Origin of the sequence: Spirillospora sp. NPDC049024 (assembly GCF_040649235.1) — a bacterium.
Classification (GTDB): domain Bacteria; phylum Actinomycetota; class Actinomycetes; order Streptosporangiales; family Streptosporangiaceae; genus Spirillospora.
The window spans coordinates 1-57,671 of the sequence record NZ_JBEZFD010000031.1; the positions used below are offsets into that span (position 1 = coordinate 1).

Annotated in this window: 44 protein-coding genes, 1 pseudogene and 1 riboswitch (1 of these 46 running past the window's edge); of the genes and pseudogenes, 16 read left to right on the top strand and 29 right to left on the bottom strand. The window is 68.7% G+C overall.

The window, feature by feature from the left end; translation table 11 throughout:
- A partial coding sequence (locus AB0C21_RS38555; protein WP_500211033.1) for a hypothetical protein occupies positions 1-468 on the top strand: 468 nt, incomplete at its 5' end.
- A gap of 237 nt (positions 469-705) precedes the next feature.
- Here AB0C21_RS38555 and AB0C21_RS38560 read toward each other — a convergent pair.
- Both AB0C21_RS38560 and AB0C21_RS38565 read right to left on the bottom strand, forming a co-directional pair.
- On the bottom strand, positions 706-966 hold the full coding sequence (locus AB0C21_RS38560) for a hypothetical protein (protein ID WP_500211034.1): 261 nt from the start codon (positions 964-966) through the stop codon (positions 706-708).
- Positions 967-986: 20 nt separating this feature from the next.
- Positions 987-5,021 (bottom strand): Eco57I restriction-modification methylase domain-containing protein, encoded by a 4,035-nt coding sequence (locus tag AB0C21_RS38565; protein WP_500211036.1) that lies wholly within the window; start codon positions 5,019-5,021, stop codon positions 987-989.
- Positions 5,022-5,433: 412 nt separating this feature from the next.
- Between AB0C21_RS38565 and AB0C21_RS38570 the strand changes: the two genes are divergently transcribed.
- Positions 5,434-6,231 (top strand): nucleotidyltransferase domain-containing protein, encoded by a 798-nt coding sequence (locus tag AB0C21_RS38570; protein WP_500211038.1) that lies wholly within the window; start codon positions 5,434-5,436, stop codon positions 6,229-6,231.
- 6 nt (positions 6,232-6,237) lie between these two features.
- A complete protein-coding gene (locus AB0C21_RS38575; protein ID WP_500211040.1) occupies positions 6,238-6,792 on the top strand; it encodes a hypothetical protein in 555 nt (184 codons plus the stop codon).
- A gap of 23 nt (positions 6,793-6,815) precedes the next feature.
- Here the strand turns inward: AB0C21_RS38575 and AB0C21_RS38580 are convergent, their stop codons facing one another.
- The 4 genes from AB0C21_RS38580 to map all read right to left on the bottom strand — a co-directional run bounded on the left by AB0C21_RS38580 (position 6,816) and on the right by map (position 11,186).
- Positions 6,816-7,568 (bottom strand): hypothetical protein, encoded by a 753-nt coding sequence (locus AB0C21_RS38580; RefSeq protein WP_500211042.1) that lies wholly within the window; start codon positions 7,566-7,568, stop codon positions 6,816-6,818.
- Positions 7,565-8,917 carry a nucleotidyl cyclase domain-containing protein gene (locus AB0C21_RS38585; RefSeq protein WP_500211044.1) on the bottom strand — a complete coding sequence of 451 codons (1,353 nt, stop codon included), beginning with the start codon at positions 8,915-8,917 and terminating at the stop codon, positions 7,565-7,567. The genes AB0C21_RS38580 and AB0C21_RS38585 overlap by 4 nt, the downstream gene beginning before the upstream one ends.
- Positions 8,918-8,930: 13 nt before the next feature.
- Complete coding sequence (locus AB0C21_RS38590) at positions 8,931-9,569, bottom strand: hypothetical protein (protein WP_500211045.1); 639 nt, start codon at positions 9,567-9,569, stop codon at positions 8,931-8,933.
- Between the two features lie 840 nt (positions 9,570-10,409).
- The gene (gene map, locus AB0C21_RS38595) at positions 10,410-11,186 is read right to left on the bottom strand and encodes a type I methionyl aminopeptidase (protein ID WP_500211046.1); all 777 of its coding nucleotides are present in this window, start codon (positions 11,184-11,186) and stop codon (positions 10,410-10,412) included.
- A 65-nt stretch (positions 11,187-11,251) separates the two neighbouring features.
- On the opposite strand from map, the gene AB0C21_RS38600 reads away from it, so the two are divergent.
- The gene (locus tag AB0C21_RS38600; RefSeq protein ID WP_500211048.1) at positions 11,252-11,539 is read left to right on the top strand and encodes a helix-turn-helix domain-containing protein; all 288 of its coding nucleotides are present in this window, start codon (positions 11,252-11,254) and stop codon (positions 11,537-11,539) included.
- A gap of 209 nt (positions 11,540-11,748) precedes the next feature.
- On the opposite strand, the gene AB0C21_RS38605 is transcribed toward AB0C21_RS38600, so the two are convergent.
- The 3 genes from AB0C21_RS38605 to AB0C21_RS38615 form a co-directional block, all read right to left on the bottom strand.
- Positions 11,749-12,951, bottom strand: a complete 1,203-nt coding sequence (locus tag AB0C21_RS38605; RefSeq protein ID WP_500211050.1) for an amidase — start codon at positions 12,949-12,951, stop codon at positions 11,749-11,751.
- Positions 12,952-13,123: 172 nt separating this feature from the next.
- On the bottom strand, positions 13,124-13,624 hold the full coding sequence (locus AB0C21_RS38610; RefSeq protein WP_500211051.1) for a hypothetical protein: 501 nt from the start codon (positions 13,622-13,624) through the stop codon (positions 13,124-13,126).
- Positions 13,625-13,632: 8 nt separating this feature from the next.
- The gene (locus AB0C21_RS38615; RefSeq protein ID WP_500211053.1) at positions 13,633-15,048 is read right to left on the bottom strand and encodes a hypothetical protein; all 1,416 of its coding nucleotides are present in this window, start codon (positions 15,046-15,048) and stop codon (positions 13,633-13,635) included.
- A gap of 763 nt (positions 15,049-15,811) precedes the next feature.
- Here AB0C21_RS38615 and AB0C21_RS38620 point away from each other — a divergent pair.
- Positions 15,812-16,384 carry a dihydrofolate reductase family protein gene (locus AB0C21_RS38620; RefSeq protein WP_500211054.1) on the top strand — a complete coding sequence of 191 codons (573 nt, stop codon included), beginning with the start codon at positions 15,812-15,814 and terminating at the stop codon, positions 16,382-16,384.
- 132 nt (positions 16,385-16,516) lie between these two features.
- Here AB0C21_RS38620 and AB0C21_RS38625 read toward each other — a convergent pair.
- Positions 16,517-17,703 (bottom strand): annotated as a pseudogene (locus AB0C21_RS38625) (RNA-guided endonuclease InsQ/TnpB family protein); the annotation flags it as partial.
- Between the two features lie 128 nt (positions 17,704-17,831).
- Between AB0C21_RS38625 and AB0C21_RS38630 the strand changes: the two are divergent.
- Entirely contained in the window at positions 17,832-18,338 is a 507-nt protein-coding gene (locus AB0C21_RS38630) for a hypothetical protein (RefSeq protein WP_500211055.1), read from the top strand.
- A 616-nt stretch (positions 18,339-18,954) separates the two neighbouring features.
- Here the strand turns inward: AB0C21_RS38630 and AB0C21_RS38635 are convergent.
- Together AB0C21_RS38635 and AB0C21_RS38640 are read right to left on the bottom strand one after the other, a co-directional pair.
- Positions 18,955-19,149: a DUF397 domain-containing protein gene (locus tag AB0C21_RS38635; RefSeq protein WP_500211056.1), complete on the bottom strand. Its 195-nt coding sequence runs from the start codon at positions 19,147-19,149 to the stop codon at positions 18,955-18,957.
- Positions 19,146-19,952 (bottom strand): helix-turn-helix domain-containing protein, encoded by an 807-nt coding sequence (locus tag AB0C21_RS38640; RefSeq protein ID WP_500211057.1) that lies wholly within the window; start codon positions 19,950-19,952, stop codon positions 19,146-19,148. The genes AB0C21_RS38635 and AB0C21_RS38640 overlap by 4 nt, the downstream gene beginning before the upstream one ends.
- Before the next feature lie 189 nt (positions 19,953-20,141).
- Between AB0C21_RS38640 and AB0C21_RS38645 the strand changes: the two genes are divergently transcribed.
- A complete protein-coding gene (locus tag AB0C21_RS38645; RefSeq protein WP_500211059.1) occupies positions 20,142-20,492 on the top strand; it encodes an ATP-binding protein in 351 nt (116 codons plus the stop codon).
- Between the two features lie 166 nt (positions 20,493-20,658).
- Here AB0C21_RS38645 and AB0C21_RS38650 read toward each other — a convergent pair whose 3' ends face one another.
- From AB0C21_RS38650 to AB0C21_RS38660, 3 genes are all read right to left on the bottom strand, one after another.
- On the bottom strand, positions 20,659-24,693 hold the full coding sequence (locus AB0C21_RS38650) for an Eco57I restriction-modification methylase domain-containing protein (protein ID WP_500211060.1): 4,035 nt from the start codon (positions 24,691-24,693) through the stop codon (positions 20,659-20,661).
- A 2-nt stretch (positions 24,694-24,695) separates the two neighbouring features.
- Positions 24,696-27,794: a DISARM system SNF2-like helicase DrmD gene (gene drmD / locus AB0C21_RS38655; RefSeq protein ID WP_500211061.1), complete on the bottom strand. Its 3,099-nt coding sequence runs from the start codon at positions 27,792-27,794 to the stop codon at positions 24,696-24,698.
- A 231-nt stretch (positions 27,795-28,025) separates the two neighbouring features.
- Entirely contained in the window at positions 28,026-29,639 is a 1,614-nt protein-coding gene (locus AB0C21_RS38660) for an MFS transporter (protein ID WP_500211062.1), read from the bottom strand.
- Positions 29,640-29,834: 195 nt separating this feature from the next.
- Here AB0C21_RS38660 and AB0C21_RS38665 point away from each other — a divergent pair, with 195 nt between their 5' ends.
- Positions 29,835-30,428 (top strand): helix-turn-helix domain-containing protein, encoded by a 594-nt coding sequence (locus AB0C21_RS38665; protein WP_500211064.1) that lies wholly within the window; start codon positions 29,835-29,837, stop codon positions 30,426-30,428.
- 105 nt (positions 30,429-30,533) lie between these two features.
- Positions 30,534-31,427 carry a class I SAM-dependent methyltransferase gene (locus AB0C21_RS38670; RefSeq protein WP_500211065.1) on the top strand — a complete coding sequence of 298 codons (894 nt, stop codon included), beginning with the start codon at positions 30,534-30,536 and terminating at the stop codon, positions 31,425-31,427.
- A gap of 123 nt (positions 31,428-31,550) precedes the next feature.
- On the opposite strand, the gene AB0C21_RS38675 is transcribed toward AB0C21_RS38670, so the two are convergent.
- Positions 31,551-32,027: a MarR family winged helix-turn-helix transcriptional regulator gene (locus AB0C21_RS38675; protein WP_500211066.1), complete on the bottom strand. Its 477-nt coding sequence runs from the start codon at positions 32,025-32,027 to the stop codon at positions 31,551-31,553.
- A gap of 98 nt (positions 32,028-32,125) precedes the next feature.
- On the opposite strand from AB0C21_RS38675, the gene AB0C21_RS38680 reads away from it, so the two are divergent.
- Positions 32,126-33,208: an epoxide hydrolase family protein gene (locus AB0C21_RS38680; protein ID WP_500211068.1), complete on the top strand. Its 1,083-nt coding sequence runs from the start codon at positions 32,126-32,128 to the stop codon at positions 33,206-33,208.
- 523 nt (positions 33,209-33,731) lie between these two features.
- On the opposite strand, the gene AB0C21_RS38685 is transcribed toward AB0C21_RS38680, so the two are convergent.
- Complete coding sequence (locus AB0C21_RS38685; protein WP_500211069.1) at positions 33,732-34,541, bottom strand: NUDIX domain-containing protein; 810 nt, start codon at positions 34,539-34,541, stop codon at positions 33,732-33,734.
- Positions 34,542-35,187: 646 nt separating this feature from the next.
- Between AB0C21_RS38685 and AB0C21_RS38690 the strand changes: the two genes are divergently transcribed.
- On the top strand, positions 35,188-35,787 hold the full coding sequence (locus AB0C21_RS38690) for a hypothetical protein (RefSeq protein ID WP_500211070.1): 600 nt from the start codon (positions 35,188-35,190) through the stop codon (positions 35,785-35,787).
- Between the two features lie 36 nt (positions 35,788-35,823).
- On the opposite strand, the gene AB0C21_RS38695 is transcribed toward AB0C21_RS38690, so the two are convergent.
- Positions 35,824-36,234, bottom strand: a complete 411-nt coding sequence (locus tag AB0C21_RS38695) for an HIT family protein (protein ID WP_500211072.1) — start codon at positions 36,232-36,234, stop codon at positions 35,824-35,826.
- A gap of 136 nt (positions 36,235-36,370) precedes the next feature.
- Here AB0C21_RS38695 and AB0C21_RS38700 point away from each other — a divergent pair, with 136 nt between their 5' ends.
- Together AB0C21_RS38700 and AB0C21_RS38705 are read left to right on the top strand one after the other, a co-directional pair.
- Complete coding sequence (locus AB0C21_RS38700; protein WP_500211073.1) at positions 36,371-38,833, top strand: McrB family protein; 2,463 nt, start codon at positions 36,371-36,373, stop codon at positions 38,831-38,833.
- Complete coding sequence (locus tag AB0C21_RS38705) at positions 38,833-40,089, top strand: McrC family protein (RefSeq protein ID WP_500211075.1); 1,257 nt, start codon at positions 38,833-38,835, stop codon at positions 40,087-40,089. The genes AB0C21_RS38700 and AB0C21_RS38705 overlap by 1 nt, the downstream gene beginning before the upstream one ends.
- 16 nt (positions 40,090-40,105) lie before the next feature.
- Here AB0C21_RS38705 and AB0C21_RS38710 read toward each other — a convergent pair whose 3' ends face one another.
- The 3 genes from AB0C21_RS38710 to AB0C21_RS38720 all read right to left on the bottom strand — a co-directional run bounded on the left by AB0C21_RS38710 (position 40,106) and on the right by AB0C21_RS38720 (position 43,236).
- A complete protein-coding gene (locus tag AB0C21_RS38710) occupies positions 40,106-40,360 on the bottom strand; it encodes a hypothetical protein (protein ID WP_500211077.1) in 255 nt (84 codons plus the stop codon).
- Complete coding sequence (locus tag AB0C21_RS38715; protein ID WP_500211078.1) at positions 40,357-42,078, bottom strand: hypothetical protein; 1,722 nt, start codon at positions 42,076-42,078, stop codon at positions 40,357-40,359. Before AB0C21_RS38715 ends, AB0C21_RS38710 begins: the two co-directional genes overlap by 4 nt.
- Before the next feature lie 75 nt (positions 42,079-42,153).
- Positions 42,154-43,236 (bottom strand): SRPBCC family protein, encoded by a 1,083-nt coding sequence (locus AB0C21_RS38720; protein ID WP_500211080.1) that lies wholly within the window; start codon positions 43,234-43,236, stop codon positions 42,154-42,156.
- Positions 43,237-43,571: 335 nt separating this feature from the next.
- Between AB0C21_RS38720 and AB0C21_RS38725 the strand changes: the two genes are divergently transcribed.
- Entirely contained in the window at positions 43,572-45,101 is a 1,530-nt protein-coding gene (locus AB0C21_RS38725) for a phosphoesterase (protein ID WP_500211082.1), read from the top strand.
- Here AB0C21_RS38725 and AB0C21_RS38730 read toward each other — a convergent pair.
- The 4 genes from AB0C21_RS38730 to AB0C21_RS38745 are packed head-to-tail and all read right to left on the bottom strand — an operon-like array spanning position 45,091 to position 50,768.
- On the bottom strand, positions 45,091-45,768 hold the full coding sequence (locus AB0C21_RS38730; RefSeq protein WP_500211083.1) for a formylglycine-generating enzyme family protein: 678 nt from the start codon (positions 45,766-45,768) through the stop codon (positions 45,091-45,093). The two genes, AB0C21_RS38725 and AB0C21_RS38730, sit on opposite strands and share 11 nt — an antisense overlap.
- A 30-nt stretch (positions 45,769-45,798) precedes the next feature.
- Entirely contained in the window at positions 45,799-47,112 is a 1,314-nt protein-coding gene (locus AB0C21_RS38735; protein ID WP_500211085.1) for a HEAT repeat domain-containing protein, read from the bottom strand.
- Positions 47,113-47,127: 15 nt separating this feature from the next.
- Positions 47,128-49,629 carry a multicopper oxidase domain-containing protein gene (locus AB0C21_RS38740; protein ID WP_500211086.1) on the bottom strand — a complete coding sequence of 834 codons (2,502 nt, stop codon included), beginning with the start codon at positions 49,627-49,629 and terminating at the stop codon, positions 47,128-47,130.
- Positions 49,626-50,768, bottom strand: coding sequence for a DUF8744 domain-containing protein (locus AB0C21_RS38745; RefSeq protein ID WP_500211087.1), 1,143 nt, complete (start codon positions 50,766-50,768; stop codon positions 49,626-49,628). The genes AB0C21_RS38740 and AB0C21_RS38745 overlap by 4 nt, the downstream gene beginning before the upstream one ends.
- Positions 50,769-50,823: 55 nt before the next feature.
- Between AB0C21_RS38745 and AB0C21_RS38750 the strand changes: the two genes are divergently transcribed.
- Complete coding sequence (locus AB0C21_RS38750) at positions 50,824-51,588, top strand: DUF2249 domain-containing protein (RefSeq protein WP_500211088.1); 765 nt, start codon at positions 50,824-50,826, stop codon at positions 51,586-51,588.
- 72 nt (positions 51,589-51,660) lie between these two features.
- Here AB0C21_RS38750 and AB0C21_RS38755 read toward each other — a convergent pair whose 3' ends face one another.
- Together AB0C21_RS38755 and metH are read right to left on the bottom strand one after the other, a co-directional pair.
- The gene (locus tag AB0C21_RS38755; protein WP_500211090.1) at positions 51,661-52,362 is read right to left on the bottom strand and encodes a helix-turn-helix transcriptional regulator; all 702 of its coding nucleotides are present in this window, start codon (positions 52,360-52,362) and stop codon (positions 51,661-51,663) included.
- A gap of 35 nt (positions 52,363-52,397) precedes the next feature.
- Positions 52,398-56,003, bottom strand: coding sequence for a methionine synthase (gene metH / locus AB0C21_RS38760; RefSeq protein ID WP_500211091.1), 3,606 nt, complete (start codon positions 56,001-56,003; stop codon positions 52,398-52,400).
- Positions 56,004-56,027: 24 nt separating this feature from the next.
- Positions 56,028-56,110: riboswitch (S-adenosyl-L-homocysteine riboswitch) on the bottom strand.
- Positions 56,111-56,177: 67 nt separating this feature from the next.
- On the opposite strand from metH, the gene AB0C21_RS38765 reads away from it, so the two are divergent.
- Positions 56,178-56,807, top strand: coding sequence for a nucleoside/nucleotide kinase family protein (locus AB0C21_RS38765; protein WP_500211093.1), 630 nt, complete (start codon positions 56,178-56,180; stop codon positions 56,805-56,807).
- Here the strand turns inward: AB0C21_RS38765 and AB0C21_RS38770 are convergent, their stop codons facing one another.
- Positions 56,808-57,182: a DUF6221 family protein gene (locus AB0C21_RS38770; RefSeq protein ID WP_149262660.1), complete on the bottom strand. Its 375-nt coding sequence runs from the start codon at positions 57,180-57,182 to the stop codon at positions 56,808-56,810. It abuts the gene before it with no gap.
- Positions 57,183-57,256: 74 nt separating this feature from the next.
- On the bottom strand, positions 57,257-57,671 hold the 3' end of the coding sequence (locus AB0C21_RS38775) for a lipase family protein (RefSeq protein WP_500211095.1). 839 nt of this gene lie beyond the right edge of the window; only the last 415 of its 1,254 coding nucleotides appear in the window; the start codon falls outside the window, past its right edge — the gene reads right to left on this strand; its stop codon occupies positions 57,257-57,259.

The window sequence follows — 57,671 nt, forward strand, 5'->3', positions numbered from 1 at the left end:
TCGGCCTTGGCCACCGCGCCGTCCGCCTTCACTTCAGTTCTCGTCACCAGGTGTCACTCCTTGATCAGGAGTTACACCGAAAACCGTACAGTCCCGTTTCTCCGCGACGAACTGCGTACTGCCATCAGCGACTCACCCGCCCATGATCCGGGGATGGCGTTGGAGGCCGCTTTGCATCGCGCCGATGCGATCGGCATCGAAGAGGTCACGGCCCTGATCAGGAATGCCGTGCGGCTGGCCGAGCCGCTTTGGGATCGGAGCCGCCGGATCAGACAAGGCGACATGGTCTTGGCGGCCACCTCGCTCCTGGCGGCGATCCTCGTCAATAGGGAAGGGAACTCGGACGGGAAGGTGGAGGAGTACCTCTCCGACGCTCTGACAGCGCTCATCGCGCTGACGCCGGACGCGGGTCCTCTGGCGGTGGACCCAGCGCCCTTGGGCAAGCTCCTCGTCCTGGTACGAGCTTGAATCCGCCGCCCCTGGCGACGGGCCGCCAAGTCAGAAGGCCTACACCTCCTGCAACAGCGGTGCCTTGCACACATCCGAGGTGCTTGACCGCGAAGCCATCTGATCAGCAGCCCCTCCCTGCCGGAGAGGCTGAGTGGCTACGGCGTCCCGGGCGGTGTCACCGACTCTCACCTCCACGGAACATCGAACAATGGCAACCCAAATGGAGTGGCGCCGCGTCGTCGTACTCATGCCGGATCATGTGGCTCGGCCGTCATGCATGCCCAGCGCCGGCGCGAGACCGCGCAGCAACGCCGCGCTCGGCTCGGCGCCGTCGACCACCGCCGCAAGCTCAGACTCCGGCAAGGCAGCCGTCGCAGCCACTTCCCCGACGCCCAACTCCCGATGCGCCAGCAGGCGCGCCAACAGGCAAAAACCCTCATGGTCCGCAATATCGGGCAGAATACGGAGGGTAGTCGGCTCTTTGGCTTGCTGTGACCTGGGCAGGACGACCGTCACGCCTCCACGGTGACCGGACCCTAGAAAAAGCCTTCCTGATCGTCGCTCCGGGTACGCCGCCCCCTCTTGTTCTTCTTGTCGTGGAGGCCGGCCGCGTCCTCGGCCGCGTACCGCTCGTGGTTCAACTCCAGTAGCCGGTCCACCAACTCCCGCTGGACAGCGGGCCCTACGGTGTACCGCGTCTCACGACCGACGCCGTAGTGGCCGTGGTCAAGTTGCGGAACCAGATCGTCCCACCCGTACGCCCGGCACACCGCCTCATCGATCATCTCGTGGATCTGGCGAAGTCCCACGATGTCGGTGTCCATGCACTTCGGGTCATGCACCATGTTGTAGGTCTTGGTGAGCCCGGCCTGCCGCGCCAGCATGAGATCCCGCCGGAACCGGTCCAGTCGATCCCCCAGCGCCCGCATCTCGGACGTCATCTCCGGTAACGGCAACGTCTCGAACACGTCGGACGGCGTGTAACGAACGTCGGTCTTCATCGTTGAGGCGCGCGACAGTGTCCACCAATAGTGCGGCGCGCTGCTCAGGAGAGCCAACATGCCAGTGTCCTCGGTCGCGAAGACGCCCAGCATGTGGGAGAAGACCTGACCGGTCGGCACCATAACCGGCATGACGGTCTTGCTGACGAGAGTGATTGCGATCACTCTTCGCATACTCGATAACGCCGCAACCAGCGTGGGCCGCTTTTCGGCATACTGCCACCAAAGGTCCCGATAGACCTTGCGATTGCTACATTCCCGCGCAGGCCTCACCAGGCGCGCAACGCGCTCATAGCATTCCGGGTACGCCTGGGCTCTACTCTCCGGCCAGTCATGGAAGTCAATCACCCAACGAGAGGCCGAAAGGTCTGGCCGATTATTCAGATCCTGGCCATTGAGGTATGGCGCCAACACTTCACGATTTCGCCGATCGAACTCGACCAGCCGCTCACCCTCACCCGGATCCATCGTGAAGCCGACCCCGAGAATGATGGACCCTTGAAAGGATATCCCGGCATTTGAAGCGAGTCGCCGCGCAGGCCCGTTGACACGTGATTCCGGATCGAGCGAGGAGGTGATTCCGCTGACGCGCACACCGTCCGCAATACACTCGGACTTCTCCCCCAAGTTCGTTTTAGTGGTCCAGACGGCACTATATTCCAACGCGGCGCTCTTCGAGGGCCAGGATTTCGACTTCACAGATCCCCTGATCGTTACGCCGTCGTTGACAAGTCGATCCAAGGCGACTTCCCGGGTGTCCCCTTGAGCTATGGTATTGGTCGCTATGAGGCCAGTCAGTCCGGCAGGATTCAGTAGATCGTGAGACCGCAGGAGGAAATAGGCGACCAGGTCTGCACTGCCCCGGGCACCTCGTCCGATCAGGTGAACTAGGGCCTCGCGGTAGGAGGCTCCCAGGCTTCCGGTTATCTTCTGGCCACCAAGGAATGGAGGGTTGCCAATGATGGCGTCGAAGCCGCCTTTTGCAAAGACCTCCGGAAATACCAGGGCCCAGTGGATCGGCTTGGGCTCGAAGGCATTGGCCGACCGGTCTGCGCTCAACCAGGTGTCGCGACGGACGCGGGCGGCGAGTTCGCTCGCCTCGTCGCTGGACATGACCTTCCGGGCTTCGGTGACGGCCAGGTTGGAGGCGGCGTCCAGGCCGGTGCCTCCCCTGCTTGCATGGGCCAGGGCGGCGGCGGTGGCGAGGTCGGCGAGGAGGCGGGCGCGTTCGAGGTCCTTCTCGGCTTCGGCGAGCATCGCCCGCTTGGCTTCGAGCCTGCCCAGGTCGGTGCCGTCGATGCCGACGATGCGGCGGCGCTTGGCGGCTACCCGTCCGGTGAGTTCACGCATCCCTGCGGTCAGGTCGAACAGGGCGCTTTCGTCCTTGTGGAGCCTCCGGCCGCGCTCGGCGTCCATGTGCATGACTTCGATCTGGTCGAGTGACGTGATGCCCAGCAGGGAGTCGCCGACGACGAGGCGGTCGTCCAGGAACGTGAACGGCTTGTGCGGGTCCATCGACACCAGCCACAGCGACAGCTTCGCCATCTCCACGGCCATTTCGTTGATGTCCGCGCCGTAGAGGCAGTGCTCGATGACGTGGCGGCGAGCATTGATCACCACCGGGTCGGCGTCGGCGTCGGTCGTCTGGCCCGACGGCTCGGTGTTGTAGGCGCGTGCGCGTTCGTCTCCTTCCCGGATCCATGCGCTGACGAGGTGGTTGGCGAGGTAGCGGCAGGCCGCGACCAGGAAGGCCGCCGAGCCCATGGCGATGTCGGCGATCTTCAACGAGAGGAGCTCGTCTGAAGACTTCAGCTTCCAGCGCTTGGTGTCCGAGGTCTGGAGCGGGCCCGGAGAGTAGACCAGCGGCTCCAGCGCGCCCTCCACCACTTGTTTGGCGAGGAAGCCGGGGGTGTAGTGGGCACCCGTGTTCTTCCGTACGGGCGATTCGGTGACGTACAAGGCGTCAGGCAGGATGACCACCGGCAGGTCGCGGAGGTCCCGGCGGATGAGGCCGAAGAACGGCAGGAGGCGTTCGGTCAGGACATGGTCGCCCATCGTGGCGGCGAGCAGTTTGCGGCGGGCCTCCTGCGCGTCGGCGTCCGGCAGCTTCGCTAGCCGCCTCTCCAGGGCCCTGGCGGAGCCGATTCCGGATTTCTTGTACTCGGTTGCGAGTCTGTCGGCGAGCATGGCGACCTCCGGGCAGGAGGCGGCCATGTCCTCCAGGGCGCTGAATGCTACTTCTTCCTCAAGGCCTGCTTTGCCGACCAGCCCGAGAAACGTCTCCGTGGCGTAAAAGCCGTCGTGCGAGAGAAGGCCCTCGTAGACGTATCCGATCTCCTCGACCGCCAAGGTTTGGAAGGACAGCCTGCGCCGCTCGCGTGACTTGCCCGTGCCGATCTGGACGTACTGCACGGCTTGGAGCATGTGCAGGACCGTCCGGTCGTCGACGGTGGCGGGGAGCCACGGGTAGAGATCGGCATCGAAGATCGAGCCGTCATGCCCCTGCATGGGCATGTCAGGGTGGTCGATGCCGTAGTAGACGGCGTTGAAGAGAGCGAGCAGGCGGGACCAGCCGGCGTGGGTGTGCTCCAGGTCCTCTTCACTGCCGTCTCGCACCCGAGCCTCAAGCTGGGCGCAAAGGCGCCCCACTGAATATGAGTTCCGGTAGAGCTCTTTGTCCGCGGGCAGGAGTCCGCATTCCTCGGCGAAGAGGAGGAACACCACGCGCATCATCACAGCAACGGCGCCGCGGTAGACCTCGTGGGCGGGGATGTCACCGATTCCCGGGCCGCCCCGGGCGATGTCCATGCTGTGGATGCGGCCGATGGCGGAGACCAGGAGTTCGACGGCCTGGCGGACCTGGACTCCGAGTGCCTCGGTGATGTCCTCCTGGTTGTCCTTGCTCGCGTCCAGGAGGGCGGGAAGCGTCTCCTCGTCGGGGACGCCGAAGAAGCGGGCCCGGCCGAGGATGGAGACGAACGCGCGGACGACGACGCGTTCCGCGACCTCGTGCCAGCCGACCGAGTCGAACACGGCCGTCGTGGTGACGCTGCCACGGGGCGCCCAGATCAGCGCCCACCAGCGTCCGTCGGTGCAGAGGCCGAGGTCGATCTCATGGTGGCGGCAGAGCTGCGCGAGCCGGTCGGCGGGGGTGGCCAGCCAGTTTGAGCCCCTGATCCGCTGGTTCGGGTGCGCGTCGCAGATGAGCCCCAGGACGCGGATCGACTTACCGTCCGCAGCGGCCTGCGAGCCCGGCTCGCGCAGCGCGAAGGACGGCGTCACCGTGGCGTCGTAGGCGGGGACCTCCATGGCGAGGTCGCCGACCTCGTCTTCGAAATGGACGAGGTCTCCCCAGCCGAGGAGTTCGGTCAGGACGTAGTCGATCCACGGCCGTCCGGGCAGGGCGGCGTGCTCCAGGCGGAGGCGCTCACGGACGGACCTGTCGAGCGCGTCGAGGGCGGTCCAGGTGCGGCGGAGTACGGGCAGGCTGAGGAACGGGCCGGAGACATCGATCAGGCCGAGCCACTTCGCGTGATCGAAGTCTTTCGTCCGCCTGGTGAACCGCGCCATTCACCGTCCCCTTTCGCCGCAGCATGACGAAGTCACGAACCGCAGGCGAGGGGCATTGATGGGGGTGCCCGTCGCACCGACCCCGGCAAACACCCGGAGGGGCAGACCGACCACATACGGCCGCGCGCTTGGCATTCCTCGACTTACCACATATTTTGCGCTCGGACGACTCACCGAGTAGCGGCCGATTCAATGGACTGATCTCACGTCGAGAACGACTCCCCGTCTACGGCCGCGCTGATGTGCCGTCATTCTGCTGTCCAATGGCGGCCCTCGGCGGCGGATGCCTCTCGCCTGCACGTCCCTCCGCCATGGCCGATTCAGGAGACCAGAGGGGCACACGTAAGGCATCCGGAGTAAAGATCGACCACGATCATTGACTGAAAGTCATCATTCGCGCTAGAGATGGCGAATGGACAGCAGCGCGGAACCCGGGTGGCTCGCCCCGTTCATTCGTGCCTCGGCCGCGACGGGGAGGGTGCTCGGAATTGCGGTCGGCGGGTCGCATGGCAGGGGGACGGCCGACGGGCTTTCCGACATCGACCTCTTCTTCCTGGTAGCCCCGGAGGAGTTGACCGCGCTCTACAGGACGCCGCCGGACCATCTCACCGATCTGCTCCCCGGGCGCACGGCTGTGACGTATCCCGCGCTCGTCCCGGAGTTCGGTTTGAAGTACACCGTCATGAGCAGCGAGACCGGTCTTTGCGACCTCTTCTTCGAGGACGGCTCGGGCCCCGCGACTCCGCTGCGCGAGGGTACCGACTTCCGGTGGGACCCGGACGGCCGGTTCGACGCACTGAACCGGGTCCTTCTCGCGCAGAGCCGCAGGCGCGGGGCCCGGGAGGCGCACGCGGTCCGGATGGCGGTGCAACTGGCATCGGAGTACGCGGGCGTCACCAAGAGCGTCGCCCGAGGCCGCACGGTCCAGGCCCGCTACCGGATGTCGAAGGTCGTGAACCTGCTGCTGGGCATGCGCGGATCCTGGTGGTTCAGCCACTGCGTGGCCGACGATGCGTTGACCGATCCGGCGGCCGATCTCGCCCCCGGGGTCGCCGGTGCCCTCACCGAGGAGGAGCTTCGGGCGACCCATCGACTGCTGGGTGGAGTCTGCATCAAGGCGATCAGGGCCGCGGACGGGCTCGCCGAAGAGGTCGAAGCGGCCCTGGTCTCGCAGTTGTACGCTTCGATGGAGGCGCTGGAAGGCCGGTAGGACGTCGTGGAGCCAGTGTCGCCGGAGCACTTCGGGCCGGTGGTCGCGTCCGCTTTGGCGGCCATGTGGCCGACCCCTTACGGCGACGCGAGACTGGGATGGCAGGAGATCCGCCTCGCCGACGTGCGGTCGATCGTCCATGTGGCGAGACGCCAGCGGCTCGACTCGGCCCAGGAACTCCTGGCGTCCTACCGGGACGCGGGGGTGGCGCCCTATCTCCCGCTCCGGGTGGCCGACCATGGCGGCCTCGCGTTCCTCATTCCGCCTGTCGCCGAAGAGCACGGGATGCACCTCGTCGTCATCGACGGGGTGCATCGTCTACTGGCGGCCCATCGGGCAGGACTCCCCCATGTCCAGTTGTTCGTCGTCTCGGGTGAGCTGCCGGCTCCTCCCGGGGACGTGTGCGCGTTGGGGGACATCGGGCTCAGCTCGGAGCATCGACCACCGGAGGTGATGTTCCGCAATCTGCGGGTGGAGGACTTCCGCCGCGTCGGTGACGCGGGCGGCCTAGAGGCGGCGGTGCGCAGGGAACTCGGCCGTCGACCCGGTGAGGGAGCGTGATCCGTCACCGTGGCCGGACGGTCTCACCGCGGCCGGTCGAGCAGATCCTTGACCAAGCGCCGTACCCGGTCGACCGGAAGGTGCTCGACCTCCTCCCTGATCGTGCTTCTCCGCATGACGGTCTCCGGTCGCGACCGCTCACCTGAGACGGGGATGTAGACGTTGGTCGCGGGGCGCACGGGAGGTCCCTGGAGGAACAGCGTCGCGGACAGGCCCGGCCCTCCCCTGGCGACCCTGTGCAGTTCGGTCTCGCTCAGGTGGAATACCGTGCCCGCCGGCATCGTGGCGGTGAACCCGCGGTCCAGCACGGCGGGGCCTCGCGGCAGCATCTCGTAGCTGGCGGCCTCGCCGGGGCTCCGGTACTCGCATGCGACGTGAGTCGGGGCGGCTTCACTCCTGGTGGACAGCGAGTAGCTCTCCCAAAGAAGTCGGCCGCACATGAGCGTGCTCCAGAACGGCCACCGGTGGTCGTGGACGTTCTCCCTGCCGCCGGCGGTCGAGTCGTGCCAGGCGTGCAGGACCAGTTTGTGCCCGGCCAGGTCGGGCGACGACCATTCGTCCGCCGCCACGAGGACGAACTTGAGGAACCCGTTGGCGTGGAGGCGGGCGCGGCGCTCCACGAGAGCCGAGACACGCGGGTCACCGGCGTCCATGGCCTTGGAGACCTCGGCCACCAGGTCGAGGGCGAGGGCCTGGGCGCCCGGCCCCGCGCCGCGCAGGGTGCGTGCGAGCGACTCGGCCGGCTCGTCCGGCGCCAGGCGCGGCGGCAGGTTCACGCCGCGACCTGCCAGACGTTGCCGTGGCCGATGAACTCCTTCGCCACGAGGTCGAGCTCGCCGAGGTGCAGGTAGCCGTCGTCGCGGGGGCGCCAGCCGCTTCCGAGGACGTCCTGCATGCCGGGGCTGATGAGCAGGTTGTTCTGGCGGGGTGCGAGCGCGGTGGGCTGGATGGGACCCGCGGGCGCGAGCCCCTCCCGCATGGCGATCGCGAGCGCCTGTTCCAGCCGGCAGACCTCGATGATCGCCGCGCCGTCGAACGCCAGGGCGAAGCTTCCCACGCCGCTGATGCGCCCGTACTCGTACTCCCCGTAGTGCAGGGCCATCCGGGACCCGACCCGGTACCGGGGATTCCTGATCGCCTCGTTCAGGTCGTCGATGCGGCGGACCACGGCACGCCATTCCTCCAGGAGCTCGTCGACCGTGTCGGCGACGCTCTCGAAGGACCGTCGCGGGAAGGCCGCGACGAAGCCGTCTCCCGCGGTCTGCACCTGGGTGGTGCCGAGCCGGGCCAGCATCCGGTCGAAGCGTGTGGCGACGGACTTGCGGAAGGTCTCCTGGATGATGTCGGAGGTCTCCCGGAAGGAGTGCATGTTCTCCCGTGCGTACCTGAGGGCGCCGCCGTATCCGGCCAGGTCGACCGCGCACAGGATCCCGGTCTCGCGCCGGGAGAACAGCGCCGTGTCGATGTCGATCGCGTTCGCCGCCATCATGCTGCGGCAACCGCGGTCGGAGACGATGTGCTCCACATCGCTCATGAGCGGCTTCCCCAGGAACCAGCGTTCGGTGCGGCCGTGAAGGTCACTGTGGAGAGGCCTGGTCATCTCCTCGTACTCGTCGAGCGGGAGGTACACATAGCCACGGCGCATGTCGGGGTCGGCGAGGTTGCGCAGGCAGGCCTCGTCCACGCCGGTGAGCCCATAGCGAACGATCTTGTAGGCCTTCACCAGTTCCGGTGACCGGGGAGACTTCTTCAGCTCGAAGAAGGAGCCGCGATACTCCAGTTCGGTGTCTCGCAGGCCCATCTGGTAGGCCAGGTGGGCGAGATCGGTCTTCATGGCGTCGTCGCTGATACGCGCGGCGGCGAGCTTGTGCAGCGAGCCCACCGTGGTCGGCGGTGAGAACGTCATGGGCACGGGATAGGCCACGAACGGCGGGCTCCAGTAGCCCTCGTCATGCGGCGGCGAAACATGCCCGCTCTTCAGCGGATAGCTGGGAAACGTCAGGAGAAGATGCGTCTTGCCGCCCTGGCGCACCGTGATCTCCAGGGAGGCGATCACCCAGATCTGCGAGGGGGGTTCCGACAGCCGCGTCACGGCGTGCTCGGTGCCGATGATCTGGTAGGTCACCCGACGCTCCTCATCACTCTTTCATGTGACTCAGCAGCTGCCGAACGGCCACCGGGACGTTCGAGGCAACTTCCTTGCCGTTGATCTGCGCAGGGGACTTCTCCACGGTGCTGAAGTCGTCGATGTCCACCCAGATGTGGTCGACGGCGACATCGGTCACCGGGAGGTCGGCGTGGTAGAAGGCGAACCTGTACGCGGTGAAGCTTTGCGACGTGTGAGAGAACTTCAGCGAGTAGGTGGTGTAGAAAGGCTCCCCGTGCCAGCCGCCGGTGAGGTCGGGAAGCACGTTGTTGAGGTCCTGCTCGAGCGCCTGCCGGTACTCCTGCTCGTAGACCGAGGCGAGCTGGTCGAGTGAGTCGGCGAGATCTTTGAGGGAGGCGCCTGGTGAGATTCTCAAGAACTGCAGGTCCTCGCCCAGTTCCTGCCCCTTGGTCTTCAGTGCATCCTCGTCGAGGACGAGCGAAGAGTAGGGCGTCATCCACGTCTCCCAGGTTCCCCCAGGATGCGGGTCGACCAGCAGGACCTGCCCGTTCGTGCCGTTGCGGGTGATGAGCTGGGTCGCCGTCAGCGCGACCCTGCCGGGGACGGTCTCCTGCGTCACCTCGACCTGGTGCGCGAGGTTGTCCGAATGATCCCAGGTATAGTCCGACATCCGCTATGACCCTCTCTGCTTAATACCCATCCGAAAATCCGGATGGATGGCGAGCCCATGATAGGCCGCATTCTGAGAGGCGGACCAGCCAATCCGTCATTGAACAGTACGCTGACACACTATTAGAACTTTGTCCGCTTGATGCTCCGATGAGCGCGGTCAGCGGTTACACGATTCATTTCCTGTTTCCCGTTCCCACAACACGATGTTGCGTGGTTGCGGGGGCAACATTCGGACCGTACATCGCCACCCGCATCCCCACGATCGATCCGGAGAGATGTCCGACAACGGCCATTGGGGGCGGAACGGTCCATGAAGGCGTGTGATCAGGTATTGGCGACACACGGAAGGTCGAGTGGGGCGCGTGTTCACTCCCGCACGCAATCCCGATGCCCGATTCGCCGCGGTCGGGTTGTCGTGATCAACGGTGCCGTGACATGGGCCGCCACCGATTGGCGTTCCTGCCGAAGGGCCTGCAAGCGTGTCGTCCTCGTCTGGCCTACCATCCCCATCACCTGGGCAAAGGCGTCCAGTGGTGGTCGGACAGACGGGCCTCACGGGAATCATCAGCTCGGGGTGAGCGAATGCGGTCGGTGTGCGAGCGGCAGCGGAAGGGACCCGACGCCCGGCGAGGTGGTGAATCGGGTGGGTTCGCCCCAGGGCCCGGACGCCAGCGGCAGGACATCCAGAGCCCGCGACTGAGAAGCAGATGGCACGCCCCTTGCACAGGCCTGGGCGAGGCGTGAAGCGGACCCTGGAGCCGCGCATGCGAGCAAGCAGGCATTGCCAAGCGCAGAACGCACCAGGAGCGGAGGGGCGGGGGTGGTTTGGACCTTACGGTTACGCGTGCGTCGGCAGGGTGAGGATTTCGGCGCCGACGTCGGTGATGGCGATGGTGTGCTCGCTGTGGGCCGTGCGGCAGCCTGTGGCGCTGCGGAGCGTCCAGCCGTCGGAGTCGGTGACGAGTTCGGCGGTGTCGGCCATGACCCAGGGCTCCAGTGCGAGAAGCAGCCCGGGGCGAAGTTTGTAGCCGCGGCCGGGGCGGCCGGTGTTGGAGACGTGGGGGTCCTGGTGCATCGTCGATCCGATGCCGTGGCCTCCGAACTCGGTGTTGATGGAGTAGCCCGCCTCACGCAGGACCAAGCCGATCGCGTGGGAGATGTCGCCCGTGCGAGCCCCGGGCCCGGCGGCGGCTATCCCCGCCTTCAAGGCGCGCTCGGTCGCGCTGATCAGCGCGACGCTCTCCGGGGGCTTCGACTCGCCCACGACGAAGCTGATGGCGGAGTCCGCGGCGACGCCTCCCAGGGAGACGGCGAGGTCGAGGCTCAGTAGGTCCCCGTCGGCAAGCGTGTAGTCGTACGGCAGCCCGTGAAGGACGGCGTCGTTGACGGACGTGCAGATGTAGTGGCCGAACGGCCCGCGTCCGAAGGACGGCTCGTAGTCGACGTAGCAGGACTCCGCTCCCGCTTCGAGGATCATCGCCTTGGTCCACTGGTCGATGTCCAGGAGGTTCGTGCCGACCGTGGTACGGCTCTTCACCGTCTGCAGGATGTCAGCGACCAGGGCGCCCGTGTCCTTCGCTCGGGCCACTTCACTGGGGTTCAGGATCTCGATCATGCGGCGCCCATCTCACGTCACCAATAACTATACCGGTCATACTATACCGGTACTATAATCGGAACATGGTCAGGTTGCCGCTCACCCCCGCGGAGCTCGAACGCGGACAGCGCCTCGGCGCCCTCCTGCGTCGAGCCAGGGGCGAGCGCTCGATTCTCGACACCGCGCTCGACGCGTGCGTCTCGCCGGAGACCCTCCGGAAGATCGAGACGGGCCGCGTGGCCACCCCCGCCTTCTCGACCATCGCGGCGATCGCCGAGGTCCTCGGCCTCTCCCTCGACGAGGTATGGGCCGAGATCAGCCGACCCGAGCGTGACATCGAACCGACCAGCACCGGTCGCAATACAGCGTAATCGGGCGGCCTCTCGGAGGCTCGCTCTCGCGGCCGAGTCGGAGACGTCGGCGGGCGAGGAGGCGCGGCACGTCTCTCCGCCTCGACGCCTCCGGTCACCGTGACCGCATCAGATCGAGTGCCGCACGAGCAGCCACGGCACCCAGCGGGGCAGCTGCGCAGCAGCGGCCACCGTGATGACCGGCCACCTCGACCTCCCCGAGCCGGAGGTCAGGGGCGGAGTCTGGAACTGGGCCGACCTTCCGGCCGGGTCGGCTGTGCCCGTTTCGGCCAGGGATTCAGGCGTTCAAGATCGGCGGCCAAACGCAGGAGAACACCCTCCTCGCCGTGTCGTGCGACGGCTTGCAGCCCCACCGGAGTGCCGTCGGCGGCCTGGCCGGCGGGGATGCTGATGGCGGGATGTCCACTGATGTTGAACGCCCAGGTCAGACTGACCGACATTGTGCTGCCAGGGCCTTGGTGCCCATGTGGAGGCCCCGGTGTCGTAGGCGTGAACAGCACATCGACATCGTTGAAGAGCTCTTGCAGCCTCGTGTTGTTGACTCGCCGGACGGTTTCGGCATCGGCAAGGCCATCGCCGGCGCCACGGATCGCAATCCAGGCAGGTTCGGGGTCGAGCAGATCGGCTCTGGCCCAATGCCATCTCACATGGCCCGCGCCGACCAGGTGAGCAGCGGCCGCCCAAGCGATCTCCGCCTGCTCGGAGTCGACATCGGCATACCCCAGATTCGCGGACCAGGTGGCTGCGAGAACCTGGCCACTGGCGACTCCGATCGCTTCCTCCTCCAGGAGGACGGACATGTGCAGCGCGGCGTCCCTGGCCGAACGGACGATCGCACCGGGAACGTTGAGTCCCACAGAATCGCGGGCCGGGAGTCGCCCATTGGTGGGTTTGAGCCCGATGGCACCGCACCATGCGGCAGGGATGCGAGTGGATCCCGCACCGTCACTGGCAGTGGCCAGCGGTACGACCCCCGCCATCACCGCGGCTGCGGAACCTGCTGAGGAGCCGCCCGGCGTCCGGTCCGAACGCCACGGGTTGACCGTCGGGCCGCGCTCCGTAAACCCCCAGGTCTGCCACTCGGTGGTCGATTTCGGCACGGAAGTGAGGCCGATGACGACACAGCCTTCCTGCCTCAGCCGAACCGCCTGGAAATCATCCAGCCCATCCCAGGCCTTGACCCCGATGGGCCCTCCGGCCAACCGCAACCGCGCCCCCTGGGCCACAACGCGGTCGATCTCTTTCGCATCCGCAAGCGCTTGCGCGGCGAAATCTTGCCGGAACGCCCGCAGCGTCGGTTCAGCGGCCCACTTTCGTTCGAGCGCCGCTTGCATGACCTCAACCGCCGAGACGTCCCTTTCTGTCACCAGTTCAGCAATGGCGACGGCATCCAACTCCGAATACGCCTCCACCGCGATCTTTCTCGCTAGAATTCCCAGCCGAGCTCAGCAAACGCGGCGGGGACAGGTTTCAGTTCAACGCCACCGAGCAGTCGGGTCACCTCGGTGTCACCGAGCAGATGCCGCTCTTCATAGGAGTCATTAAATCTTTCGCCGTTCAGTTGAAGTGCGGGGACGCTGGAGGTCAGCCCGACTTCGACAACAACTTTTTCGCCCGAGTAGCGATGTCATCATCTTCCAGGCGTACGTGGCGGGCGGCGAGGTCGGATGTGATCCGGCGGAGCACTTTCAGCCACTCGGCTACGAAGGAATCGATTTTTACGGTCAACTGACTTCGGTCGTTGAGGAGAGATTCGTAGCTTCCATGAACACTGTCCCAGCGCGAATCGATTCTGAGCGAATCGCCATCGCGGACGATGTTCCATTCAGCGGAGAAAGTGTCCGATCCCCAGTAGACTTCCGTCTGGGAGATTTCCGGGTTCTGGACATCTTCAAGTAGCGGAACCAGGTCATCAAGCAGGACGGGAATGTCGTAACGGTATTCGAGTTGGACGGGAACCCAGTTCCAGAACAAGATGGCGTCTTCGGTCCCCATGGGATACATTTCAGCTGTCGCGTCCGCCATGTCCACGGCCGACGCGACCTCCAGGGTCTCAGGGTTTCCTGTTTGTAGCCGAAAATTCATGCCTGCCCCTATCGGGTCAGCGGGTAAGCGTGGACCTTGCCGGTACGGTACACCTTGACGAAAAGGCTGTCCGGTATGCTTGTCGTGCCATCTGGATGATACTCTACACAGTCATGCCCTTCGGGCAGCCTGAAGAATCCCTTCTTGCTCGGTCCTAGTTCGGCTCCGCGCTCCGTCGCGTACTGGACGTCTGCTGCACTACCGAACCGCCCTTGCGGTTGATTTTGTTCTATCGCGCGAGCCGGACCTTGAGACCAGTCGACACCGTGCTTCTTGGTCGCGAGCAGACCGGCTTCAGGCTTGTACTTCAGACCGTCTCTTTCGAAACCTTTGCCGACTTCCTCTAGCTGTTTTCTCCTACTGAGACCGTCGAGACGCTGCTTGATCTGATCGAAGGATCGCTGTTGCTCCTCAGTGACAGGGGACGTCTCTCTCGAGTCGGGCGGGGCGCCGCTCTGTTTCGCTGAATCCGTTTGTTCCTCTGGCGGGCTACCGTTCTCGTCGTCGTTGTCGTCGTTGTCACCGCCGCTGTACGTATCGACGTTGCCGCCGTCGTCGCCACTGTCGTCGCCGTTGCCCTCGGCGTCGTTGTCGCCGCTGTCGTCCTCGTCGGCGGGAGGCGTCTCGGTGACTGGCGGCTGCGCTTCTGGCTCGAGCTCCCGCCCTCCCGTGCCCCGGTTCTGGAGTGGGGCTTCTTGGTCGCCCTGTCCGCTCAGAGCTTCTTGCCCGATTTCGTTGGAGGGAAGGGCGCCTTGGGCCTTGGCGCGTAGCTGTTCTGCGTACTCTTGTTGTGCTTCGCGGGCGCGGGCGAGGCTTTCCAGGCGGGAAGGCGGCCGCTGGGATGGTTGGGGGCCGTCGGTCTTGTCGCCGGTGGAGCTGACGCTGTCTTGGGGACGTGGTTCCTTGTTGTCGTGATTTCCCTGGGCACCGGCCTTTCCGGTCTCGGATCGGCCGGTCTCGGATTCCTGGTCGTCGTTGCCGCGATCGCTCTCGTCCTGGCGTAGGTCCTCGGACTCGACCGGGTCGGGCTCTTTCGCCTCCGGGTCACCGTTGTCGGTCTGGGCCGGGTCGGTTTCATCGTCGTCAGATTCGATCGTTTGCGGGTCGGAGTCGTTCTTGTCGACCTCGAGGTCTTTCCTGACGTCCGGCTTCGCTTCGGCTGGGGAGCCACCCTGCGCCTGTGGCTTGTCGCGGGTCGGGTCGGCGGTTGAGTCGTCGGCCTTAGGGCCGCGATCACCGGGCTGCCTGGTACCGGCCTCGGGTCGTCCGGGAAACGTCCAGCCTGCTGCGACGAGGCTGTCAATGCGGGGCGTTTTCCCGTCAGCTCCGGGATGGTCGTGCGATGACGTGCCGCCGGTGTCGGGTGGAGTGGGCTTGTCGGTGGTCTCGGGGCCTTTGCCCGGCCCACCAGAAGGATTGTCCACGCCCACGCTCCGTCAGCCCTTCCACTGGGGAGGCGGGCCGGCTCCCAGGACAACGGTCGGGCAGCCCGCCAGGCTCGGCCCTGGACGCGCGGGGCTTACGTCACGACAGAACCGCGCCCCATGTAATCGCGCACGTGCGAACTCTGCACGTGCGCAAGTCGACGTCCTGGGAGTCGACATGCGTCCCAGAGCGGCCTGGGGCCGACAGGCGGCCACTTTCGTGCATAGTTGAGGGCTTGCATAGGCAAATAACGAGTGCAGTCAACTACATACAAGTGATGTGGAGCTGACCTATTTGCAGAAATATGTGGTGTCCCAATTGCCACTGTCACGATCTATGCCATCCGCTTGGCGAGGTCTCTCCAGTTCGGTGTCCCGCCACCGCGGCGATCGCCGAGGTCCTCGGCCTGTCGCTGGACGAGGTGTGGGCCGAGATCCCGACCCGAGCGTGACGCCGAACCGACCAGCACCGGTCGCAGTACAGCGGTAAGCGCGCGGCCGGGCGAAGCCCACTTCCGCGGCGCCCTTGGAAGCGCCCGCGGAAGAGGGAGTGCGAGTACGGCCATCCACCTCAACGCCCCCGCCAGAGCGTCCGTCGCGACGCCCGCCGGGATTCGCCGACTGCGACGAGCCAAGCGGGACCAGGCTTTCCCGCCTTCGGGTGGGGGCTCCCGTCAGGACGTGGAGGGGGCTTGCGGGCCGTGATGAGTCTTGCGGCGTATGGCGGTCGTACTGTCGAACCCGTAACCGAGGAGGGCGCCTGATGCGCAGCGTGACCTATTCGATGGCCGTCTCACTTGACGGCTACATCGTCGGGCCGGACGGCGGCTTCGACTGGGCGGCGCCCGACGAGGAGGTCTTCCGCTTCTCCATCGAGGAGATCCAAGAGGTCGGCGTCCACCTGCTGGGACGTCGACTCTACGAGACGATGCTGTACTGGGAGACCGGCGACCAGGTCTCATCGTTCAACGACTCGGAGCGCGAATGGGCGGCGCTCTGGAATCCGCTTCCGAAGGTGGTGTTCTCCACCACACTGACGGAGGTGCAGGGCAACGCCCGCCTGGCCTCCGGCGGCCTGGCGGAGGAGATCGAGCGGCTACGGGCCGAGCCGGGGGAAGGCAGCATCGCGATCGGCGGTGCGACTCTCGCCGCCCAGGCCGCCGATCTGGGTCTGATCGACGAGTACCGGGTCAGGGTCTACCCGGTGCTGGTCGGGGGCGGCATTCCGTTCTACCCCCAGCACGAGCGCCAGGCGGATCTCGAACTCGTCGAGACCCGCACCTTCTCAAGAGTCGTCTCCCTCCGCTACCGCGTGGCACGCCAGGCCGCGTCTTAGGAAGACTGTCGCCTCTTCTGTCGGCCTGGCCCCGAGCCTCTGCCAGGCCGACAGCCAGGCGAGCGAGGAGTTCGGCCTCATACGCCTTGACGTCCTCCCCTGCCTGAAGGCGGGGGATTCCAACCGGGTCTCCTACGCAGGCAGGAGAACAGATTGAGGTTCGCGGTTCACGGCCCCGCCTACCGGCTGGAGGGCTCCCCGCGCTGCCACCGTGCGTCCCACGGCGGTGTCTCGGATGTTGCGTGCGGCGTTGACGTCGGCGTGGGCCTGGTGCCCGCAGGCGACGCACCGGAACACCGCTTGGCTCTCGCGGTTCTCCGGGGCGCGGTGCCCGCAGGGGTTGCAGGTCTGCGACGTGTACGCCGGGTTCACCCGGATCACGCGGCCGGGTGCTTTGTGTTCGAGGCGGGCGGCGAGCTGCCCCCACCCGTTGGCCAGGATCCCCCGGTTGAGTCCGGCCTTAGCGCGGACGCCCGCGCCGGGGGCCCCGATGGTGCCCTTGGCCGAGCGGGTCATCGCGCGCACGTTGAGGTCCTCGACGGCGATCACGTCGAAGCGGCGCGCCAGATCCGTCGAGGTCTTCTCGACCCAATCCTTGCGGCGGTCGGCCTCACGGGCTTTGAGCCGGGCCATGGCGGCCTTGATCCGGTTGCGGCGGTGGACCCCCCCCGCTTCGCGCGGGCCAGGCGCCGCAGCAGCCGATTCAGCCGCTCGGCCTCGCCGGGTGTCAGGCCCGCAACGGTCGAGGTCTCCCCGGTCGACAGTGCGGCGGACACAGCCACGCCCCGGTCGATGCCGACCGCCTGCCCGTTGCCGGGCGCGGGGACCGGGTCGGGGATCGCAGCGAACGCGACATGCCACCGGCCGGCGCGGTCACGGGTCACCCGGAACGACTTCACACCCTCGGGCACGGGCCGCGACCACCGGAACCGCACCCACCCCACCTTCGGGACCCGCACCTCACCCGTGCGGCGCGACAGGCGCCGCACGTCCCACTGCCGCCCACGGACCCCGACGATCCGGAACCCCTCGTGCAACCCGGCCTTGCGCCACGTCGGGCGCCGGTGCGTGCCCGCGAAGAAGTTGCTCATCGCCTGCGCGAAATCCCGCAGCGCCTGCTGCTGCACCGTCTGCGAACCGGCCTCCAGCCACGGGTTCGCGGCGCGGGCCTCGGTCAACTGGCGGGCCTGGGCGAGATACCCCGGCGCGGGACCACGGCGCGGCGTCCACCACGACTGCTGCTCCACGGCCAGGTTCCACACGAACCGGGCATGCCCGCAATGCTCCAGCAGCCCCGCCTCCTGCAGAGAGGTCGGACACAAGCGGTACCGGGACATGCGCACAACGTACAGACAGTCACCGACAAACCCGGGACGGTCCCCATGCCGCACCAAGCCGCGTTCCCTCCCCGCCCTGAAGGACAGGGCCTCCACGATGCAGGTATCCGATGGCCAACGAGCAGAGAGCCTGGGACCAGTGGCTCGCCGGCCTCCCGACGCAGCAACGCACCGCCGCGATCGCGCTGCGGGACCGCTTCGCCCAAGTCGGCGCCGACGGGCCAGAGGAGTGGGCCAAGTCGGAGGTCTCCGAAGACATCCCCCAACTGGCGAGCTTCCTGCTGCTGCGCCGCCTTTGGGACGAGGTTCTCGACGGCTGGGGCAATCCGGGCGCGGTGGAGAGCGTCCCTCCGGCGGCTCGCCTGCTCGCCGCCGGAGCCGATCGCGACGACATCGTGCGCACCATGCAAGCCGCCGCGTTCGAGGCGGTCTTCGGCACGCTCCTTGTGATCGACGATTCCGGCGCCACCACCCCGGATGACCAGCCGTATCCAGGCAGGAGGCTCCACGAGACCGACTCTGCTGGCCAAGACACCGGACGATGCCTGGGCGGCCTCTACGAGAGCCTCCGCGCAACGGACCCGTCTGGACGCGACGGCCAGTACTTCTTGGCCTGATACGCCCTGAACGGCTACCCGTACTCGGGCCTGCGCACCACGGAGTGCGTCGGCAGCTGGCAACGGAAAGGACGCGCGGCTGTCTGGCGGCGCGCTTCCCGGATGGAACGCGCAAGCGCAGCTCCAAGCATGGCCCTGGGCGTGGTTCGCGATGTGAGCACGCCACCGAAGCCAGGAGGGAGCGCCGCCGGCGTGGGCGGATGCAGGTGGGACAGGCCGACTGGCGCTGGGTTGGATCGCTTCTCAGGCCGGACGGGACGTGCGGCGCAAGATCGGAACTAGAGCGGACGGGATGGGACGGGACGTTGGTTCCGGCCCTGGGGAAGGGTCAGGCGTTCGGCCGAGCCGGGAAGGGGCGCGGGACGCTCTCTATGGGGGCTGAACTTCAGGACGACCGAGCGGCGACGCGCCGAGGGTCGGATCGTTGGGGTACCGCCAAGGCGAACCGGCCGTCGGCAACCTGAGGGAGCGCGCTACGGCCTGGCTGCCCAGCCAAGGGCGAAGCCATAGGCAGGACGAACGGGTGCCCAACGCCCCGTCTTCCGGGGAGGCGATTAAGCCCGACGCGAGTTGAGGGCAGCGACCCGATGTGCGGGCCTGCCGGGCGGGAGGACGGTCAGCAGGCCGAGTCCCGCTTGATCTGCTCGATCAGGCTGGCGAACTGGGCACCTGAGAGGGTGACGTGTCCCCCGTCCGGGTCCTTGCTGTCCCGCACCCCGATCCCGGCCTCTGGCGCAAGTCTTCCCAGCTCAACGCAGTGCTGGTCATCTGCTCCGCCGCTGTGAGTGCTCTTACGCCACTGGACGCTCATTCGTAACTCTCCAAGTACCGCTTGATGATCTCGCGCGAGTCTTCCAGGGAGGCCGCCTTCGCGCCGATACGGTCGAACTTAACCGACAATTCCCGGACCTCGCCAGGCGATTCGATCAAGCGGCCGCCGTTCTGGGCACCCGAATACGCGATGTCCCGGCTTCCCAGGCTGAGAATCTGAAGCGAGCCATCAACCCCCAGGTGAGCGCCCGACTTGAACGGGACGATGCGCAGGCTGACCTGCGGCAGGTCGGCCATGGCGAGCAGGTGTTCAAGCTGGGCCTTCTGTACCTCCGGACCACCGACCTCACGGGCGAGGACGCTCTCGTCGAGAGTCGCCCACATCTCGACCTCGGTCCCGCGGCTGAAAAAGGACTTCTTCCGAGCGACGCGTTCGGCCATCTCCGCCTCGAAGTCCTTCGGAGTCCCGGCCTGGACATAGGCCCAGGTGTACTCATCCGTCTGGAGTGCGAGCGGGATCACCTGGCCGTGGTAGGCCCTGATCAGGGTCGTCTCCTGCTCGTATTTGACGAGCTGCCTCCCCCAGTTCGGATCATGCGCCATTCGGGCAAACCAGAGCAATAGCTGGAAAAGCCACCCGGTTCCGTAGTACTTGTCGAGCGCCCGCATGTGGTCTTCCTGTGGCCGTCGCCGCCCCGCCTCAAAGTTGGAAACAGTGCCGCGCTGGACCCCCATGATCTCCCCGCACTGAGTGAGGGAGAGACCGGCCTTCTCCCGCCAAAAGCGCAGGTAGAAGGCCAGGAAGTGCCACATCGAGAGCTTGGGGTTGAGGGGATCGCGCACGATAGGCATTTTCACACTTCCTGTATTCAGCTCAGGCGACTACAGGCAAACCCTAAGTCGGCCGGGTGATCCTTGTCACAGGAAAACGGAATCTCAGGCAAGGGTGGGACGATGGGGATGACGGCGACCGGGGATCTACTTATGCCCCTTATGGGAACACCGTCCGCAGTGGGGTTGGCACGTACCCTTGTGGACGCACGAATCCGCAACTGGCACTATTTCCACATTCTCGACAATGCGCTTCTGATCGTTTCGGAGCTCGTCACGAACGCGGCCAGGCAGACGCCGCACCAGGAGATCCGCCTCCAGCTCAGCCGGGACAGGCACGGCATCGTCATCGCCGTCTGGGACGCCGACTACGCCCTCCCTCAGACCAAGCCGATGAAGAAACTCACCCTCGACGACCTGGACCTGTCGGAGGAGGCATTCGACGACAACGGCGGCTGGGGCCTGCACATCGTCCAAGCACTGTCGACCAAGTGCGGCGTCACCGGCGACCCGGCCGGCGGCAAGTGGATCTGGTCACGCATCCAACCGTGACCTGCCCGCGAATACCGCTTACGCGGCGTGCTTCCGTCATGGGAGGGATCACGACGACAGCACGCCGCACCCATGAAGCCATGCGCTCGTCCGCCTGCTGGCCCATGCGAAAGCCGAGCCGTGATCGAGCAGACAACAGCCCGAGCACCGCACTCAGCGACAGGGGCTAGAAAAGCCCATCTTGCTCACCGGCTCTTGGGCGCTTGCCGCCCCTCTTGTCATGCAGACCAGCGGCTACCTCGGCTGCATACCGCCCGTGGTTCAACTCAAGCAGCCGATCCACAAACTCACGCCACATCACGTGACCCACGGTGTACCGCGTCTCGCGTCCGATGTTGTGGTGCCCGTGGTCAAGCCGCGAAACCAGGTCGTCCCACCCATACGCCCGACACACCGCCTCATCGATCGCCTTGTGAATCCCTCGCAACTCAACAATGTCCGCATCGCTGCACTGCGGGTTATGCACAAGGTTGTACGTCTTCGTCAGCCCAGCCTGCCGCGCCAGCATGACATCCCGCCGGAAGCCATCTAGCCGCTCTCCCAGTCCCCGCATCTCGGATGTCACTTCTGGCAATGGCAATGTCTCAAACACATCCGACGGCGTATAGCGAACCCGGGTCTCCAATGTCGATGCCTTCGACAGAGTCCACCAGTAATGCGGCGCACTGCTCAGTAGAGACAACATGCCAGTGTCATCGGTCGCATACACTCCCAGCATGTGAGAGAAGACCTGCCCGGTCGGCACCATCACTGGCATAACAGTCTTGCTAACAAGTGCGATAACCACTACTCGCTCTAGTGGATCGATGGCCTTTCGGAGCCCAGGAGCAAGCTTCTCGTACTGCCACCATCTTTCCCTAGTGATTCGCTTGGCATCAGGCAACTGATCCCGGTGCGGCTTGACCAGGCGGCGCAGACGATCAAGAGCTTTCGGATACTCCGAAGCCCTTTCGACAGGCCAATCTCGAAAGTCGATGATAAATCGACTAGCCGATACCGTCGGGCTCGAATTTACATCCTGACCGTTCAGATAGCGGAACAGAATATCTCGATACCGTTCACCTTCAGCCAACAGATCTGATGCTTCTTCTACAGAGAGTGCGAACCCTATGCCATTCACAAAGTTGCCAATGAAGGCAATATTCTTATTTGTAGCCAGCCGATGCGCACCCCCAACGACCCTAGACTGCGAATCCAAAGAAGAAGTGATGCCTGGGACAACCATGCCGTCAGCAACCCTGTGCGCCTTATCTTTCAGAGCGCATCGACTGGTCCAGACCACTGCAAATTCGAGAACTGCCGACTTCGAGGGCCACGGGCGACTCTTGATCGACTGACGAATCGTCACTCCCTTCGCCACCAGTCGATCAAGACCTACTTCTCGAGTGTCCCCCTGCGCCAGGGTATTTGTTGCAATGAGAGCCGCCTGTCCGTCGCGGCCAAGCAGAGCATGAGCCCGAAGTAGAAAATAGGCAACGAGATCCGCGTTACCGCGTACACTTTCACCAAGTACCTCAACAAGGAACTCTCGATAAGCCGATCCACTGGACCCACTTATCTTCTTGCCCCCCAAAAATGGCGGGTTGCCAATGATGGCGTCGAAGCCACCCCTTTCGAATACCTCCGGGAACACCAAGGGCCAGTGGATGGGGCGGCGCTCGAAGGCTCCGTCGGGGAGGTCAGTGCGGAGCCACATGTTGAGTTGGTCGCGGGCGGCGAGTTCGCCCGCTTCATCTCCGGACATGACCTTGAGGCCCTCGGTGACGGCCAAGGTCGAGGCCGTGTTCAGTCCAGCCGCTCCCCTGCTGGCGTAGGCGAGGGCTGCGCCGGTGGTGAGGTCGGCGAGGAGGCGGGCGCGTTCGGTGTCCTTTTCGACCTCGGCGAGCATGGCGCGCTTGGCGGCCAGCCTGTCTAGGTCGGTGCCTTCGATCTCGACCAGTTCGCGGCGCTTGTCGGCGACGCGGCCGACCAGTTCGCGTATTCCAGCGGTCAGGTCGAAGAGGGCACCTTCGTCCTCGTGCAGTTTCCGGCCGGCTTTGGCGTCCATGTGCATGACTTCGAGTTGGTCGAGCGACGTGATGCCCAGCAGGGAGTCGCCTACGACAAGGCGGTCGTCCAGGAACGTGAACGGCCTGTGCGGGTCCATCGACACCAGCCACAGCGACAGCTTCGCCATCTCCACAGCCATCTCGTTGATGTCCGCACCATAAAGGCAGTGCTCGATGATGTGGCGGCGAGCGTTGATTACCACCTGGTCGGCGTCGGCATCGGCGGCCATTTTGGCCGCGTCGGGGTTGTAATCCTCGGCGCGGTCGTCACCTTCACGGAGCCAAGCTTCCACGAGTCTGTCGGCGAGGTAACGGCAGGCGGCCACCAGAAACGCGGCCGAGCCCATGGCTATGTCAGCTACCTTGAGCGAGAGGATCTCGTCCGAGGACCTTGGCTTCCACTCCTTGCTGTTTCCCGTCTGGAGCGGACCTGGCGAGTAGACGAGTGGTTCAAGGGCTCCTACAACGACATCCTTAGCGAGATTGCTCGGGGTATAGTGAGTGCCCGTGTTCTTTCGGAGGGACGACTCGGTGACAAACAGGGCGTCCGTGAGAATGACCACGGGAAGGTCGCGGAGGTCGGTCCGGATGATGCCGAAGAAGGGCATCAGGCGTTCGGCGAGCGGGTAGTCGCCTCCGGTGACGGCGAGCAGTTTGCGTCGGGCCTCCTGGGCGTCGGCGTCCGCGAGAGGCGCGAGGCGCTTCTCCAGTGCCTTAGCGGAGCCGATCCGGGAGTCCTTGTATTCGGTGGCGAGTTTTGCGGCCAGCGACGGAACGTCCGGGCAGATGGCGGCGATTTCCTCCAGCGTGCGGAGGGCGACCTCTTCTTCGAGCCCGGCCTTGCCGATGAGACCGACGACCGTCTCTTCGGCGTAGAAGCCCTCGAAGGACAGCAGGCCCTCGTAGACGTATCCGATCTGTTCCACGTCCAACTCGCGGAAGGAAAGCTTGCGGGGCTCGCGTGCCCTGCCCGTGCCGATCTCGACCTCCTGCACCGCCTTGAGCATGTGCAGGACGGTCCGGTCGTCGATGGTGAGGGGCAGCCAGGCGAAACGGACCGGGTCGAAGATGGAACCGTCGTGGGCGTGCATCGTCATCTCAGGATGCTCAACGCCGTAGTACACGGCGTTGAACAAGGCGAGCAGGCGGTGCCAGCCGGTCCAGGTGTGTTCCAGGTCGTCTTCGGTGCCTTCGCGAGCGCGCTGCTTCAACTCGGCGCTGAGGAGGCCGGCGGAGTAGGCCGTCCGGTATAGCTCCTTGTCGGCCGGGAGGAGGTTCCGTTCTTCGGCGAACAGCAGGAACACCACGCGCATCATGACGGCGACGGCGCCCCGGTAGACCTCGTGGGCTGAGACGTTCCCGATGCCGGGGCCGCCCTGGGCGACGTCGGCGGTGTGGGCGCGTCCGATGGCGGCGACCAGCAGCTCGACGGCCTGGCGGACCTGGACGCCGAGGGCCTCGGTGATGTCCTCCTGGTTGTCCTTGCTCGCCTCCAGGAGGGCGACGAGCGTCTCGTCGTCCGGGACGGAGAAGAAGCGGGCGCGGTTCAGGATCGACACGAACGCGCGCACGACGTCGCGTTCGGCAGCCTCGTGCCAGTTGACCGAGTCGAAGACCGCGGTGGTGGTGACGCCGCCGCGCGGGGCCCAGACGAGGGCCCACCAGCGTCCGTCCGTGGCGAGGCCGAGCTGCACGTCGTGGTGGCGGCAGAGCTGGGCGAGGCGGTCGACGGGGGTCGCGGCCCAGTCGGAGTCCTTGATCCGCTGGGTAGGGCGGTCGTCGCAGACGAGGCCGAGGAGCCGGACGGTCTTGGCGTCCCCGTCGGCCTTGGCTCCCGGGTCGCGGAGCGCGAACGACGGCATGATCGTCGTGTCGTGCTCGGGCACGTCCATGGACAGGTCGTCGACGACGCCCTCGAAGTGGACGAGCTCGTCCCAGCCGAGCAGCTCGCACAGGACGTAGTCGATCCAGGAGCGTCCAGGAAGTGCGGCGTGCTCCTGGCGGAGGCGTTCGCGGGTGGCCTTGTCGAGGGTGTCGAGGGCGGGCCAGACGCGGCGCAGCACGGGGACGCTGAGGAACGGCCCGGAAAGGTCGATCAGACCGAGCCAGTCGGCGTGGTTGAAGTCGTCCTTGCGACGGGGGAACCGGGCCATTGTCAGAGCGCCTCTCGCTTCGGGACGACGAACACGATCGCGACGGGGAACGAGTGTGCTTCGCGACCCGCGTAGCGGGCCTCGATCTGCTGGAGTTCGAGTGCCTTCTCGTCCTCCAGGCGTTGCAGGCGGATCTCCCACGATCTGCGGTCGTTCTGGTACTGGCGGATCTCCTCGCGGCCGGCCGCCGCCAGCTTGGAGAACAGGACACCCTCCTCGTCGCCCTTGGCGAGCTGGGCGCGCAGCGTCGCGGCGAACTGCTCGATGTTGGCGGTGATGCGGCGGGACTCGGCGTCGCGGCGCTGGTCGAGGCGGCGTTCGAGGGACTCGCGGCGGGTGTCGGCGCGCCACTTGATGGCGCCTTCGAGGCCGGGGCGCAGCGACTCGAACCGCTCGGCGAGCCGGGCCTGGATGCGCGGGGTCGCGGGGGCGCCGGTCGCGAGGGCGCGGTCGAGGAGGTCGCCGAGGCGGCCGAGGCTCTCCCAGCGGCGGAACCGTCCCCCGTCGGGGGCCCAGCCGCCGGCGTGCAGGACCTCCTCGTGGAGGCGGACACCGTCCGCGCCGACGAGGACGAACCGGGAGAACGCGGCGACGAGCGTCGTCTCCAGCTCGGGGTCGTCGCTGGTGACGGCGGCGACCCGGTTCAGGTCGATGCGGTCGTTGGACACGGCGGCGCGCAGCAGCCGGGTGGACATCGCGACGAGCGGGTGCCCGAGGTGCGCGAGGACGACGTCGTCGCGGTTCTTGGCGACCTGCTGGCTGAACGTGACGGGGAGCTGGCGGGGAGGCCGATCGTCCTGCGGCAGCTTCTCCAGGAGCCCGGCGGACGCGCGCTCCCACGACCCGGTGAGGACCGGCACCTCGTAGACGCCGCCGTCGGGGTCGACGGCCTTCTTGAGCGGCTGCTGGCGCGCCAGTTCGAGGGCGGTGTCGACGACGCGCTTGATGCCGGGCGGGGTGATGCGCAGCTCGCGGACCGTCTCGTCCAGCTTCTCGCGGAGCCTGCGAACCTGGTCGCCGACGTCGGACTCGGACGGGACGTTGTCCTTCTTCGCGGCCTTGGCGGTCTCGGCGTCCATGTCGACGCGCTCCCCGAGGAGGCGGCGCTGCACGGCGTCGGCGAGGACGGCGTTCACGGAGCCGAGGTCCTCCTGCATCTGCGCGACCTTCACGGCGACGCGGGACAGGAACTCTAGGTCGGCCTCGTAGGAGTCGACGGCTTTGTCCCATCCGGTGCCGACGAAGTGGCGGATCTCCGGGACCTCGCGCTGGCCGTAGCGGTCGATGCGGCCGATCCGCTGCTCCAGCTTGTTCGGGTTGAACGGGATGTCGTAGTTGACGAGCCGGTGGCAGTGGTTCTGGAGGTCGATGCCCTCGCTGGCGGCGTCGGTGGCGAGCAGGATGCGGACCGGGTGCTCGTGCGGCGCCTTCTGGAACGCCAGCCGCAGCTTCTCCCGCTCCTGGGCGTTCATGGAGCCGTCGAGCTCGGCGACGCGGTCGCCGCCGAGACCCTGGGCGCGGAGCAGCTCGCGGAGCCAGTCCTTGGTGTCGCGGTACTCGGTGAAGACGATGACGCGCTCGTTGGTCCAGTCGCGGCCGGGGCGGCAGACGGACACCAGGTACTCGATGAGCTTGCGGGCCTTGGCGTCGGGCTGCGCCTCGTGGGCCGACGCCCAGTCGTGCATGCGCTGGAGGAGGGCCAGTTCCTCGTCGCGGCTCTCCACGAGCGGGGTGGTGAGGGTGAGGGCGTCGGACTCGGCCTCGTCCAGGGACTCGTCGTCGAGGGTGGCGACATCGTCGAAGAAGCCCTCCAGCCACTCGTCCCCGGGCGGCAGGATGTGGCGGCCCTTCGTCTTCAGCGTCTCCATGTAAGCGGCGACCGTGTGGGCGAACGCGGCGGGGCTGGAGAACAGGCGCTTCTTCAGCAGGAGGGTGACGAGGTCGGCGGCGCGGCGGCCGCGGGTCTTGTTGAGCCGCTTGCGGCGGATCTGCGCGAACTCGCGGAGCAGGTCGTGGATCTCGCGCTCGTCGTCGGGGTAGTCGACGGGGATCGCACGGGCGTCGCGGGCCTTGAAGCGCGGGTCGCCGTTGTCGATGATCTGGCGCTTGAGGCGCCGGACGACCGTGTCGCGGACGGCGGAGTCCTCGGGCGGGACGCCGCGGGCGAAGCGCTGGTCGTCCAGGATCTCCAGGAGCGCGGTGAAGCTCGCCTGGTAGCCGTTGTGCGGGGTCGCGGACAGGAACAACCGGTGCGTGAAGTGCTGCGCGAGCCTGCGGATGAGCTTCGTCTGCTGCGAGTCGACCGCGTAGATCTGCTTGGGCGCGGCCGGGGCGACGTGGTGGGCCTCGTCCAGGATGAGGAGGTCGAACGTGCGCGGGTAGGTGGGGCCGTCGGCCGGGAGGACCTCGTCCAGGAGGCGCTGCGCCTTCGCGCCGCGCAGCCACGGCAGCGACACGATGGCCTGCGGGTACACCTCGAACGGGTTCGCGGCGCTGCCGTGCGTGCGGCGGACCTGCGCGCACCGCTCCGAGTCGACGACGGTGAACTCCAGGCCGAACTTCTCGGCCATCTCGTCCCGCCACTTCACCGTGAGGCCGGCCGGGCAGACGATGAGGATCTTGCGTCCGCGCTGGCGGAGGAGCAGCTCCTGCGCGACCAGGCCCGCCTCGATCGTCTTCCCGAGGCCGACGTCGTCGGCCAGGAGGAGGTTGACGCGGGGGGCGTCGAGCGCGCGGGCGACCGGTTCGAGCTGGTAGTCCTCGATGGCGACGCCGGAGCGGAACGGCGCCTGGAGCGTTCTCACGTCGGCGGACGCGACGGCGCCCCAGCGGACCGCGTCCAGGAACGCGGCGAGGCGCTCCGGCGAGTCGAACCTGCCCTGGCCCACCTCGGGAAGCGACCCGGACGGCAGGGTGCGGCGGCCCGGCTCGACCTCCCAGATGACGGAGAGGGTCTCGCCGTAGCGCCCGTCCTCGACGGACTGGAGGGTGACGAGGGTGCTCTTCTCCTGGCCGTCGACGGTGCTCACGACCCACCGCTGGCCGCGCACCTGCACAAGGGCGCCGGGAACGGGACGCTCATCGGTCGCTGTCGCCGCCAACAGATCTCCTCGTCGAGATTCTTCGCCGCTTCAAGCTGCGCACACTTCGTAGCACAGTGCCGACATGACGCGCCGTCCGCGGACCTGATCCGGCCGGGACGCACCGGCTCGCCCAAGTTACCGCCCAATCACCCGTCAACGGATGGGTTTGTCGTGTACTCGATACACGTATGGCCGGAGTCGGTCAGCGTGGCGGCGGCACGTCATTTGGCCGAAGGCTGTGCGGGGCCTTTACGAAGTAATCGTGTTGATGGGTTCTGTGTGGTCGGCCGTGGGGGCGCCGCGCCTGGGGCCTCGGGCTAGGACGAAGAGGAACAGGGCTGCCATGACGGCGACGCCTGCCCACATGGACTGCTGCCAGCCCTCGACGAACGACTGCTGGGCGGCATGCACAAGTGTGGGTGCATGCGGGTCCGCGCCGTTGGCCGCTTGCATGGCGTTGGCAACACCCTCACGGGCGGTGGCGGCGGTGCTCGGAGGGACGCCGTCGAGCTTGCCGTTGATGGCGTTGCGGTAGCCGACGGCCAGGAGGGTGCCCAGCAAGGCGACGCCCAATGCCGTACCGAGTTCCCGAGTGACGTCGTTGAGCGCAGACGCGACGCCCTGGCGTTCGCGCGGCAGGGATGCGGTGATGGCCTCGGTCGAAGGAGTCATCGACAGGCCCATGCCGATGCCCATGGCGAGCATGCCGGGGAGGATGGACAGGTAGCCGCCGTCAACGGAGACGATTCCGGCCATGAGCGCCAGGCCGGCGCCCGCCAGCAGGATGCCCGTCGCCATGGTCGCGCGGGGGCCGACATGGGCGGCCATCTTGGGGGCGAGGCCCGAGGCGGCCATCATCAGTACGGCCATGGGCATGAGCGCGAGTGTGGACATCAGCCCCGACCAGCCCAGCACGGCCTGGAGGAAGGGGAACAGGACCACGAAGATGCCGGCCTGTACGCCGAAGACCGTCATCAGCGTGATGGAGCCGCCGGCCAGGCCGCGCTCGCGGAACAGGCGCACGTCCAGCAGGGAGGCGTCCCGGCGGTGCAGTTCCCAGGTCACGAAGCAGACGGTGGCGGCGATCCCGGCGGCGAGGCTGATCAGGACGGCGGGGTCGGTCCAGCCGCGCAGCGGCCCCTCCTGCAGGACGAGGACGAGGCCGATCACGGCGATGACGGAGGTCAGCGCCCCGACGATGTCGAAGGGGTGCCCGGAGGCCTCGCGGGAGTCGGGGACCGAGCGCAGCACCATGACGAGCGCGACGACGACCAGGACGACGGGCAGGACGAACAGCCACCGCCAGCTGGCCAGGTCCACGAGGGCGGCGGACAGGAACATGCCGAGGATGCCGCCGCCTCCGGCGACACCGGTCCAGACGCCGATCGCCCGGCCCCGTTCCCGGGCGGGGAAGGTGGAGGTGATCACCGCGAGGGTGATCGGCATGATCATCGCCGCGCCGACGCCGCCGAGCAGGCGCGCGGCGAGCATGACCTCGGCCGACGGGGCCAGACCCGCGAGCACGCCGGCGATGCCGAAAACGCCCAAACCGGCGATCAGCATGGGTTTGCGGCCCAGCCGGTCACCGATCGCGCCGAGCGGCAGCAGCAGGGCGGCCAGGGCGAGGGTGTAGACGTTGATGATCCAGAGGATCGTGCTCTGTGATGCGTCGAAAGCCGCGGCCAGATCGGGCTGGGCGACGTTCAGCCCGGACACCGAGGCGATGACGGCCATCAACGCGACGCAGACCGCGATCAGGATCGTGCGCAATTGGCGCGGGTCCGGTGAGTCCTGGCCGGGGGCGGCTCCCCCGGCTTCGGCAGCTCCGGCGGCTCCCACCTGCGGAGACTGGTTCATACTCATGGTTTCCTCTCAAAGGGCATGCAGACTGCGCGCCGGGCGAGCGGGTCGCATCGGACGGGGAATGCGGAGCCGCGCGCCACAGAGGTGAGGTCGCGTGGTGCTCCGGTGCGGGCGGATGTCGGTGGGTGGCGCCGCCGTCCGCCCCATCTGCACGGAAGCTAGTCGTGTTTGCTCGAAGGGCATAGGATCTTGCTTATGACGCAAGATGATGGAGAACTGGACGGCCTGGTGCGCAAACGAATCCGCGCGCTGCGGGTCGCGCAGGGATGGTCGCTGGAGGAGTTGGCCAAGCGCGCCCATCTCAGCCAGTCCACGCTCAGCCGCATCGAGAACGGCCGGCGGCGCCTGGCGCTGGACAGCCTCGTCACGCTCGCCCGCGCCCTGGACACCACTCTCGACCAGCTCGTCGAGGACGCGTCCGACGACGTGGTCATCAGCCCGATGATCGACAGCGCCCACAGCACGATGCGCTGGCCCATCAAGGCCGATCCCGGCATGGTCGTCGTACGCCAGCGCATGACCGAGCCGCCGCCCGACAACCCGTCACGCATGCGCGCTCATCCCGGACGCGAATGGCTGGTCGTCCTGTCCGGCACCGCGGTGCTCATGCTGGGCCACCGCCGCTTCCGCGTCGAGACCAACCAGGCCGCGGAGTTCCCCACGATGCTGCCGCACGCCATCGGCGCCGAGGGCGGCCCCTGCGAGATCCTGGGCATCTTCGACCGGGACGCCCGCCGCGGTCACCAGCGCGGTGACGGCGACGAGGACACGAACCGTCCCGAGCAGTGACGGACGCGGCACACCCCGGCCCTGTAGGCAGCTTGCGCAGTCGGCAGATCAGAAGGGCATCGCCTTGCGCGTTCGGCAAGCCGCGATGCCATTGGCGCATGGGCGATGCAGGATGGCGTCGTGAACGCCACTCCACCGCATGAAGCGCACCCCGGCCATCACCTGGGGCATCAGCCCGACCACTCGCACGACATCGACGGCCAGGCCGAGCTCCTCGACCTGGACGCGGAGGTCCTTGCCGAGCACATCGCCGCCATCACCGCCTGGCTACCCGTCCATGCGGAACCCCGTCAGATCGTGGATCTGGGCTGCGGGACGGGCACCGGCGCCCTGGCCCTGCTCGCCCGGTTTCCCCAGGCACACGTGACCGCCGTCGATTCCTCCCCCGGTTATCTCCACCGCCTCCAGGAGAAGGCGCGCGCAGCGGGGGTGGCGGATCTCATCCGTCCCGTCCAGACCGACCTCGACGCCGACTGGCCCGACCTCGGCACGCCGGACCTGGTGTGGGCTTCGGCCTCGATGCACCACATGGCCGACCCCGAGCGCGCTCTGCGCAAGGTCCACGACATCCTCGTGCCGGGGGGCCTCTTCGCCGTCGTCGAACTGGCCGGCTTCCCCCGCTTCCTGCCCGCTGACGCCCCAGCGGACCGACCGGGCCTGGAGGAGCGCTGCCACGCCGCAGCCGACCGCCACCACGCCGGACGCGTGGACCATCGCGGCGCCGACTGGGGGCCGATGCTGACCGCCGCCGGATTCACCATCGAGGGCGAACGCACCTTCTCCGTGAACATCCCGGGGTCCCGCAGCGAGGCGGTCGGCCGCTACGCCCTGGGCGGGTTGCGACGCATCCGCGCCAAGGTCGCCGTTGCACTCTCGGCGGACGACCTCGCCGCGCTCGACCGGCTGCTCGACGACGACGGCCCTCACAGCATCCTGCGCCGCGACGACCTCGCGGTACGCACCGAACGCACCGTCTGGGCCGCACGCCGCAACGAGTGAGCCGCCCGCCGTCCAAGCCTTGTCAGCGGCGGCGTCACGCGGGCATCACCGGTGACGCGGCCGGCGGCTCGTGGGCAAGTCGCCGAACTCGGGGATGGCGTGTCACCAGCGCGGGCGGATGGGTTACTTCGCGTCGTGCGGGCGGGGGTGCGAGGGGCGGTGGTGCTCGGTCAGGACGATGAGTAGACGGATGAGTTCGTCCTTCTGGCCGGGGGTGAAGGGGGCGAGGAGTTCGCGCTGGGCGTCGGTGACGAGCGCGTCGAGGTGCTCCAGGCGGCGGTGGCCGGCGGGGGTGAGGGTGATGACGTTCCGGCGGCGGTCGGCGGGGTCGGCATCTCGGCGGATGTATTCGGCGCCGGCGAGTTCGTTGAGGACGGCGACCATGTCGCTGCGGTAGATGCCGGTGCGGCGGCTGAGTTCGGCCTGGCTGGCGGCACCGGCCTCGGCGAGCGCGGTCAGCACGGCGAAGTGCCACTTGCGAGCGCCTTCGGCGGCCAGGCGCTCGCTGACGAGCCGGTCGGCGGCGGCCGCGGCCCCGGCGAGCAGGCGGCTGGGGATGGCGCGCAGCCGGGCCGGAGTGGGTTCGGGGGTCGGGCTCATGGGTTCTCCTCCACCTCTTGCGTTAGTGACACTAACAGTCTAGTTTCGTTAGTGACACGAACGTTAGATCGCCGAACGGTTTCCCCGGAGCAAAGATCATGATCAAGCCGTACCGCATCGACATCCCCCAGGCCGACCTCGACGACCTGGCCGACCGCCTCTCCCGCACCCGCTGGCCCAACGAGATCGCCGGTGCCGGATGGGACTACGGCTTCCCGCTGGCTCGGCTGAAGGAACTCGCCGAGTACTGGCGCACCGGCTACGACTGGCGTGCGCAGGAGGCCGAGCTGAACGAGCTTCCGCACTTCACCACCGAGATCGACGGCCAGAACATCCACTTCGTCCACGTCCGGTCCTCGAAGCCGGACGCGCTCGCGCTGATCCTCACCCACGGGTGGCCTGGTTCGTTCCTGGAGTTCCTCGACGTGATCGAGCCCCTGTCGCGCGACTTCCACCTGGTGATCCCGTCCATCCCGGGTTTCGGTTTCTCCGGGCCGACCTCTGAGCGCGGCTGGGATGTCGTCCAGGTCGCGCGGGCCTGGGCCGAGCTGATGCGCCGGCTGGGGTACGAGCGCTATGGCGCGCAGGGGGGCGACTTCGGCGCGGGCATCTCGATGGCGCTCGGCGCGGTCGCACCCGAGCAGGTCGTCGGGGTGCACGTCAACTACCTGCCGACCCGGCCGGTCCCGGACGCCGACATCGAACTGTCGGAAACGGATGAGGCCCGGCTGGACAAGGTCCGGAAGTTGATGGCGAATCGTCCGCCGTACCAGGCTCTGCAGGCGCTCACCCCGCAGACCATCGGCTACGCGCTGACCGACTCGCCGGTCGGCCAGTTGGTCTGGATCGCCGAGCGCTTCGCGCAGTGGACCGACCCTCGCTCGCAGATCAGTGACGAGCGGATGCTCACCGACATCTCGCTGTACTGGCTGACCGCCACGGCGGCGTCCTCGGCGCGCCTGGCCCGCGAGACTCCGCGGCGGATCGAGCCGTGCCCGGTACCGGTCGGCGTGGCGGTGCTCCCCCACGACATCACGCAGTCGGTGCGACCGCTGGCCGAGCGGCTGTACGACATCAGGCACTGGTCGGAGTTCGAGCGCGGCGGCCACTTCGCCGCGATGGAGGTGCCGGAGCTGCTCGCCGAAGACGTCCGGGACTTCTTCCTCACCCGCATCAGGTGACACGAGCGTCAGCTCGTCGAACTACGCGAGGAAGCCATCATGACCAGCACCGAAACCCTGATCCCCGAACGCGCATAGAGGCCCGCGGCATCGGAGCGCCGCAACGAGTGAGGCGCCCGTCGTCCAGACCCAGTCAGCGGCGGCATGTGCCTGTGGTCACGCATCCGCACGTGAGCACCCCGGCGAATGCCTGGTACGCGGCGTGCTGCCGTCATGGAGGGGGCCAGGACGGCGGCCGCGCACCACAGCGGCGCCGCCACCGCGACCTTCCGGATCAACATCACCGAGTTGCAGGAAACTGACCGAATCCACCAGTCCGGTCATTACCGTGAGGAGGACGAGCAACGGCGGCAGCGGCCCGCGATCGCGCGATTCGGACACCCGTGCATTCTCGCAAGAGGGCAGGTCGGGCCAGGGAACTCCGAGGTGGCGTGTCACCAGGAATCAGCAGCCCAGCCAACTCCTTCGAATGGCACGCAGGTGAGGGCGTCGCCTTTCGGACGGCCCGAGCGTGCCGAGCGGGTCAGTCGTCCGGGGTCCACCCGTGGACGCTGAAGGCTTCCCCGCGCTCGATCGCGGCGAGGGCCCGCGCACAGTGGGGGATCAGGTCGGCCGGTGGAGCCGCTGGGTCGATCCACAGCGCCTCCGATGCCTTGTCGGGCTCGGCGGCACGCGGTTCGCCTCCCCAGCGGCGGAAGGTGAACCAGTAGTCGCTGATCGCGTGGCAGGGGCCGGGCAACGACGCCTCGGCCCGGTGCATGACGTGGCTGAAGACGGCATCGTCGCGGTGCAGCGTCACACCGGTCTCTTCCCTGGCCTCGCGGATCGCCGCCGCCAGGACGTCTTCGCCGGGCTCGATCCGTCCCGCGGGCGGGCACAGCCGGCCGTCGCGGTAGCCGGTGTTGTGGCGGCGCAGCATCAGCACCGCGCCGTCGTCGCGCCGCAACAGGACGTGGGGCGCGATGAATGATCCGTGCCAGCCGTTCGCAGCGACTGCGTCCGCCCCGGCGACCTCGCGGCCGGAGACGACGCTGAGCCGTTTGGCCATGTGCTGTCCGGCCTGGTCAGGGCCCCCGGCCAGGTCGACCATGGGCACGGCGGCGGAAAGGATCACGTCGGCCAACTCGTCCAGCACATCCGTGGCGGTCTTGTGAATGCCCTTGCGGGGATTGCCGCCGGTCATCCCGAGGTAGGCCTCGACGACCTCACCGACCTCTTCGGCGATCTTCATCACCAGCAAATGCGTCGGCACGTCCGCCAGATAGCCGGTCCGGATCCGAGCGGAATCGGCCCAGAAACCGCGGCAAGGCTCAGCGCCTTCGGAATTCACCACGCCGCAACCCTAGAACCCGCAGCGCCGACACATCCTCGATTCTCGAACATTTGGTCGAACCATAGGCCCCTCGGGCGGACCAGTGATGGCGGACGTCCGGCCGCGGTCGGCGAGACGCACCGAACCCGGCGGTCGCCGGAGTCGTCGGACCCCCTGTAACGGCTTGCGAGTCGGCCGCTCTGGCCCCACGAAGCCGACCAGATCATGCACTATTGTCGCGAGCCGATTCCGGGCCGGGTGTTCGGGACGTCCGCGGCAGCACTTGGAGGAGCCCTCGGTGACAGGTCCCGCTGGTCCACCTTGGGGACAAGGCGGACACAGGCCGCCCCCCGTTCCGCCGCAGCACCGGCCACCCCATCCCGGATACGGACCACCGCCGCCCTGGTGGCAAGGCCCACCACCGCAGCCGCCGCAGTATCCGCCTCACCCGCAACGCCCCTATCCGCCACAGCCTCCGCCCCCATACCAGCCGTATTGGCCACCCGGCCCCCAGCCGCCCCCACGGCCGCCGTCGCGGGCGCGGCGGATCCTCCGGAAGCTGAACCCGTTCCTCGCCGCGCGGGCGGTGTTCCGGCCTTCACGACCGGACCTGATCGTCGACACGCACGTCCGGAAACTGCAGGTCGCCCGTGCCTGGGCGGGCATCGTGGTGACTCTCGCCGTGGCCGCGGTCTACAGGGCCACCGCCCCCAAGGAACTGGCGGACGAGCGGTTCGGTGACGCCTGGATCAACGTCCTGATCCTCACTTGCGTCCTGCCACTGGTCGTGGGCGCCTTCGTCGTGGCCGCCCGGCCGCCGAACCGCGGCGCGTTCGCGCGCCGGCTCCGCTACCCGTTGATAGCGGTCGCGGCGATGTTCGGCTCCATGTTCACGTTCGTGCTCGCGGCCGTACCCGATCTGGAGGGTGCGCGCGACGCGGCGGGGCCGGTGGTGCTGATTCCCGTGGGAGTGGTCCTCTTCCTCTGGATGCTCCCCTTCACCCTCTACGGCATCGTCCTCTCACTGACCAACGTGTTCCGGACGGCCGACATCCACGAGGTGGTGCCGCCCCTGGTGAGCGTGTCGGCGTCCTGGGTGATGGCCGTGGTCAACCTTTTCAGCGACTCCTACAAGGGAGTTCCGCACGTCCTGGCCCTGGCGCTGATGCTCGGGGCGCCGGTGACGGTAACCGCCCTCGCCTACTACGAGCTGCGCAGACTCCGCCTCCTACACGGCATCACCCTGGCCAACACCCTGCTGCGCTGACCCAGCCCGTTCGGACGCCGCTCCGGGCTGTTCGCATCAGCGAGGCGCAGTGATCAGCTCCAGGGTGCGTTCTAGTTCGTAAGCCGGAGCCTGGTGGGAGTTCCACATCGGGCGCAGATCATCACCGTGTCGGCGCGGAACCACATGGGTGTGGAAGTGGAAGACCTCCTGCCCGGCGGCTTCCCCAGTGGAGTGGGTCACGTTCACTCCGTCTGGCGCCAGCGCCGCCTTCACCAGGGCGGCGACACGATGCACCATCCGAGAAACAGCCTCATGGGCGAGTTCGGAGATGGTCCAGATGTCGGCGGCGTGTTCACGCGGGACGACCAGCGTGTGTCCCGGCGCCGCCGGGGCGATGTCGAGGAACGCCACAGTGCGCTCGTCCTCAAGCACCCGATAGGACGGCAACCGCCCCGCGACGATCCCGCAGAAAGCGCAGTCCTTCACCACCTGATGATCACATTTCCCGACCGGAGCGCCCCGGCGGGAGGGCGCCCACTGCGCAGAGATGGCCGGATTCGGCCAGCCGCGAACGACGGATACGGGTTGAAATCACCCGGCGACGATCAGCTACGAATGGTGGATGGGTATCGGACTGAGTGTCACCACGGACGAAACCCCCGACGGGCGGACCATCGTCCACTACGACGGGCAGTCCTTCGAGCTGACTCCCTCCTCCGGTCAGGTGATCTGCCCAGCCAGCGATGGGACGGCGCTCCACCACAGTCGGAGCTGTACCCACATGGGCGGATATGAGGACAGCTGGAAGGTCTATCCCGACCCGAATCGAGACCTGTGGCTACGCCTCTCGGAGGCCGCGCCGGCAGATGACGCGCCAGGACGGCGAGCGTTCGCGGAGCAAGCCGGACTGCGCAACGGGCAGGGTCGCCCTATCCACAAGGTCTGCCAGACGTGCACGCTCGTCCCGCTCACCTCCGTCGGCAAGATCCGGACACCGGCGAGACCGCTCTCCCAGGCGATCGCCGCGTTCGACCGCGCCGCCTACGCGTCGCGACTGGCAGAGGTGAAGTCGGAGATCGCACAGGTGGTCCAGGACTTTCCGCTGGACGCTTGGCCGACCATGCCGCTCGAACGGTACGCGCTGGGAACGGATGTCTTCCGAGAGTCCTTCAGCTACCGCATGGAATACGGAACGCGGACTCTCTGCGATATCAGAGGCCGGTCCGCCGGCAAGAACATCATCTACTGGAGCAAGAAGCACGGCGCCTGGAAGTACCCGGCCGAGTACAGCGATGAGGTGGAGGCCTGGAACCGCGTTCGGGCGGGTTTCATCCAGGCTTTCGAGTCCGCTCGGGACGACGGGATCGCCTACGTCGACGCCGTCGACGAGCTGCGGACGGGCTTCACGATCGTCACCAAGGCGATCTCCTGTTACGTCCCCGATGCGCTCGTCCCCATCACCGGGAAGGACCACCTGTACGCGTGCGCCCATCACCTGTCGGGCAGGGACGCGTCCAAATTGGACCCCTTCGCCGCGCATGAACTGCTCAAGCAGCTTGTGGTGGACGACGGGCGCTTCGCAGGCTGGCACCCGTACGAGGTGGCGTGGTTCTTGAACGAGTGGGTCACGCCGAGGCTCGATCCGACCATTCTCATGGTCGCGCCGGGTGAGAAAGGACGATATTGGAACGACTGCCTGGACGGTGGATACATCTGCGCGGGTTGGGATGAGGTAGGCGAGCTGACGAAGTTCGCTTCCGAAGAGGATTTCCGGGCGGGCTTCGAGGCCGCCGACCCGCATGGACACAAGCCCACCAACTCGGCCAAGGCGCGTGAGCTGTGGCGCTTCTTCCAACTCCGCCCGGGCGATCGGGTGATCGCGAATCGTGGTCACAAGGAGATCCTCGGGGTGGGGACCGTGACGGCGGAGGGCTACCGATGGCGGCCGGAACGTTCGGAGTACTTCAACACGGTGGCCGTCGATTGGGACACGAGTTACGCGCAGACGTTGCCAGTGGCGCAGCAACTGAGCGGGCAGAAGACAGTGAGGGACGTGCCCACGGATCTGTGGCAGACCATCCAGTCCGGAAGGCAGGGCGCGCCCGCCGAGACTGAGCAGGTGATTCCGGATGATCCATTGTTCGACCAGCTCTCCGGACTGCTCGCCCGGAAGGGCCAGGTCATCCTGTACGGGCCGCCGGGAACCGGAAAGACCTACGCGAGCCTGCGTTTCGCGCTGCGTTGGCTCAGCACGCACCTTGACGAGTCGGAGGCCATCGACCCCGTGGCCAAGCCCGGGACACTCAGGTTCCAGAAGGGCCTCAACGCGCTTCAACAGGCCGGATACCTGACGCAGGTGACGTTTCATCCCGCGTACGGGTACGAGGACTTCATCGAAGGGTTCCGGCCTCAGGAAGGCGGCGACGGCGGGCTGCGGCTGGTGTTGCGGGACGGGATCTTCAAGCAGGTGTGCGAGGCCGCGGCGGCGAACCCGGAGCGGCCGTATCTGCTGCTCATCGACGAGATCAACCGGGGGGACATCCCGAAGATCCTCGGTGAGCTCATCACTCTGCTGGAGCGCGACAAGCGGGGGATGCACGTCACGCTGCCGACCGGCCGGGCGTTCGCCGTCCCGTCCAACGTCTACCTTCTCGGGACGATGAACACAGCGGACCGCAGCATCCGACTGCTGGACTCCGCTCTGCGGCGGCGGTTCGCGTTCCACGAACTGCTGCCCGACACAGACCTCCTCGATGGGCAGAAGGTCGGAGACGTGGATCTGGGGCTGCTGCTGCGGGAACTCAACCGCCGCGTCGTCAAGGAGTTGGGGCGGGAACGCCAGATCGGGCACTCGTTCTTCATGTCAGGCAGCGAGCCCCTCGACAGCGAAGCGGATCTGGCCGCGGTCGTCCGCACCGAGGTGCTTCCACTACTCCAGGAGTACGCCTACGACGACTATTCGATGCTCTCCCGATTCCTCGGTCAGGAGATCGTGGACGTGCAGGCGCACACGGTCGCCGGGCTGAGCGACGAACGGATGGTCGAGGCCCTCTCGGCGGAACTCCAGGCGAGTGCGGGCGAGTAGTGAGGACGGTCGTCGTCCCCGAGTACGGGAAGTGCCGGGAGAAGGGCCTCGAACCCAGCCCGGCGGACCTCGCGGTCGTCGAATCCGCGGAGTTGGCAAAGCGGATCAGGTTGCGCTGGCTTCGGGACGGCACTCTGGAGGTCGAGGCAGGCTCCCACGTGGGGGTGGTGGACCTCGACTGCGTGTCCGTTCACGTCCGGCCGAAGCTGGCGGGCTCGGAGCTCGGCGTGCTGGAGATGCTCGACTACGCCGCCGGGTTGCGGTCCCTGCGAGAGCTGCCGCTTCTTCGGCGGCTCGGGACGGGGCTGAGCCTGCGGGATCTCGTGTGCCTGCTGCTGACGCGGGAGTGCGACCGCCTCCTCCGGCACGGGCTGCGGCGCGACTACCTGCGGCGTGAGGAGCCCCTTCCGGCCGTCCGGGGCCGGCTGCTGGCGGAGCGGCAGGTGACGCGGCGGTTCGGGATGCTCGACCGGCTGGAGTGCCGGTATGACGAGCGGAGCGGCGACATCCTCGACAACCGGTTGTGCGCGGCGGCTCTGCATACCGCCGCGCGAACGGCGCAGGACGCGGACGTGCGAGCGGACGCGCGTCGGCTCGCCGCCGACTTCTCCGGTGTCTGCGCGGCCGGGGGCTTCGATGTCCGGTCGGCGGTGGAGCGCCTCACCTATCACCGGGCCAACGAGCACTACCGGAACGCGCATCGGTGGGCGCGGATGCTCCTGGAGGGGGCGGCGTTCACGGACCGCCACACGAAGGCCGGGCGGACGACCCACGCCTTCATGGTCGACATGAACACCCTTTTCGAGGACTTCGTGACGCGGTTGATGCGGGACGCCTTCAGCGAGACGAGTGTCATCGTGCGCGATCAGGAGGCTCTGCCCGGGGCGATCAGGGGTGCGAGCGGCGACTCCTACACCGAGATCCGTCCTGACATTCAGCTAGTACAGGGACGCCGGCTCTGTCCGGTGGACGCCAAGTACAAGCTGTACGGGGAGAAGCAGGTCTCCTCGTCCGACCTATTCCAGAGTTTCGTGTACGCGCAGGCGGCAGGCGGTTCGGACGAGGTACCGCGCGCCTTCATCGTCTACGCCAGTGACCGTGGCATGCCTCCGAAGACCGTCGGGCTCCATCGTCGGGACGGTGGCGTCGCGGCGCGGGTGACGTACGTGGCCGTCGACATTCCGAAGGTGCTGCAAGTGGAGACGGCCCGGGAGGCGTGGTTCGACGAGGTGCGGAGCCTCTTGGCTCTTGGTTGAAGCTGGGGTCCTCAGGTCATTCGAGGTCGGGGAGTTCGGCGGCTATGGCGTAGTCGATCTGGATGTTCCGGTAGGTGGTTTGCTTCTTGGCCTTGTCCGGGAGGTTCGTTCGGACGCTTCCGGAGGTGGACTCGTCGGACGAGCCTTCGGTGAACTCCACAGAGACGTCGGGGACGGCCTCGAAGCGGAGTTCGTCGGCCTTCACCCTGGCGGTGAAGAGGATGGCCGCCGTTCGCCGGAGTTCGGCGTTGGGGAAATCGCCGGCGTTCACGAGGTCTTGCCTCCTCCTGGCTGGGAGACCATCCGCAGGAGGGCCTTTCCCAGCTCGCGGACGGACTCCTCGGTCTCCCGGAGGGCGCCCTGGAGCGCCGTGATCTCCTGGTCCCCGTCGGACGGGCCCGCGCCGTTCGGGTTCTGCTTGCCCTCCGGTTCGTCCTTGTCGCCGGAGGCGTCCTCGGCGTCCGTTCCCTCCTCGCTCCTGTCGGAAAAGTTCTCGGGCTCCGCTCCCTCCTCGTCTCGGTGGGAGGCATCCTCAGGCTCCGTTCCCTCCTCGCTCCGGTCGGAGGAATCCTCGGGCTCCGCTCCCTCCTCGTCTCGGTGGGAGGCATCCTCGGGCTCCGTTCCCTCCTCGCTCCGGTCGGAGGAGTCCTTGGACTCCGCTCCCTCCTTGTCCTGGTCGGAGGCACCCTCGGACTCCGCTCCCTCCTTGTCCTGGTCGGAGGCATCCTCGGGCTCCGCTCTCCCTTTGTCCTGCTCTGATGTGTCTTCTGGCTCCGTCTTCTCCTGGGCGGAGGAGTTCTCGGGCTCGGTTGACTCCTTGTCCTGGTCAGAGGAGTCCTCGGATGTTGTGTCCGCGGCGCCCTCGGTGGCTTCGCCTGGTTTGCTCGCGGTGTTCGCGACGCCCTGGCCTGCGGTCTCGGCGGCTTGTCCGGCGCCCTGGCCCGTGGCGGCGGTCGCCTGTCCAGCGCCCTTGCCGACGCCTTCGGCTGCGCCGCCCGCGCCCTCGCCCACGTCTCGGACGCCCTCGCCCGCGCCTTCGGCGGCACGGCCCGCGCCCTTACCGGCCTCGCCGACGCCCTCGCCCGCGCCCTCGCCCGCCTGCTCGGCGGCACGGCCCGCGCCCCGGCCGGCCTCGCCGACGCCCTCGCCCGCGCCTTCGCCCACCTGCTCGGCGGCACGGCCCGCGCCCCGGCCGGCCTCGCTGACGCCCTCGCCCGCGCCCTTGCCCACCTGGCCGACGCCCTCGCCTGCGCCTTCGCCCACGTGTTCTGCGGCGCGTCCGGTGCCCTTGCCCACCTGGCTGACACCCTCGCCCGCGCCTTCGCCCACCTCTTCGGCCGCGCGGCCGGCGCCTCGTCCGACCTCGCTGACGCCTTCGCCCGCGCCCTTGCCGACTTCCTTGACCGCGCCGCCCGCGCCTGCGCCGACATCCCTGACGGCGCCGCCCGCGCCTTCGCCGACGCGCTCGACCGCACCACCGGCGCCGCGGCCCACGTCCTCGACGGCGCCCCTGGCGCCCTTGCCGACCTCGCCCACGGCGGAGCCGGTTCCGGAGCCGATGTCGCTGACCGCCGACTCGAGGCCGCGTCCGATGTGCTGGAGGATCTCCGGGTTGCGGTCGAGCGTGGTCAGGACGCGGTCGACGATGATGGCGACGTTGTCCAGCCGGACCTGGAGTTCGGCCTCCGCCTCGACGCCCTTGATCTCCAGTTTGACCCTGCCGAGGAACACGTCCGCGCCGACGTTCAGCTTGAGCAGGTCGAGCACCTCGGCGACGAGCGAGACGTGCGCCTCCAGGTTCTCGACCTCCAGCGAGATCTCCTCGACCTTGAGCTGCGGAACGTCGAGATGGACGTCCGGGCCCTCGGCGGGCTGCGCCCGCCGGTCCGGTTGGATGGTCCTTCCGGTCAGGCCCTCCGACTCATCGCGGGACTCGTTCCGCTGCCGCTCGGGCTCGGCCTTGCCGTTGCCGGACTCGCCGTCGCTCATCGTTCCCCCCGATGCTCGATCCTGCTCCCCCAGGGGCTACATGCCCTCTCAGCGCGGGTCCCACCAGCGGAGACGTCAGCCGCGGGCGCCGCTCGCCGCCTTCTCCTTCTCCTTCTCCTGCGCTTCTTCGGGCTTCTGCTGCCCGTCGCCCCTCTCCTCCTGGGCCTCGGGCTTCTCCTCCTGCCCTTCGGACTTCTCCTCCTGCCCTTCGGACTTCTCCTCCTGCTCCTCGGACTTCTCCTCCTCCGAAGCCTCGGACTTCTCCTCGCCGCCGCCCTCTTCGGCCTGGCGCTGCTCCTCTTCCTCCTTGAGGGCGTCCTCGTGGGTCTTGACCACCTCGCCGTCGCGGATCTCGCCGCGCCAGCCCTCGGTCTCCTCCTGGTCCAGAAGGGTCTTGGTCATCATGTGGCGCTTGATGTGCTTGAAGTCCAGGCGGAGGCGGCGCCCCTGAGCGCGCCAGAGGTTCGCGGTCTTCTCGAAGAACCCGTCCGGGTGGTACTCGGCCACCAGCAGGACCCGCGTCATGGACGGCGCCAGTTCGTGGAACGTCACGGCTCCGTCGACGTAGCCCTTGGGCCCCTTGGACTTCCAGACGATCCGCTCGTCGGGAACCTGCTCGATGATCGTCGATTCCCAGGTGCGGTGGGACAGGAAGACCTGCGCCCGCCAGTTGATCTTCTCGTCGGACTCCTGCTCGACGCTCTCGACCTTCTTGGTGAAGCTGGGGTAGTCGGCGAACTGGGTCCACTGGTCGTAGGCCACGCGCCGCGGGAGCCCCACGTCGAACTCCTCGATGATGTTGGTGACCTTCATCTTGCCCTGGCCGCCGCCCTTGCCGTCCTTGCCTCCGCCGCCGATGGCGCCCTTCACCTTGTCCTTGACCATTTCCTTCGCCCCGGTCGCGCCCGCGCTGAGGCCCGCCTTGAGCGGGGACTCGCCCTCGGCGATCTTCTTCGCTCCGGCGGCCGCCGCCTTCTGGGCGGCTCCCCCGCCGTCCGAGGCGGCGTTGAGACGCTCCGTCAGGCCCTCGATCTGGCCGGTCGCCTTCGACAGCGCCCGCATCATGAGCGCCTGGGCGAACTCGCGGCCGACCTCCTTGAGCTGCTCGATGGGAAGATCCTGCGGATTGCCGCGGTCCCCCGTACCGGCTTCCGTCATCGTTACCACTTCGCTTCATCGACGATGTCGCTTGCGGCCTACATAACCGGCGGAAATCGCCATGAAACGGTTGATGTTGCCCCTGAGCAGCGAAAACGAAAGATCTACCGGCCCCTGGCTTCGGCACGCGGCCGTCCGCGTCCAGGTCCTGCAGGTGAACACGCCTTGCGAGGAAGTCGCGACAGGTTCCGTTCCAAGCCGGATCGGCGGGAAGCGCGCGGCCTCGGTGTTCTTCCGACGGTCAACGATTGGCCAGCGGCGCGTAACGGTCTCCCGATGGACTGTGGCCGCCATGCCCCCTGGCATGACGTGCACAGCGATAAGGAGGCCAGGTCATGGCCATGTTCGAAGACGAGCACACGGAGCCTTCGAGCGGAGTCCCCCATCCGACGCGGCGCCGGTTGCTGGCGCTGACCAGCGGGCTGGTCGGAGCCGTCGCGGTCGGCGGGCTGCCCGCGACCGCCGCGCGGGCCGGGACCCGTCCCGGCTCCGGCGGACGGCGCTGGCTGGCCGGTGACCACCACGTGCACAGCGAGTTCAGCGTCGGCTATGACAACTCCACCGCCCCGCCCACGCCGATCCTCGGCGGGGACGCCATCTACCCGTTGGCCGTCAACGCGAGCAACGCCCGGCGCTTCGGGCTCGCCTGGATGGTCTCCACCGACCACGGCGGCCCGCTGCACTCGAAGCTCGACGCCGAGCAGCGCTACCCGAGCCTGCTGAAGGCCCGCCGCGCGGTCCCCGGCGTCCTGCAGTTCTACGGCATGGAGTTCGACACCCCCGCGGCCGACCACTCCAGCCTGATCATCCCGAAGGTGGCGAGCGAGCGCGACATCCTGTTCCGGCTGGAGAGCCAGTTCGCCAAGCGCGACCCGTTCCCGGCCGACCCGTCCTTCGACACCGAGGCCAAGATGCTGGAGGCGCTGCGGGTCATGCGGCAGCTGCCGCACAAGCCGGTCCTGTTCGCCAACCATCCCGCCCGCTCCGCCACCGGCCTCGGCGTCTACGGGCAGGACACCCCGGCGGAGTTCCGGAAGTGGCACGACACCGCGCCCGAGATCGTCCGGGGCTTCGAGGGCGCCCCCGGCCACCAGGCGGGCAGCCTCAACCGGGACGGGTCGATCGACCCCGGCGGCGCCCGCGGCGGCTACTCCAACCACCCGACGATGGGCGGATTCGACCAGATGACGGCCCGGCTCGGCGGGCTGTGGGACGCCCTGCTGGGCGAGGGCCGCCGCTGGTGGATCACCTCCACCTCCGACTCGCACGTGCACTACACCGATGGCGGGTCCGACTTCTGGCCGGGCGAGTACTCCAAGACCTACGTCCACGCCCGCCGCGACTACGGCGACGTCCTCGACGGGCTCCGCAACGGGCGGATCTTCGTGACGATCGGCGACCTGATCGACCTGCTGGAAGTGTCCGTGCGCCCGGTCGGCGGCGGGCACGGCCACGCCCACGGAGGCGTCGCGACCGTGGGCGAGACCCTCAGGCTGACCGGCCGCGACCGCGATGTCGAGGTCGAGATCCACATCCACGAGCCCGACCACCCGAACGCGGCCGGCAAGCGTCCGCGGGTGCGCCGCCTCGACATCATCACCGGCCGCGTCACCGGCCCGGCCGGCGACCGGACCGGCGACACCAACCCCACCACCAAGGTCGCCGCCCGTCTCGACGCGGCCCGGTACCGCCGCGAGAACGGCACCATCGTGGTCCGCCACACCCTGCGCGACATCGACGGGCCGATGTACGTCCGTGTCCGCGGCACCAGCACCGACGAGCTCGAACCCCAGCCCGACCCGCGCGGTTCCGACCCGTGGAGCGACCTGTGGTTCTACTCCAATCCCGTGTTCGTCAACCGCTGACGGCGGAGCGCGCCACGCGGAAGCCCACGTCGTCGATCCGGAACGTCGGGTGGCTCCGGCGGCGGACGGAGGCCCGGCAGCTCCAGTGCTCGTCGGACCATCCGCCGCCTCGGAGCACCCGGTAGGCGCCGTACACGTCCGGGTCGTAGAGATCCCAGCACCATTCCCAGACATCGCCCAGCATGTCGTGCAGGCCCCAAGCGTTGGGCCGCTTGCCGCCCACGTCGTGGACGCGGTCCTGGGCGTTGCCGCGATACCAGGCGATCTCGTCGAGCGGCCCGTACCGCGGGCCGGTCGTGCCGGCGCGGCAGGCGTGCTCCCATTCGGCCTCGCTCGGCAGCCGGTATCCGTCGGCGCCGGCATCCCAGTCAGCGCTCTCGCCGTCGGCATCGAGGCGATACGCCGGCGTCAAGCCCTCGCGTCGGGACAGGGCGTTGCAGAACCGGACCGCGTCCGCCCACGAGACGCACTCGACGGGCAGCCGGTCCCCTCGTGCGGTGCTCGGCCGCTCGGCGGTGACCTGCGCGTACTGCGACTGGGTGACGGGGAAAAGCCCCAGCCGGTACGGCGCGAGGTCGACGGCCCAGCTGCGCCGCGTCCGCCGGTCCGACAGCGTCACCGTCCCGGCCGGGACGGCGGCCATCTCGATTCCGGCGCTCTCGTCCATGAGCCGACGATCCTACCGATGACCCGCGGGTCAGATCTCCAGGGCGCCGGGAGGGTGGCCGTGACGGCGTCCGCAGGAGGTCAGCGCCAGGACGGCATGGCCTTGGACGGACGTCTGCGGGCCCAGAGCCGACGGGTCGACAGACGCCCGGGCCGCGAAGCCGGTGGCGTGGCACTCGTCGGGGATGCCGAGCTCCTCCTTGACCTGGGAGTACCGGGCCTGGAAGGCGGCGCTGTCGTGGAGGTCGATGTCGTCGAAGGCGTCGTCGGGGAAGGGGTCGGTGTGCGGGAGGACGTAGCCGTCCTCGGCCGGGTGGGAGCCGATCTGATCGTCCGGGTCGAAAACGTCGTAATAGCGGACGATGTCGCCGTTCTCGGCGACGCACCAGGACGTCCACTCGTCGCCGCAGCTCGCGCCGTACCAGTGGGCCGCGCCGAATCGGCGGCTCAGGTCGCGGCAGTGCTCCTGGACGTCGGCGGGGTCAAGGTCCTCGTGGGTGGGGAAGGGATCGCCGAACAGGAGCGTCCAGCCGTCGAGGAGCGGGGTCACGTAGACGCGGCGGCAGGAGCGGTGGTCACCGCGCCAGACGTGGTGGTCGTGGTTCCAGGCGGACGCGCCGAGCCGCATCGTGACGGGCTCGGGCTCGGAAAGGCCGAAGGCGTCGAGGACGGCGTCCCGGTCGCCGCTGGGGACGGCGTACCAACTGCCGCACAGGTGCATGGGCTCGGGCGTCTCCGTCGCCGCCTTGACGCGGATCAGCCGCCGCACGAGGGCCTGGTCGCGGTCGTCCAGCGCGGACGGGCCGCCGACCGCGGCGAGGGCCTCCAGGGCCCGGCGCCGGGCGGGGGTGCGGGAGCGCCGGATCCGGCGGAGGAGCGGGACCACGCCGGGCCCGATCTCCTCAAGCGCCCAGACGACGCGTTGCCGGACGTCGGGGTCAGGGTCGTCCAAGAGGGCGAGCAGGGCAGGGGCATGCGGAAGGGCCGCCTCCCCCTTGAGTTGCAGGACGTAGGCGGTGTTCGCGCGGACCTTCGGGCTCGCATGGCTCAGGCCGGGAACGAAGACCGCCAGGTCGGCGATCTCCAAGCCGCTGTGGGCCCAGCCGCAGCGGCGGGCGACCTCGCCGGTGGGCGCGGCCGCCATGGCCTCGACCAGGGGGTCGAGCGCGGGACGGCCGATGCGCCGCAGGACGGTGGCGCTGGTGGCCCAGTCGACCGGCGACTCCTCGTCGCACAGGACGGCAAGGACGGGCCGGACGGCGGGCGCGCCGATGGCCACGAGGGCATCGCTCGCGGCCTTCTGGTCAGGCCCGGCCAACTGGTCGATCAGTGCCTCAAACTCCACGCATGGATGATGGCACTAACCGGTGACATTCACGATTCCGTGGGCTCCGGATTCCCCGTGGCGCATGTCGTGGTCCACGAAGGGGTAGTGGCCGGCCTCGGGAACGACGGTCTCCACGAAGCCGCCTTGGCCGGGCGCCAGGTCGAGTATCTGCGCGCCGCCCGCGTCCCCCTTGCGCAGGAGATAGGCGCCTTCCTTGTAGACGGTGTCGAACTGGGCTCCGACGATGTGGAAGGCGGTGCTGGACGAGGGGCCCGCGTCCACCACCCAGACGCGGACGCGGTCGCCGGTTCGGGCCGTCAACGGGGCGTGGTCGTAGCCGGCGGCGGTGCCGTTGAACATCCAGGCGTCAGGGCGGCCGTCCTGCATCTTGGCGACCTGCTCAGGGGACCCGGGGGCGCCGCGGTACAACTCGCCCTGGACGAGGGCGTATTCGCGGTCCACACGAGGCAGGCCCGGCGGGTCGATGATGACGGCGCCGTACATGCCGTTCCCTATGTGCTGGAGCATCGGCATCGTCGAGCAGTGGTAGAGCCAGGCGCCGGCGTGCTCGGCGCGGAAGCGGTAGGTGAGGCGTTCGCCGGGCTGGATGGTGCGCATGGGGACGTCCGGCGCGAGCGATCCTGCGTGGAAGTCGATGCCGTGTCCCATGGCGGCGTCGTTGACGAGGGTGATGGTGAAGACGTCGCCGACCTTGCCGCGTAGGACCGGGCCTGGGACGGTGCCGCCGAACGTCCACATGCGCTGGCGCACGCCTGGGGCGACCTCCAGTTCCTGTTCGGTGGCGTGCAGTTCGAGACGGTGCTCCTTGCCTCCCGGGGCGGGGGCGAGGGCGGCGTTATAGGGGCGCCAGTTCGGCGACATGGGGGCCGACAGGTCGAGCGGTCCCGATGACATCGCGTGGGAACCGCTCGTCCCGTGATGGTCGCCCGTCGCGTGAGCGCCGTCCGTCACGTTGATCCGCATCGTCATGCCGGCGGCGCGGTGGCCGGCGACGGTGCACCAGCCGTCGACGGCGCTCTTCAGCGGGGGCAGGGTCAGGGTCGCGGTCCGGCCCGCCGCGAGCATGGGCGTGGCCTGCCCGGACGCAAGGCGCAGGTCGTGGGGCTGGGCGTCCTCGTTCGTGACGCGCAGGACGAGCCGGGTGCCGGGGGCGGCGTCGATCGTCCCGGGGCGGATGCGCATGTCGGCGAGCGTCACGTCCACGACTCGGGCGCCGGACGCGGTGACCGCCCGTGAGTCGGTGCCGTGCCCGGCGGGGCCGCCGTGCGCGGTGACGCCGACGGCGAGCGCGGTGAGCAGGACGCCCGCGCTGATGCCCGCGACCGCCGGGGACGGGCGGTGCGAGCGCAGGACGGACGCGGCGGCCAGTACGACGAAAGCGGCCAGCGCGGCGACGACGGCGACCCAGGAGGCACGGGCCGCCCAGGCGGGGGCCGGGAGAACGAGCAGCGGCACGGCCGCGTTGACCACCGCCACGCGGAGCGGCCAGGCGCGCTCGATCAGGGCGGCGTTGGCCTTGAGGGCGGCGGGGCCGCCGCCCAGCACCACGGGAAGCAGAAACGTGAGGGCGCCCAGAAGCGTCTGGCCGACGAAGCCCACCAGGACGAGGGGCAGCAGCCCGTCCAGGCTCTGCTGGGCCGCGTCCACGACCAGGGTCACGACGAACCAGGCCGTCCCGGCGGCGAGCATCCAGGACGCGGCGTTGTGCGGATGCCGCCGCCGCAAGGTCTGCACGAAGGGGACGAGGGAGAGCGCGGCGGCGAGCGCGTAGAGGGCGAGACCGGCGGCGGTGAGCCACCGCAGTTCGACGAGGAGTCCGGTCACGGCGGCGGCCAGGCCGGGGACGGCGGCGCGCAGCGACCAGCGGGCGATCCGTTCGGTGCCGTCCTGGATCCGCGTGCGCAGGACGGTCGGCCACAGCGTGAACAGCGTGCCGAGGACCGACAGGCCGACCCAGCCGAGCAGGTTCACGTGAGCGTGGGCGGCCCGCGCGGACGCGGCGTGCCCGGACGCCATCAGCCCGCCCAGCGTGCCCCCCGCGACCAGCGCTGCGCCCGCCCACACGTACCAGGTGACGACGTGCGCGAACCTCCCGGTCAGGGCGCGCCGCCCGCGCAGCGCCAGCACCGCGACGTGCGCGGCGACGACGCCCACCACGACCGCCGCGCCGCCGACGGCGACCGCCGGGACTCCCCCGGACACCCCGCAGAGGACGGCGGCGATCCCCGCGTTCAGGACCGCCAGCCGCGTGAACGGCCACCAGCGCGCGGGCGGCGGAACACGCAGGAGCGCGGCGGCGAAATGCTCCGTCCACGTGACGATGGCGTTGGTGACGGCGCCGAGCAGGAACACGTGGATCAGCAGCCAGTGCGGTGCGGGCAGCTCGCCGTGGAGCAGGGCCGCCACGACGGTCAGCGCGAGCCACGCGAGGACGGCGCCGTTCGCGACGGCGTGTCCGGCGGCGCGGGCCGGACGGGGCGGGGCCGGCTTCGGCCGCACACCGATGGACGTCATGGCGTTTCCCTTCGCAGCAGGCGGGCCGCGGCCACGGCGCAGCCGCCGAAGAGCAGGAGCGACACCTCGCCGAGGACGCCTCCCGCAGTCCGCAGGCCCGGGACGCCCGAGAGGTCGCCCGCGAGCCGCAGGAGGAGGGACGCGTGGAGCAGGGCGAGGGGCGCGTAGAGGACGGGGTGGAACGGCAGGCGCACCCGGAGCACGGCGGGCAGGATCACGGGGGCGTGCCCGAAGACCATCGACATCACGAAGCCGAGGAACACGGCGTGCAGGGCGGCGTCGTACGGCCCGCCGCCGTCCGGCCGTCCGGTGGCGAGCCAGATCGAACCGGCAACGGCGAGCCAGACATATCCGGCGAGGAGGCAGGCGGCGGCGTAGCGCGGCAGGCCCGGCATGCGGATGGTCCGGCGGGCGACGTCGCGGACGGTGAGCAGGCCGGCGAGCGCGGCCATGCCGAGGCCGGTGAGGCGCCATCCCGCGTCCGGCCAGGGGACGGAGGCGGCGGCGCCCGCCAGGACGAGGGCCGCCGCGAGGACCGGTCCGGCGGTCGCGCGGCGGCCGGCGAACGCGATCCGGGCGAGTTCGAGCCGCTCCCCCGCGATCGTGAGGACCAGGAACGCGGCGAGCCAAGGGACGATCTCGGTGACCGTCCGGCCGCCGATCCACAGCAGGCCGCCCGCGTACCAGGCGACGGCGCCCGCCGTCTGGACGAGCAGGTCGGGCCCGGTGCGGCGGCCGGTCAGGACCGCGATGTAGACGGCGACGAGCCAGCCGCCCGCGGCGGTGAGCAGGAGCCGCCCGGGCCGGTCGAGCCCGGCGGCGGTGGCGAGGGCGCCGGCTCCGGCGAGCGCGGGGGCGGCGTAGGCCCAGGGGCGCGCGAGGGCGACGGCGCGTTCCAGGGAGATCAGCGTGCCGAGGAAGCCGAGCGCCATCAGCGGCCCGTGCCCGGCGGCGAACCCGGCTCGCGGGAGCGGGACGTCTAGGCCCAGTAGAACGAGGGCGCCCCAGAGGGCGGCGACGAGGGAGAGCAGCGCCCCGGCGAGCATCGGGAGGCGGCGCACCGCGAGTCCGCGCCCCGCCCCGGCTCGCACGGCGGCTCCCGCCCGCGTCCCGGCCACCCCGCCCGCCTGTTTCTCCATGACAGAAGTATAAATACATATAGTGTTGTGAAAAACAGATGCAGGAGGAGTGCTCATGACCACATCGACCGCCCACCCGCAGCAGGAGACCGTCCAGGCCATCCGCGACCACCACGAGCGGCTCGGCCGGACCATGGCCGACCACGCCCTCACGATCACCCGCGCGGCCGACCAGCTGGCCGCCCCCCATGACCGGCGCGACGCGCTCGCCGCGTTCTGCGAGGAGGAGGTCCTCCCGCACGCCGACGCCGAGGAGAAGACCCTCTACCGGGCCGCGGAGGACCTCCCCGAGGCGCGGCTGCTGCTGCGCGCGATGCTGGCCGAGCACGCCGTCCTGCGGGAGCGGGTCGCCGAACTGCGGGCGGCGCGGACGCCCGGCGAGGCGGTCGGCGCGGCGGCGGCGCTCAACGCGCTGTTCCAGTCGCACCTGGCGAAGGAGAACGACCTGATCCTGCCCGCGCTCGTGGACGCGGGCGTCGACCTCGCCGGGCTGCTCGCCGGCATGCAGGAGGTTCTCGGCGGCCCCGCGAAGGGCGCGGGCTGCACCTGCGGCGGCCACGACGACCCCGGCACGCCCGGTGCGACCGCCGAGGTGACCGGCGGGGAGCTGGACGTGCGGACCCTCGTCCCCGCCCAGCGGCACGCGCAGATCTTCGAGGCGTTCGGCGCGCTCGCGGCGGGCACGGCGTTCGTCCTCGTCAACGACCACGACCCGAAGCCGCTGTACTACCAGTTCGCCGCCGAGCACCCCGGCGAGTTCACCTGGGAGTACGAGGAGGCCGGGCCCGAGGTGTGGCGCGTCCGCATCGGCCGTCCCTGACCCGGCGCAACCCGCCTGGCGGCCGCGGCGCGGTGGCCGCCAGGCGTTCCGGCTGTTCAGGCGTTCCGGCCGTCAGGCGTCGGGGGCTTCGGAGTCGGTCTCGGTGCGGCTGAGGTGGGCCAGGCACAGGTGCGGCTCGACGAACGGTTCGAGCCGGTCGGCGGCCAGCGGCGCCCGCATCTCGGCGAGCGCGCCCTGGATGAGTCCGAGGTGCAGCGGGCAGACGACCTTCCGGTCGCTTTCGGCGATCTCCAGGAAGGGGCAGTGGACGAGCCGGAGCACGAGGTCGTCCCCGGCCTGCGAGTCGAAGCCGATGCCGTTCAGGAAGTCGGTCAGCCGGGCGAGCGCCTCGTCCGGCCCGACCTTCTGGAACGGCTCGGGCGGCTCGGCGAGGTAGCGCCCCCAGGCGCGCCCGGCCTCGGCCGCGGCGCCGGACGGGTCGTCCATGGTCCCGGCGACGAGGCTGGTGAGGATCTGCGCGAGCAGCCGGTAGCTGCGCACGCCCTCGCCGTCGTCGCCGCGCACCGCCCGGTAGAGGGCGCGGGGACGGCCCGGCCGCCCGCCCTCCGCGGGCCGCTCGGCGGCGCGCTCGGCGAGGCCGGCGCCGACCAGGCCGTCCAGGTGGAGGCGGACGGTGTTGGGGTGCAGCCCCGTGCGTTCGGCGGCCTCCCGGACCCCGAGAGGGCCGAACGCGCGCAGGACCTCCAGCACGGCGGACCGGCTGGCGCCGAGCGGAGCGCCCGGCGCGCCGTCCACCAGCTCACGTTCACCCATTCCGCCATTTTATACAAGCGGAGTGGTAAAAACCATCAGGAGGGGTCGTAGGCCAGGTTGGGGGCCAGCCAGCGCTCGACCTCCGCGACCGGAAGGCCGCAGCGGCGGGCGTAGTCCTCGATCTGGTCCTTGCCGACGCGCCCGACCGTGAAGTAGCGCGACGCCGGGTGGGCGAAGATGAGCCCGCTGACGCTGGCGGCCGGGGCCATCGCGTAGGACTCGGTGAGCTTCATGCCCAGGCGGCCCGCGTCCAGCAGGTCGAACAGGGTCTGCTTGAGGCTGTGGTCGGGGCTCGCCGGATACCCGAGGGCGGGGCGGATGCCGCGGAACCGCTCGGCGTGCAGGTCCTCCAGGGCGGGGTCGGCGTCCGGCTCGAACCAGGCGCGGCGGGCCTCCAGGTGGACGTACTCGGCGAACGCCTCGGCGAGCCGGTCCGCGAGCGCCTTCACCATGATCGACTTGTAGTCGTCGTTCTCCTGCTCGAACTTCGCGGCGAGGTCCTCGGCGCCGAGGATCGTCACCGCGAAGCCGCCGAGGTGGTCGCCGGACGGGGCGACGTAGTCGGCCAGGCAGCGGTTGGGGCGGCCCTCCGGCTTCGACGTCTGCTGGCGCAGCATCGGGAAGCGCGCCACGCCGGGCAGGATGATGTCGTCGCCCTCGGAGTGCGCGGGCCAGAAGCCGTAGGCGCCGTGCGCCTCGAACGCGCCGTCGGCGATGATCTGGTCGAGCAGCTCGTTGCCCTCGTCGAACAGCTCGCGCGCGACGGGCTGGTCGAGGATCGCCGGGTACTTGCCCTTCAGCTCCCAGGCCAGGAAGAAGAACTGCCAGTCGATCATCTCGCGGATCGCGGCGATCTCCGGCCGGACGATCCGCACCCCGGTGAAGTCGGGCGTCGGCAGGTCGCCGAAGTCGACCCGCTCCCGGTTCTCGCGGGCCTGCTCGATGGTGAGCAGCGGGCGGCGCTGCTTGTTCTCGTGCTGCTCGCGGAGCCGGGCCTGCTCCTCGCGGTTGGCGGCGTCCAGCGTCGCGGCGCGCCCGTCGTCGAGCAGGTCGGAGACGACGCCGACGACGCGGGAGGCGTCCAGGACGTGGACGGTCGTCGCGTCGTAGGCGGGGGCGATCTTCACCGCGGTGTGCTGCCGGGACGTGGTCGCACCGCCGATCAGCAGCGGCAGCCTCATGTCGCGGCGCTGCATCTCCGCCGCGACCGAGACCATCTCGTCCAGCGACGGGGTGATGAGCCCGGACAGCCCGATCGCGTCGGCGTTCTCCTGGATCGCGGTCTCCAGGATCTTGGCCGCGGGGACCATGACGCCGAGGTCGATGACGTCGTAGTTGTTGCAGCCGAGGACGACGCCGACGATGTTCTTGCCGATGTCGTGCACGTCGCCCTTGACCGTCGCGAGGACGATCTTGCCCTGGCCGCGGTCGCTGTGCACGCGGCCGGCGGCGAGCGCCTCCTGCTTCTCCTTCTCCATGAAGGGCTCCAGGTAGGCGACCGACCGCTTCATCACGCGGGCGCTCTTGACCACCTGGGGGAGGAACATCTTGCCGGACCCGAACAGGTCGCCGACGACCTTCATGCCGTCCATCAGCGGGCCCTCGATGACGTCGAGGGGGCGTTCGGCCTGCTGCCGGGCCTCCTCGGTGTCGTCCTCGATGTAGTCGATGATGCCGTGCACGAGGGCGTGGGAGAGGCGCTCGGCGACCGGCGCGTTCCGCCAGGACAGGTCGACCTCGCGCTTGGTGCTCTCGCCCTTGACGTTCTCGGCGAACGACACGAGCCGGTCGGTGGCGTCGGGACGCCGGTCGAACAGCACGTCCTCCACCATTTCGAGCAGGTCGGCGGGGATGTCCTCGTAGACGGCGAGCTGCCCGGCGTTGACGATGCCCATGTCGAGGCCCGCCCGCACGGCGTGGAACAGGAACGCCGAGTGCATGGCCTCGCGGACGACGTCGTTGCCCCGGAAGGAGAACGACAGGTTGGAGATGCCGCCGCTGGTGCGGGCGCCCGGGCAGCGCTCCTTGATGAGGGGAAGCGCGTCGATGAACGCCTTGGCGTAGCCGTTGTGCTCCTCGATGCCGGTCGCGACGGCGAGGACGTTCGGGTCGAAGATGATGTCCTCGGCCGGGAACCCGACCTCCCGCGTGAGCAGGTCGTAGGCGCGGCCGCAGATCTCCACCTTGCGCTCGGTGGTGTCGGCCTGGCCACGCTCGTCGAAGGCCATGACCACGACGCCGGCGCCGAAGTCGCGGATGCGGCGGGCCTGCTCCAGGAACGGGCCCTTGCCCTCCTTGAGGCTGATGGAGTTGACGACGCCCTTGCCCTGGACGGTCTTCAGCCCCGCCTCCAGCACGCTCCAGCGCGAGCTGTCGACCATGATCGGGATACGGGCGACCTCGGGCTCGGTGGCGATGAGGTTGAGGAACGTCGTCATCTCCCGCTCGCTGTCGAGCAGGTCGGCGTCCATGTTGACGTCGAGCAGGTTCGCGCCGCCGCGCACCTGCTCGAGCGCCACGTCCACGGCGGCCTGGTGGTCGCCCGCCTCGATGAGCTTGCGGAACTTCTTGGAGCCGGTGACGTTGGTGCGCTCACCGATCATGACGAAGCCGGTGTCGGCGCCGATCTCGAACGGCTCCAGGCCGCTGAACCGGCTCGCCGCGCCGGGCCCGGCGACCTCGCGCGGCCCCATCCCCCGCACCGCCTCGGCGATCTTGGCGATGTGGTCGGGGCCCGTCCCGCAGCAGCCGCCGACGATGTTGACCATGCCGGACGCGGCGAACTCGCCGACCTTGGCGGCGGTCTCCTCCGGCGTCTCGTCGTAGCCGCCGAAGGCGTTCGGCAGGCCCGCGTTCGGGTGGCTGGCGGTGTAGGTGCCGGCGAGGCGCGCCAGCTCCTCCACGTGCGGGCGCATCTCGTCGGCGCCGAGGGAGCAGTTCACGCCCACGACCAGCGGCTCGGCGTGCTCGATCGAGCGCCAGAACGCCTCCACCGTCTGCCCGGACAGCGTCCGGCCCGACAGGTCGACGATGGTCACCGAGATCCACAGCGGCAGGTGCGGGGCGACCTCGCGGGCGGCGGCGATCGCGGCCTTCGCGTTCAGCGTGTCGAAGATCGTCTCGATCAGCAGCAGGTCGACGCCGCCCTCGGCGAGCCCTTCGATCTGCTCGGCGTAGGCGGCCTTGACCTGGTCGAACGTGACGGCGCGGTAGGCCGGGTCCTCGACCCGCGGGGACAGCGAGAGCGTGACGTTCAGCGGGCCGATCGAGCCGGCGACGTACCGCCCGCCGAACTCGTCGGCGGCCTGCCGGGCCAGCCGCGCGCCCTGCACGTTCATCTCCCGGACCAGGCCTTCGAGGCCGTAGTCGGCCTGCCCGATGCTGGTCGCGGTGAAGGTGTTGGTGGTCGTGATGTCGGCGCCCGCCCGCAGGTACTGCCGGTGGACGTCCAGGATCACGTCGGGCCGGGTCAGGTTCAGCAGGTCGGGGTCGCCGGTGACGTCCTTCGGGTGGTCGTCGCCGATGCGGTCGCCGCGGTAGTCGTCGGGGGTCAGTCCCGCGCCCTGGAGCATCGTGCCCCAGGCGCCGTCCAGCACCGCGATCCGCTGCTCAAGGAGTTCGCGCAATGGAGTTCGAGTCATATCTTTTCGAGCACCTCCCATGGAATCTGGGAGGCGCCCTTGCGGAATCAGGTGTGTCTCGGGCCGAGCGTGGCGGGCTCTCGCCCGTTGCAGCGCCTCTCGGCCCGGTACCGAGGTTACATTCCGAGGGGCCGGTGTGTCAGGCGCGGCCCGGGTTGCGGGCAGGATGAGGTGATGCGCGCACGACCGATCTCGCCGTCTCTGGTGGTCGAGGAGCTGGCCGACCGGATCGCCGCTTCGAGGGCCGGTTCCTGGTCGCGGGTGGCGATCGACGGCGCGCCGCCCGCCGCGCCCTCGGACCTGGCCGACGCGCTCGTCTCGCCGCTGCGCGCTCTGGGGCGGGACGTCGTGCGGGTGTCGGCGCGCGACTTCCTGCGCCCGGCGTCGCTGCGCTACGAGCACGGGCGGGACGACCCGGACGTCTTCTACGACGAGTGGCTCGACGTGGGCGGGCTCGTCCGGGAGGTGCTGGGGCCCCTGGAGCCGTCCGGCACGGGGAGGGTCCTGCCGAGCCTGTGGGACGCGGCGCTCGACCGGGCGACGAGGGCGGACTATGTGCGCGTCCGGCCTGGCGGCGTCCTGCTGCTGGACGGTTCGCTGCTGCTCGGCCGGGGGCTGCCGTTCGAGCTGACCGTCCACCTGACGCTGTCGCGCGGCGCGCTGGCCCGCCGCACCCCCGGCGACGAGGCGTGGACGCTTCCCGCCTACGCCCGCTATGACACCGAGGTCCAGCCCGTGCGCGCCGCCGACGTCGCCCTGAAGATGGACGACCCCGGCCACCCCGCGCTGATCATCGCCGCCTGATCAGGGCCGCCATTCCTCCTGGTAGGCGGGGTGGTGGGCATAGGCCAGCGCGAGGAGGCGCAGGACGTTCTCCCGGACGGACTGGGCCGCGTCCAGCTCGGGGGTGCGGTGACCCTGGCCGAGGATCCAGGCCTGCTTCTCGTACTCGTCGACGATCTGGCGCTTGGCGGCCGCCTCGGCGAGCGCGCGGGACGGGGCGTGGCGGGCGATGTGCTCGGCGTACGCGTCGTTCTCCGCCGTCGCGACGTAGGCGGGATCGTCCGTGTCGGTGCTGACCGTCCCGGAGGGGGACGCCTTCCAGGGGGAACCGGAGCAGGCGCGGGCGATCTGCTCGTCCCGGTCCAGCCGGGCGCGGAGGAACTCCACCAAATCCATAGGGCCATCCTGCCCCCTGCGGAGCGGGATGGCCCTACGGGATCGCCTTACAGGAAGGCCCTCCGGGCGCGCGGTCAGGCGGCGCAGTTGCCGGTGACCGGCTTGCCGGCGAACCGGTCGGAGAGGAACGTCATCGCGTCGGGCTCGCTCCAGAGCATGCCGGTGGCGTGCTCGGCGAAGGTATAGGTCTTCCAGGTGACGTTGGCGCCCTTCGCGCACCACGCCTTGTGGAGGGTGTCGGCCTGCCCGGCCGGGATGATCTCGTCGTAGACGGCCTGGGTCTGGAGCACCGGGGCGCTCGGGGCGGTGGAGCCGAGCCTGTTGGCGTCCAGGCGCCGCTGCCACTCGGGCGTGGCCAGCGGGTCGCTGGTCGTGAAGTCGCTGATGTGCTTGAACGCGGTCTGGACGACCGTGAGGGGCCCGTCGAAGCTGACCAGGCAGATGTCCTTGGCCTTGGCCATCAGCGCGCGGCCCTCGTCGTTGAGGTAC

Excerpts from the sequence above, each read along its gene's own strand:
- AB0C21_RS38730 (WP_500211083.1), bottom strand. The coding sequence starts at position 45,768 with ATGGACGAGAGCGCCGGAATCGAGATGGCCGCCGTCCCGGCCGGGACG.
- AB0C21_RS38650 (WP_500211060.1), bottom strand. The coding sequence starts at position 24,693 with ATGGCCCGGTTCCCCCGTCGCAAGGACGACTTCAACCACGCCGACTGG.
- AB0C21_RS38570 (WP_500211038.1), top strand. The coding sequence starts at position 5,434 with ATGGACAGCAGCGCGGAACCCGGGTGGCTCGCCCCGTTCATTCGTGCC.
- AB0C21_RS38715 (WP_500211078.1), bottom strand. The coding sequence starts at position 42,078 with ATGAGCGACGGCGAGTCCGGCAACGGCAAGGCCGAGCCCGAGCGGCAG.
- AB0C21_RS38720 (WP_500211080.1), bottom strand. The coding sequence starts at position 43,236 with ATGACGGAAGCCGGTACGGGGGACCGCGGCAATCCGCAGGATCTTCCC.
- AB0C21_RS38770 (WP_149262660.1), bottom strand. The coding sequence starts at position 57,182 with ATGGATTTGGTGGAGTTCCTCCGCGCCCGGCTGGACCGGGACGAGCAG.
- AB0C21_RS38635 (WP_500211056.1), bottom strand. The coding sequence starts at position 19,149 with ATGAGCGTCCAGTGGCGTAAGAGCACTCACAGCGGCGGAGCAGATGAC.
- AB0C21_RS38665 (WP_500211064.1), top strand. The coding sequence starts at position 29,835 with ATGACGCAAGATGATGGAGAACTGGACGGCCTGGTGCGCAAACGAATC.
- AB0C21_RS38725 (WP_500211082.1), top strand. The coding sequence starts at position 43,572 with ATGGCCATGTTCGAAGACGAGCACACGGAGCCTTCGAGCGGAGTCCCC.
- AB0C21_RS38600 (WP_500211048.1), top strand. The coding sequence starts at position 11,252 with ATGGTCAGGTTGCCGCTCACCCCCGCGGAGCTCGAACGCGGACAGCGC.
- AB0C21_RS38700 (WP_500211073.1), top strand. The coding sequence starts at position 36,371 with ATGGGTATCGGACTGAGTGTCACCACGGACGAAACCCCCGACGGGCGG.
- AB0C21_RS38670 (WP_500211065.1), top strand. The coding sequence starts at position 30,534 with ATGCAGGATGGCGTCGTGAACGCCACTCCACCGCATGAAGCGCACCCC.
- metH (WP_500211091.1), bottom strand. The coding sequence starts at position 56,003 with ATGACTCGAACTCCATTGCGCGAACTCCTTGAGCAGCGGATCGCGGTG.
- AB0C21_RS38675 (WP_500211066.1), bottom strand. The coding sequence starts at position 32,027 with ATGAGCCCGACCCCCGAACCCACTCCGGCCCGGCTGCGCGCCATCCCC.
- AB0C21_RS38765 (WP_500211093.1), top strand. The coding sequence starts at position 56,178 with ATGCGCGCACGACCGATCTCGCCGTCTCTGGTGGTCGAGGAGCTGGCC.
- AB0C21_RS38745 (WP_500211087.1), bottom strand. The coding sequence starts at position 50,768 with ATGGAGAAACAGGCGGGCGGGGTGGCCGGGACGCGGGCGGGAGCCGCC.
- AB0C21_RS38680 (WP_500211068.1), top strand. The coding sequence starts at position 32,126 with ATGATCAAGCCGTACCGCATCGACATCCCCCAGGCCGACCTCGACGAC.
- AB0C21_RS38660 (WP_500211062.1), bottom strand. The coding sequence starts at position 29,639 with ATGAGTATGAACCAGTCTCCGCAGGTGGGAGCCGCCGGAGCTGCCGAA.
- map (WP_500211046.1), bottom strand. The coding sequence starts at position 11,186 with ATGATCGAGATCCTGAACCCCAGTGAAGTGGCCCGAGCGAAGGACACG.
- AB0C21_RS38590 (WP_500211045.1), bottom strand. The coding sequence starts at position 9,569 with ATGTCGGACTATACCTGGGATCATTCGGACAACCTCGCGCACCAGGTC.
- AB0C21_RS38755 (WP_500211090.1), bottom strand. The coding sequence starts at position 52,362 with ATGGGTGAACGTGAGCTGGTGGACGGCGCGCCGGGCGCTCCGCTCGGC.
- AB0C21_RS38630 (WP_500211055.1), top strand. The coding sequence starts at position 17,832 with ATGGCCAACGAGCAGAGAGCCTGGGACCAGTGGCTCGCCGGCCTCCCG.
- AB0C21_RS38740 (WP_500211086.1), bottom strand. The coding sequence starts at position 49,629 with ATGACGTCCATCGGTGTGCGGCCGAAGCCGGCCCCGCCCCGTCCGGCC.
- AB0C21_RS38620 (WP_500211054.1), top strand. The coding sequence starts at position 15,812 with ATGCGCAGCGTGACCTATTCGATGGCCGTCTCACTTGACGGCTACATC.
- AB0C21_RS38750 (WP_500211088.1), top strand. The coding sequence starts at position 50,824 with ATGACCACATCGACCGCCCACCCGCAGCAGGAGACCGTCCAGGCCATC.
- AB0C21_RS38610 (WP_500211051.1), bottom strand. The coding sequence starts at position 13,624 with ATGAATTTTCGGCTACAAACAGGAAACCCTGAGACCCTGGAGGTCGCG.
- AB0C21_RS38565 (WP_500211036.1), bottom strand. The coding sequence starts at position 5,021 with ATGGCGCGGTTCACCAGGCGGACGAAAGACTTCGATCACGCGAAGTGG.